The sequence below is a fragment of the Flectobacillus rivi genome (genome assembly GCF_030056655.1).
Lineage (GTDB): Bacteria > Bacteroidota > Bacteroidia > Cytophagales > Spirosomataceae > Flectobacillus > Flectobacillus rivi.
Genome location: NZ_JASHIE010000003.1, coordinates 57,672 through 115,342, shown reverse-complemented (window position 1 = coordinate 115,342; position 57,671 = coordinate 57,672). Strand labels below are relative to the sequence as shown.

The window sequence follows — 57,671 nt, the reverse complement described above, 5'->3', positions numbered from 1 at the left end:
GAAATGCAGTTCCAGTGAATTAAAACCCTTTGAAAATGATGCCGAAGATGCCTATGAGGTCATTGATTGGTTAAGTAAACAACCTTGGTGCGATGGTCGAGTAGGAATGACAGGTGGAAGTTACTTAGGTTTTAGTCAGTGGGCAAGTACCAAAAAAATACATCCAGCATTAAAAGCCATTGTGCCACAGGTATCTGTAGGTGCAGGAATTGATTTTCCTATGCATAACGGAGTCTTTATGAGTTATGCCTACCGCTGGCTTAGATTTGTAGATGTTCATAAGCTCACTAATTTTGAAGAGTTTCTGAATTCCTCAAAATGGGATTCTGTATTTTTTGATTACTACAAAAAAGGGCTAAAGTTTGCCTCCATAGACTCTCTTTATGGAAAACCTAATGCCAACTTTCAACGCTGGTTACAACACCCTACTTATGATAATTACTGGAAAAGTATGACTCCCCAAGTCGCTGAATTTGCCAAAATTAATATTCCAGTATTGACTATTACAGGGTATTGGGATGATGATCAAACAGGAGCCATGTATTATTATAATGAACATCTCAAACATAACCCCCGCGCACAACATCAATTGTTAATTGGTCCTTACGATCATGCCTCTGCTCAAGGAACAAAAAGAGACAGTCTAGGTGGATGGCCAATTGATAGTGTGGCAAAAATTAAAATTAATGGTATAATTTTTAAATGGTTTGATTCGATTTTTAAGGGTAAAACCCCTCCTGAACTTTTGAGTGATAAGGTAAATTTTGAAGTGATAGGTAAAAATGAATGGAGACATGTGGGAAGTTTGAACCAAATGTTCAATACCGAACAGCGTTATTATCTTTTACCAAATAAGCTTTCAAAAGCAAAACCCGAAAAGACTGGTTTTCATCAACAAAAGGTTGATTTCAAAGATCGAAGTATTTACCGACCAGCAGGAGAAGAAATTGGCGCGTTTCCGAAATTGTTGACGGATTCACTAAGCCCTTTATCTGAACAAATTATTTATGAGACAGAAGAGTTCGAAGAACCGATTGTCTTGAGTGGCTATTACGATGTGAATCTCAATAGAAGTATTTCTAAAAAAGACGTTGATCTTGTTTTTACCTTATATGAAAAACTTCCCAATGGTAAATATTTGGCACTCAGCGAAGTAGTACAACGAGCAAGTATGTCCAAAGATTTATCAAAACGAAATTTACTTAAACCAAATACCATCGAATCTTTCCGTATTCGTCACAATTATATGACCTGTAAGCAGTTAGCCAAAGGAAGTAAGTTGGTTATGATGATAGGTGTCAATAAAAATCCACACTGGCAGGTAAACTATGGTACAGGAAAAGATGTAAGTTTTGAAGACATATCTGATGCAAAAAATCCACTTCTGATTCGTTGGTATCACGATAGTACCATAACTTTCAGATTTTTAAAGTAGTTTTGTATTTGAATAACAAGTATTCCTTTGGAAGCTGGGTTATCTGACGAGTTTTACCAAATCAAAACAACAAGCAATTAACATGCTCATCAAAAATGAATCAGAATTAGTTGGTATTAAGAAAATTAGTGAAGTGGTTGCCATAACACTCAAAAAAATGTGTGAATATGCCAAAGTTGGTATGTCAACCAAAGAATTAGATGATTTTGGGGCAGAGATTCTAAAATCGTATGGTGCAAAATCGGCACCTTATGCAACGTACAAATTTCCTGGCTGGGCTTGTATTAGTATTGATAAAGAGTTTTGTCACGGAATTCCTTCTGATAAAAGGATTTTGCGAGAAGGCGAACTCATTAATATAGATGTATCGGCCGAACTTGGCGGATATTACTCTGATAACGGTTGTTCATTTGTAGTAGGGGAGGATATCCATAATCATCAGCCACTTGTGAATGCGTCCAAAGAAATTCTGAAAATAGCTATTGAGCATATCAAAGAAGGGGTAAGAATTGCAGATATTGGCGAAATGATTGAAAAAGAGTCGAAGAAAAGAGGTTATAAAGTAATCAAAAATTTGGCAGGTCATGGCGTTGGAAGAAGATTACATGAGCCTCCTCACGAGATTTTGAATTATAAAAACCGACTTAATTTTGACAAATTTAAGAAAAATTCAGTCGTGGCGATTGAGACTTTTATTTCTACGCACTCTACTATTGCCGAAACGCTTTCAGACGGTTGGACGATGGTAGGAAATAAAGGTGGCTATATGACTCAACACGAACATACAATTGTTGTAACCGACGGCGCTCCGCTTATCCTTACCACTGGGAATGGTGTTTGGGACTGATTTCCCTAGAAAAACTGAAATTATGTTTACGAATCCTCTCACAATTTGAGAGGATTTTTTTTGTTCAAACTAAATACTTAAAAATGTAACTAAAAAAATAGTTTCACTAATAGGGGTACAAATTAATTAAAATGTCTTAGTTTTGAAATCAGATAAAACTGATGTTAAAATGAACATTTTTTGAGGTTGGTTTGATTGATAAAAGAGCAAAATTCAAACAAATTTGTATATTCGTTTAGAAAATACAGCAATTATTATCCAAAATTAAGCATGAAAAATATCATTTTTACGCTCTTTTATATCGGTATTACTATTGGAAATGCCTGGGCTGATGAGCCTAGAAATCAAACGGTTGTACGGTCAAGGAACGAACTGTTCACCTTTAAATTAAAGAAGAATAATTGGAATATGACTGATTCAAAAGGGAATCTGTTGTATTCAATTCCAGAAAAAGGCTTTGCAGCCATGTCAGTATTTATCACCAATGATGGCAAAAATGTGGTTGTTATGGATGATTTAATTTCGGGAGGAAAAATAACTAAAAAAACAGCATTACGTTTTTTCCATGAAGGCAAACAAGTCATGAGCTACAGTCTTACTGATTTGGTTAAAGATTCTTGTAATATTATTCGCACAGGACAGTATGTTAAATGGACACTTGAAGATTTTGATTTGGCGAAAAATGATTCTACTTTTTCTTTAGCAACCTTTGAATTCAACGAGATAGATTTTAACACTAATACGGGGCAGATTGTAAAAAATGCTAAACCTTTTACCGTAGATCGTAATACATATATTTTGCGAGGAAAGTTTTATAAATCCTCTTCGTCTGACAAAACTGAGATGCTTGTGAGGAAATATATTTTGGGTGATAAACTTCCTTTTGATACCATCCATTTCAGTACTGATATGTACACCAAAGGAAATTGGGATCAAGTGGTGGTGATTAAAGACGGCATCGACGTCACCCCAATCCGCTTTCGAGGGGAAGTTTTTGGAGATGGATGCCTTATCAATTAATTATGAGTGCTGAGTTATGAATTGTGAATGTAATTTTTTAATTATTTAGTTAGCGAGCAAAATAAGCTTGAATAAAGAGAATTATCTTGTTTCCCTTTGTAAAAGCTCCGTAGGAGCGACAGAAAGCTAAAATCTGGAACCCTGTCGTTCCTAAGGAGCTGATGAAAAGATTGGGTTCTGTAAAAAAATCCTAATAGACAGGCTTATCAATGTCGTATAATTGATAAAGTTAATTTTGCACTAATACCAAGTAATCAATACACAATAAAATATAATTTACCATGAATATACGTTTTATACTTCAAGAAGAAGATTATCTTCAGCATGAGCTTTTTGTAGCTTCCGAAAACAAATTATTTAAGTTTTCACCCTCTAAAATCTTAGGTGTTTATTTGGCAGTTTCAGCGATTTCTGGGTATTATTTGTACACTCAAAATCACTTGACTGTTGCCTTAATTTCTATTGTGGTGGGTGGCGTTGTAATTATGGCATTACCACGATTGGTTCGTGGGTATTATAAAAATGAGATAACCAAATATGTTCAAAATACATTTGGCAATAGCTCTGGAAAAGAAATAGAATGTGAGTTCTTTATGGATAATATGCTTATGGGTGATGGCGAACGTGCCGCCACTATTGCGTATAATCAAATTGAAAACGTGACTGAAACGAGTGATTATTTTTATGCCAAAATCCAGTCAAGCTCGCACATCATCATTCCTAAGGTTGGAATTGGCAATGCACGTCCTGTAAAGCAACGACTTTTGAATATTTGTGAAGAGTCGAAAATTCCATATTACGAACAATTAGATTGGACTTGGTAAAAATTATAAAACCAATAAATTCTCCAAAATCCCAATCACCAACGCTCCTGTAGCTCCGTGGTTGGGATTTTTGCTTTATATCCCTAAACTACAAACAAAACCATGATACAAACTGATTTTGCTTACCGTGTTAAAAGTATTCTCGAAAAAGATGACCGCATTCTTGGTGTCGCAGTAGGAGGTTCGTGGATAACTGAACAAATAGATGAATTTTCAGATCTTGATTTGGTGATTGTTACCAAAGAAAAAATAGCACCCCATAAGCCCAATATGCTAGCTATTGCAGAATCACTGGGAGATTTTTTATCTGGTTTTACAGGAGAACATGTTGGCGAACCTCGGTTGCTTATTTGTCTCTATGACAATCCTTTGTTGCATGTGGATTTAAAATTTGTTACCCTCGACGAGTTTAAAGTACGGGTAGAAACGCCATTTATTTTACTCGATAAAAATAACGTACTCCAACAAGCTATTCAGTACTCAGAAGCTCAATTCCCTTATCCTGACTACCAGTGGATTGAGGACCGTTTTTGGACTTGGGTACATTATGCTTTGCTCAAAATTGGGCGTGGAGAGTACCTTGAAGCTTTAGATTTTTTAGGCTTTTTGCGAATGGTAGTTTTAGGACCATTATTGCATATCAAAAATGGTAATTTGCCAAGAGGCGTTCGAAAAGTTGAAATGGAACTAGAGGCGCTTGATTACCAAGCTTTGATTAATACCGTTCCAACTTATCAAAAAGCAGACCTACTAAAAAGTTTGAGAAATGCCGTCGTTTTGTACCAAAAACTAAGAAGAGAACTATTTGATCAAACTATTCAACTCAATCCTAAAGTAGAAATGGCAGTATTAACATACTTTGATTCATTCGAAGTTTAAAGCTGAATAAAAGCAAAAGGGAATCTTTCTTTTGAAAATAAAGTTATCATTATTCCTAGATTTAGGAAAAGATTGTTCCCAAATATTAAACATCCTCTTTAGCTTTTATGAACGATATTATTGTTAAAAATCTATTCGAATATTGGACTTTGGTAGGTAGTTTGAATCAGTCGCTCAGACAAACGCCCTATTTCAAATACAACCCTATTCAAAACTCTGATTGGCCCAAACGAGTTTTCGAACTCGAAAACTCTGCCGAAGCCTTGAATGCCATTTTGGAGTTGTCACCAACCGATAATTTTCCCGCAAGAATAGCCACTTCGGGTTCCCACGCCATTCAGCATGACGAGCGATTCTTATTTAATTTTGGTCTACAGAATATGGCAATGTCTTTAGAAGATGCTCAGTTTCCTTTTGAAGAAACACCTGAAATTCATCAAGTTGTAGACACAGAGGAGATTTTGGCGTATGCTCATATTGCTACTGTAGCTTTTAAATACCATTTCAACGCCGACGTATTTGCGAATGCATTGCACCAGTCGGATCAAGTAAAAGCGTTTGTGTATGCTGAAGAAGGGGAGATTTTGGGTTGTGGAACTCTTTTTGTTGACTCCAACAAGGTGGCAGGTTTACATACGATTGGCACACTTCCCGCTGGTAGGAACAAAGGAATAGGACGTAAAATTACTGAGCGTTTGTTGACCCAAGCCCAAAATGAAGGATGTTCTATCGCTGTTTTAAATGCCTCAGTTATGGGTGAGCCGATTTATGCAAAATTAGGTTTTCAAACCTATGGAGAATTACAAACTTTTTCAGTAAAAGAATAAAAAAATTTGCCTTGCTTGCAACATTTGAAAAATTACGGAGTCTTTGTCAAAAAAAATAGTTCAATATGATAAAGACTCCACTTATTCGCTACTCGTTAGCTATTATTTGTATTTGGGTTTTAAACCTTCAAGACACAATCGCATCAAATTTTCGTTCGAGGCAAGCCTGTCAAACTAGTTTTTCTACTGATACAGTTGCCACCTCATCAACCAATCCTTTATTAGACTTAGCGGAGGGAGAATCGTTTTCGGTGCTGGTCAACACAAGCAATTGCTTTACTAATTTCAATCGTCTTGTTTTGATTACTAAGGAAAATGGAACTTTAGTATCCAGATATTATATGAATCCATCGATGAGTCCACAGCCATTTATGGCGAGAGCTCCATCTACGATCAATAATGGTGAGCTGATATCTACGCATATAATGAATGAGGCTAATATTGATTTTTTCAAGAATTTCTTATTAAGCCTTTCAAGAGCTAAAGATGTAGGATGCTCGACCACCGAAACATATTATCTGAAATCTCGAGCATATAATCTTCAAAAATTAGATGGGAGTTGTCAGTGGAGTGGTTTCGGACTTCTCATAAAAGAGCTTTTTAACCAATAATTAAATAGATCGTGTCAGAGAAATCTGACACTTTTTTTTGCTATAAATTCTCAACCGCTTTTCCATGAAATTCTACCTTTGGTAAAATGTTCGAATGACAAAAGAGAAGCAAGGACTATTTTAGCCTAAAAAAAATCATATATGAAACCTTTTTACTGTCTTATACTCTTCATCCTTTCTTGTTTTAATACAAAAGCTCAAAGTAAATACCAAAAAGATTTTGATACTTTCTGGGATACCATCGACCAACATTATGCTTATTTGTCCCGTCAACAAATTGATTGGAATAAGGTAAAAGAGCTGTATAAACCCCAAGTCGGAACCATTAATAATAACCAAGACTTCATTAGACTGTTAGAAAATATGCTGATTGAACTTCATAATGGGCATTCGTCTTTGAATGTCAACCTGAAGTCTTCCAATCGAATTGTGCCTTCTGGACAAGATATTTATGTAGAAGAAAAATTGGGTAAATTTTTGGTTTCGGATATAAAAACAGGAAGTAATGCTGAAAAAGCAGGGCTGAAAATAGGTGCTGAAATTATCAAATTCAATGGTGATTCGGTACGGAAACAATTGGCGGTGTTTCTTCCAAAATTCACTCAACATTACACTAATGCCATGAAGCAGTTTGCCTTGGATATGTTGTTCGCAGGTACGCATGACAAACCAAGAGTGATAGAAACTATTATTGAAGGACATCCCCAAGTGATTGAATTGGACAAAAAATCTTTTGCTGAACATAACAAACCCTTGTTGGAAGTAAAATTATTATCCAAAAATAAAGCATATCTGAAAATCAATAACTGTTTATGGAACAATGACCTAATCAACACATTTGACCAAGCACTTGATTCTTTAATCCATTTTCCTATTTTAATACTCGACTTGACAGACACGCCCAGCGGAGGCAACTCCACGGTTGCACGAGCTATCATGGGAAGATTTATTGACCATCCTATGCCATATCAACAGCATGAATATGATGAAAAAGACTTCGACACCAAACGCCATTGGATAGAGTATGTGTATCCACGTAAGAAAATTTTTAAAGGAAAACTAGTTGTTATGGTAGGTCATTGGACAGGAAGCATGGGCGAAGGGATGGCGATTGGTTTTGATTCTTTCAAAAAGCCTGTAGTTGTAGGAACGAAAATGGCAGGGTTGCTAGGCGCCATTGAAGGCTTTAACGTAAAAGAGACAAATATCAATTTTCAAATTCCTACAGAAAGACTTTACCATGTCAACGGAAAGCCTCGTGAGAACTATGTTCCAAAGGTGCTCACATCAAACTCAGAGAGGACTTGGGAGTTTGTATTTAAAGTAAAATAGCAAATTATACGATAAAAAGTCCGTTTAATAAGTTTAATGTTTTCGTGTCATAATTTATATTAATTTTGACGTCTCTAAAAAAATCCTTGACAAATCTGCTTATATAAAAGCGCTTTTTGAAGGATTAATTGAGAAAATATATTTTACACTTGTAATTTCTATCTAATGTTCAATAAATAAATTTTTATGAAAATCAAATTAATTTTACCAGTTCTTTTTCTTTTGTTCGTTACATCTTGTAAGAAAAACGATGATGCTACTCCTGCAACTGTTGTTGGCAAATGGTCACTCACCAAACTTCGTAGCAAAGTAACAGGAGCGATGAATATGGATATTACTGTTGCTTTAAGTGCAAGTAGTTATATGCAATTCAATGCAGATGGTACAGGGATTTCATCATCGGCAATGGATGGACAACCTCTAACAACCGAAAAGTTTACTTACAAAGTAAGCGGTACAAAAATTACAATTACTTCTGAAGACAAGACTGAGGTGACAGAAGGAGAATTACAAACGTTGACATCAACGGATTTACTTATTTATTCTAAAGAATCTGCTGGGGGAACAACCTCTGAAACTTGGGTAACTGGCAAGAAATAAGTTATAATTTTAAAAAATAAAGGGCTTGTATTTCGATGCAAGCCCTTTATTTTTTGTCTATATTTAGCCTCTTATGTTGAATAATATTCTCACTATGAAGTCTTTTTGGAATGAAAATCTTTTCTAACCTTCGAGTCATTGGGTGTCTGAGTTTGATTTTTCTGAACTTTTCTTGTGCTGTTCAGAAAAATACAACCCTATTGTCTATTGCCAAAGAAAGCTATTGTATTCCTCCCCAGAATACCACTGATTTTAGGTATGGTATTACCAACAATGCTGATTCAGTGCTGAAAGCCAATACTGCCCTCAAACCTAAGTTTTCAGAGGCAAGTATTCTTATCATGAATGCGTTAAGAATTAATGATGAGGTTCATGAAATTGTCAATAAGCCCAACAAAAAAAGCCTCGAATCGATGGTTCGTTTAAATACGCTTAAACAACAAATTGATAATCGAGTGTGGATAGCGAATTCTGAAATAGATGCGCTTAGCGCTGAGCTTGATTGCGAAGGTGAGCGGATTGACCAAATTGCCAATTTTGTGGATAATGCCAATTCGAGTAAAACCACCAAGTTTACGGTTGCATCTATCGTAATTGGTGCTGTATCGAGTATTGCTACCGTGTTAATTTCGAATGAATCACTGAACAATGGCGTAGCGATTGGAGCAGGTGTGTTAGGAGCAAGTCTTGGATTTGCGACTTTAAATCCAAAGGGGAAAAAGGTCGAAATTAATACTAGTCGAAATTTATTACGTAATGTTTGGCTGAATCAAAACGAGCATGAAATATCGTCATTTGTATGGTATATGCTTACTGAACCAAAGTTTAGTAATTCAGGCAAAACAACCTTATTACAGAACACAAAGGAAAGGTGGTTGATGTACCAATTTGACGAGAACATGACTAAAGCTAACCAATCCGTGAATTTTTCAAAAGGGGGTATTTACTTTGCGGATGACCTCCATGCACGAAGCCAGATGATTAATCAGTTTCAGTCAGTAGTACGTTCGATAAAACAAAATATCAATCTTTTTCTTGCAGAACTTAATACTGCTTTTGATTAAATTTCAGCGATTATGACATCAAAGAGGTTTTCATTTTCGGGAGAACTCAAAATAATTGGAGTGAATCCATATCTAGAAATTCCACAAGAAATATTGGAATCTATTTTTGAACTTGCAAAAAAAGATAAAGGGCCAATTCCCGTTTGTGGAACAGTAAATCAACAGGAGTTTCGACAAACTTTAGTAAAATATGATGGTGAATGGCGTTTTTACATTAATACTGTGATGTTGAAAAACTCTCCCAAAAGGATAGGAGAAATATTAGAAGTTGAGATTACATTTGATAATGAAAGCCGAGAAATAGCCATTCATCCCAATTTACAGCAAGCTTTAAATTCAAATGTTGAAGCCCTTCAAGTGTTTGAAAAACTTACACCATCGCTTCAAAAGGAAATCGTAAGATATATTGCAAACCTAAAATCAGAAGAAAGTAGAGAGAGAAATATCGCTAGAGCCATTCAGTTTTTATTAGGAAATGAACGATTTATCGGAAGAGATAAACCTTAGAAAGGGATAGTGATTTTTATTTATCTTCGTATGTTTGAAACTTATTCATAAACCCAATTTCAATTTTTCATTTTACTTCATCCGAAAGCCTATGAAATTTTTACTTTCAGTATTGCTGATGCTTGGTTCATCGGCATTATTTGCCTCAAACGAGCCAGTATCCAAAACACCCAAAACAATAGTAACTGGTGCCGACCAGACAGACCAATATTTCGACTATCTAAAAGGTAAAAGAATTGGAATTTTGGCAAATCCTACCACGATTATTGGCAAAAAACACTTAGTGGATAGTCTTTTATCACGTGGTATCAATATCGTAAAAGTATTCGGGCCAGAACATGGATTTAGAGGAAATGCCAGTAATGGGACAAAGGTTTCGGATGAAAAAGACGCTGCCACTGGGATTCAAATTATCTCTTTGTATGGTAAAAAACGTAAGCCTTCAAAAGAAGATTTAGCCGATGTTGACTTGATGATTTATGACATTCAGGATGTAGGCTGCCGTTTTTATACTTATATCAATGTGCTCAGAGATGTCATGGAATCTTGTGCCGAATTTGATAAAGAGCTCCTGATTCTTGACCGTCCTAATCCTAACGGATATTTGGTCGATGGTCCAATTTTGGATATGAAACTAAAATCTGGGATAGGGCAGTTTCCTGTGCCTATAGCGCATGGCATGACGATTGCAGAATTTGCTCAAATGATCAATGGAGAAGGATGGTTGCCTGAGAAAAAAATCTGTAAGCTCAAAATTGTGAAGGTTTTGAATTACAAACATGATATGGAATATGTCTTGCCTGTCAATCCATCACCAAATTTGAATACGCCACAAAGTATTTTGTTATATCCTTCAACTTGCTTGTTCGAAGGTACACGTTTGAATCATGGTCGTGGTACTTATTTTGCCTTTACTATTCTAGGTAGCCCTTTGTATAAAGGAGTTTATGATTTTTCGTATACACCAACTAGTATCAAAGGTATGAGCGAATCTCCGCTGTATATGGATGAGCTATGTTATGGAATAGATTTGCGAAAATATGATACCAAAGAATTAAGAAAAACCTGTCAAATCAACCTTAAATGGATGATAGATTTGTACAATAACTATCCCGATAAAGATAAGTTTTTTGATAGAAGTATGAGTAAGCAAATTGGAAATATCGACTATTTGATAGGTGTTGCTGATTTTAAAAACCAATTAAGAGAAGGAAAATCGGAAAAAGAAATCAGAGCCTCGTGGGAACCTGGACTAAGCGATTACAAAAAAATGAGAAAGAAGTATTTGTTGTATAAATAAAGTTAGATATGAATCACCCTGAAATGGAGTGAATAGTGATTTTGAATTTTTATTCTATCAGTAGAGATGCAATGATTGCGTCTTAAGCCGAGTCATATCGAGCGTGGTAATATCAAAAACGGGTCGAAAATTGTTTTTCGACCCCTTTTTTGATAAAACTTAAAGAATAACCCCGATTCTAAAATTCGGGATGACTAGTGTATATTAATTTTGGTATAATCTTTGAGTGGTTTGAATTGATTTTTGCTCAATCTTCATTTATTTTCTTCGAAAATACACTTCAATGGCGAATCATCACTCCAAACCGCCCCTTATCCTATTGCTAGGTCGAGATGACTGGCAAAAGGATATAAATCTGAATTATATGCTAGTGCATTATATTCAGAAAAAAGGAATAGCTATTGCTTGGGAAGACCCAATTGGAGGACCAATTTGGTGGCTTAGACACACGCTAAGTCATTTTTTTCAACTCTCAGAATTTTGGGATAAACTGATGGTTCGTGTTTTGCAAATACTGTATGCTGGTGTCAACTGGCGCTATGCTCAGCACCTCTTGCGACAATTCAGCGATGAGCAACGTCATACTGTAAATGGTCGTTGTCAACGGGTGGCGAGTCGAATAAAAGAGCTCAGTAAGAATTATGAGGTATATGTAATTTCAAGATCCTCGGGCGGGCGAGTAGCTTCGTTAATAGCAGATAGTGTTACCTTAAAACATATCATTTGTTTGGGATACCCCTTTCAGAATCCTGAGAATGGGATAGAACCTGAGCGATACACACACCTACCGGAGCTAAGTACGCCATTTTTGATAATTCAAGGAAGAAATGACGTATATGGTGGGGGTGAAATTTTGAGAAAATATACATTTAACTCGAATACTTCTATATTTTTGATGGATACCGACCACGGTTTTAATATGGAAAAACAGCAATGGCAGATTTTATTCAATAAAATGGAAGAAGTTTTACCAAAAGATCAGGTCAAAACCTCTCTTAGTTTTGACCTGATTTCTACTACTTCATTTGTGTCCAGCTAATTGCATTCTCGATAAGTTTAACGAAGTTTTCATTTTTCCAAGCTACCTCATTATGTCCCAGTGAGGTGTAAAATGTTTTGCCTTTTCCAATACTTTTACACCATGCTAATGGATGGTCTTTTCCCATACCAAAATTTTTGTCGGAAGCCAATATGGGCATTGAACCGTTAGTGTCAATTTTATCTCCACCCATAAAATAGATGATATTAAAGCCTTTAACACGAGGATTTTCAAAGAATACATACCATTCATCTGCATGCTTCCAGCTAGTTGGTAATCCATTACTCACAGTACTATCTGCTTTGCTATCTTTTTGAATTTCAGCTGTTTGGAACTGTTGTGCAAGGGCATGATGCGAAAATTTGGCACCTAATAAATTTTGCTCATACCAATCCCAGTGGTGTGAGTCGTCGCCAGCACCATGAATTCCAATCAAGCCTCCGCCATTTTCGACGTATTGTTCCAAGGCTCTTTTTTGTTCATCATTAATTACTTCACCTGTCGAATTGTCGAAAATTACGGTACTAAATTTTGCGAGTTGCTCAGGATTAAAAACACCACCCTCTTCGGTTTCATACATAAACCAGTGATTTTTTTGAGCTAATTGCTTCAGGACTAACTTAGAAGCATCTATGGACGCCGAATGTCTAAAACCAGTGGTTTTCGAAAAGACTAATATTGCTTTTTGATTATTGGGAAAATCAATAGTAGGTTTATCGGTTTCGTATGATACAGGAAAGCCATTTTTGACTTTATAAATAAAAAGTCCCATCGCTGTTCCAAGTAAAATAACAATCGTGAGTAATGTCCAACCGATTATTTTGAAAGCTTTTTTCATGGTGAAATTTTCTTAGTTAAATGTTTTGTTTAAGTAAATATAGGTATTATTATTTTATTGTCCCAAACAGGGACAATAAAATAATTCAAATATCTCCACAAAAATGTTTTTATTTCATCTGTTAGCCCTTAAATTACCATCCATTTTTCTTGTACATACAACTAAATGATAAACTAAAACTCATGAAAACTTCAACGTATATTTTGTCTGTACTTCTTGCATGTTTTGCTATCTCGATTTATGCTCAAGTAACTCCACATAAAAGTGCTAATACCAACACATCTTTAGACCAAAAGGCGATTAAAGACCTACTTGTGAAAGCCTATAAATGGCAAGAATCAAATACTTCGCAGGTAGATTTTGAGCCTATAAGTGACAAAAAGGAAGAGCATTTTATAGGGTTAGACCACAAAATTCACCAGAAAAGAATGGCATCATTGCAAAATACGGGCTACTTCTCCACAGAATTTCTTCAAAATTATGATGCAATAGCAAAAGGAATCGACACTCAACTGAAATCGAAAAAAGAAGAATGGATGGTCGGAGATATGTCTCCTTTTGGTGAAGATGCAAATCCTTGGTGTCGTTGTCAGGATTACCCTAGCGATAATCCATGGGATAAAATCGTCTTGAAGAAAGTGGATATAGCTCCAACGAATGCCACAGTATGGTGGACTTGGGGAGACAAGACTTTTTCAAAAGGATTTGCCTATAAAGTACGATTAATAAAAGAAAATGGTAAGTGGAAAATTAGTTATTTACAAGGATTTGACAAAGATGTATTCTTGAAAAAGTAGTCTGAAGACCAATTAGTTTTAGAAGAAAATATTTTTCAATTACTGTACAAATTATTGTATATTAATGGTTTAATTCATGGTTGCTGTTTAAACCTCTTTAAAAATGGCAAAAAATAAAACCCAAGAAACCGAAAAAAGTGTTTACCAATTTCTGGATGAATTTGTGGATACTGAAACCAAAAGAGAAGAAAGTAAAATACTCATCAATTTGATGTCGGAAGTATCAGGTTTCGAGGCCAAAATGTGGGGGCCAAGCATCATTGGTTTTGGTACCTATCATTATATATACGATAGTGGGCGAGAAGGCGATGCACCAATCATTGCATTTTCACCACGAAAAGCTGCCTTTTCTCTGTATATTTTTCGTGGCAATAAAGAAGAATCTACTCTATTGCCACGATTAGGAAAATACAAAATGGAAAAGGGTTGTATTTATGTGAAAAAAATCGCTGATATTGATTTAAGCATATTATCCGAAATTTTGAAAAATACAATCAGATTAACCTTAGAGCAATATCCACCTCAAACAGATCTAACTTAAAGTGATGAGTTTTAGCTTTGCCTTTGAATCCAAATATTACTTTTGAGGGTAATCACAACTCATCACTCACAATTCTACATTAATCTTTACCTTCCATATTTCTGCAATAAATAGGTTCGGATAGGTTTATCTACATACTTCATGATGATATACGCGAACAGTATCAATGCCAACATTGAGAAAATGACCACTAAGACAATCTCACTGGTATTGGGTTTTGTTTTGGTTAAATATTCTGCAAAAAACCAGTTTGTCCAATAGTGACACATATAGAGAGGGTAGGAGATTTCACCCGATAACTTTGCAACCTTTTGAGTAGCCTTGTAGTTAATAGTTCCAGCGCCAAGTGATACTAATAAGGGTGAATAGAATAGAACAACCAATAATTCAGAAACCCAATATTTCCCAACATAAGGCATCATCATCATGCACAATAGCATAATACTAAGACCAATAAATCCAATTTTATTTTGAATAATCCACTGCTTTCTTTGTATTAAAATACCTATTATAAACGAATAACCAAGACGTGCTAAACCATCCCAAAAGGTAGTTCCTCCCCAGCCACCTGTTAGTGTGCCTTTGGAATAAGCTGTATAGGCGATAAATAGCGTAGCAAAAAATAGTACTATTTTTAGTGCCGTAACGGACAATTTATGCAAAATAGTCGCATAAAGAATATTGGCGATATATTCCCAAAAAAGTGACCAAGAAGGCGCATTTAATCCAAATAAATTCAGTAGTCTGTCAGCCATAGTGGGCATTGGAATAAGCAATAATGACGTGACAGAAAGCAAAATAATTTGTGTAACTGAATACTTGCTTGTATCAAAAGATGCGGGTGCCCAAAACCAGAAAATGATTCCTAATAGCGAACCAATCACTACTAATGGGTGAAGACGGATAAGGCGTAATTTAAAAAATTGCCCTAAACTCATTTGTTGGATTCTGTCATCATAGGCATAACTAATAACAAAGCCAGAGAGACAGAAAAAGAAATCTACGGCTAGAAAACCGTGTCCAATAAAATTTTTGCTAGAGTCAGGAAATAGCCATTCTGAAAAGTGAAAAACTACGACTCCTATCGCGGCAATTCCTCGAAGTCCATCGAGAACTTCAAAATGATTTTTGGTACTTAGCGGTGTACTAGTTGTGGTTTGTGTGATCATTGATTTATAGAAAAATTGAAATGTTGATACAAGAACGTACAGATAGTAGGCTTCTTTGTGGGGATTTGTAGGTTTTTGAAACGATTTGAAAAAGAATTAAATTGAATCGACAAGAATTGTCTCATAATGCTAGAATTACGAGAAACAATTCTTGTCGATAAACTACTAAACTTGATTAAATACAAATGGTGCTTGTCTTGAGAATTCTTTAGAGAAAAGCTGTGTTACAACAAATTTTGCCAAGCTTTTCGCACTAATTTTGTTTCCAGTACAATCCTTCAAATCTGTATGGACAAGTACATTTTCCTCTGTTAATTCAATCAAAGGAAGACGAATCAGTGTCCAGTCTACCGTCGAGTTGACCAGTAAATCATATTCAATTTGTTTGTTGGCCGTTGAGATTGGGAAATTTTGTTTCATCCACTGAGTACCAAATTGTGTTTGCTCACTTTTTTGATCGCTCGGCGTATCAACATTTAGTCCTGTCGTTACGATATATCTCAGAATCCCTTCTTGTTGCATAGCACTTAAAATATGCTGTGTCGATTGAGCAAAAATCGTGGGTTCGCTAGGTGGAGTACCCATGCCCAACATACTTACCACGTGAGTACATCCTTTCAGTAAACGATTAATGGCGTCTATATCGGTCACATCACCTAACACGATTTCTACCCCAGCAGGAATTTGACCCACTTTTTGTGGATTTCGTACTAATGCTTTTACTTGAAAATGATTCGAAAAAAGTTCTTGGAGAAGATAAGAGCCTGATTTGCCTGTTCCGCCGATAACAGCGATTTTATAAGAAGATGTCATGATTTTTCTGATTTTATATACAACAAAAAACTGTCACAACATGAAGTATGTTGCGAGGAGGAGAACCAAGTCGTGCAAGGTTCGATTGTTGGTATGTAAATCAGCGTTTAATAGGTCAAAATTATTATTTTCTTGCTTAAATACTGTATATTAGGTAAAGAATCTGATTGTTTTATTGATAATTGTTAAATAAAATGATTTTGAGAAAGATTGAATAGGTTGGTGACATAAGCAAAAAAATGATTTTTGACTATATTCCCATCGAAATCCTTATGCACAATTAAGACTATGGTTTTGCTAGAATTTCCTCCATCGCCCATTTTGAAGGAATTTGTCCGCACTTTCCGAATTGTAGATTTTGTTTTTTCAGCAAATCAAGCTATTCCCTACAAACCTTATCCTCCCAAACCTGAACACTGTTTGAGTTTCTATCCTCGAGATACCGAAACGGTAAAGTATGCTGTTTCTGGTAAGACCGAATCAAAACTTAAGTCTGTGGTATTTGGTCAGCAAACAGAAGTTACACATCGCTATGTTGGTCAAGATTTTTTGGTTTTTCAGGTAGTTTTTCGCCCTGGAGCATTGTATCGTCTAACAGGAATTCCGTCTTTCGAACTCAACAACTCCTACATTGACGCTGAGGCTATTTTTCCCTTTTGTATCAAAGAAGTCAATTTGCGGTTACAGGAGGCACAGAATTATACCAATATGGTAACGATTGTAGAATCGTTTCTGATGGGTTTGTTAACCAAGAAAGTTAAGCCAAGTCATGGTTTGGATATGATTACCAATCATATATTAAATCAATCAACCGTCGTAGATATTGACTGGCTGGCGCATGAATCATGTTTGAGCACACGTCAATTTGAACGTAAATTCATGGAAAGAATGGGCGTTTCTGCCAAATACTATAACTCGCTGATTCGGTTTGAAAATGCGTTTCGTATGAAAAATAAATACCCACAATTAGATTGGCTTACAATTGCTGTTCAATGCGGGTATTATGATTACCAACACCTATCAAAGACCTACCAAAAGTTGACTTTAAAGTCGCCAACAGAATTTCATTTGTTGGACTTAAATTCACCTGAAAGAAGCTTTGGACAGGCAGATACTTACTAAGAAAAATGTCGTTTTTTTACCACTAGATTGCATTTTCAGCCTTGCAAATTTGTGTTATAACTTTTACCCCAACAACTATGCAACGCAGAAATTTTCTTTCAACAGCAGCAGTTTTTGGCACTACTTTGACGCAGGTAAGTGCTGAAACGAAGCTAGCGCCAACAGCGCCATTTGTGATTCGTTCTGGCGAGAGCCGTTTTCAGGAAAGCACCCAAGTTGGGCTTAGTCCCAATAATATCAAGGTCTCATCGAAAGATACTAGTGGGCAGCTTACTGTATTTGAGTACATTGGAAGAGAAAAAGGTGGACCTCCTCTACATATTCACCCCAATCAGGATGAAATATTTTTTATTGTAGAAGGAGAATATCTTTTTCAGGTAGGAAAGGAGCAATATAGATTAAAAGCAGGAGATACAATATTTTTGCCGAGGAATATTCCTCATGCTTTTGCGCAAACTTCTTCAGCAGGAAAGCTATTTTTTATGTTTCAACCCTCTGGAAAAATGGAAGACTTTTTTCGTGCTTTAGGTGCGCTTAAAACCCAACCAACTCCAGAGGAAGGAGCACGGATATTTGCTGCATACGATATGCAGGTGGTAGGACCACCATTACAGTTTTGATTTTTTGTAGAAATACGAGGGATTATTTTTAATATGAATTTTACTGGTAGAGACGCAATCATTGCGTCTCTACTGCTAGAATACAAATTTTTACATAATCACTCATTCGCTCAATCACTAAATCGCTAAATTCGGGATGACTCATGTTTGATACGTAAACACAGGATAATACATCTTTATGTATGATTTACTTCTCCATAATCACCTTTCTATGTTCGATACCCCATAGATGTAACTCTTCAACCACCCTTTGTAGCGACTGCCCGTGTGGCGTGATAGAATACTCAACTGTCGGTGGATAGGTATCTATGGCAGTTCGAGTAATTAAAGTATTCGTTTCAAGACTTTTGAGCTCGTTGGACAATACTTTATCTGAAATACCCTTCACTTCTTTGGCAATTTGATTAAACCTTTTAGGTTCAGCCCCTAAGGCAAACAAGATTAATAACTTCCATTTGCCTTGCAAGGTTTCTAAGGTATCCTTGATAGAAAGTATATTTTTGGGACAATCAATGCCGTTTATCATCGTCTTTGAGTTTATGATTCGTTTTACTTTCTTCGAGGTAAGTGCTTACCTCGAAGAAAGTATCCCTGTGTTGTAAAAGTTAAGTGGGTAGTTTTGGCAAAAATAAATTTACAACCATGACAACACACAAACAAAATTCTAGGTTCAAAACATTATCCGCTTGGGTACTGCAATTTCTTTTGGCATTGTGCCTTACCTATGGAGGCATCATGAAATTAATAACTCCGATTGACCAACTAGCCTTGATGTGGCCATGGGTTGCACAAGTGCCTAATCTTGTAGTTTGGGGAACAGCTCTATTAGATTTACTTGGAGCGATAGGTATCATATTGCCGAGTCTTCTGAACATAAAACCTTATTTTAGTCGATGGGCTGCCTATGGTATCCTTGGGTTAATGCTTTCTGCAATTGTATTTCATCTGGTGCGTGGTGAGACTGAGGTTCTGGGTTTTAATATCTTTATGATTGTTTTGACTTTAATATTACTCCGACTTTGGAAGGCAGACTAATGTCTGTTAAATCTTCTTTGACTGACCCAATTTCGTAACAAAAACTAGTAAATTTGATATTCTTAACCTTTAATCATTTTTACTATGTTACAATCAATCTTAAAAACTGGCGATACTACATTACTCCATTCCACGCTAGCATCAAATCCTGAGTTGGCAAATAGTGGAGTTCCACTAGATGACAAAACCCCTGCTTTGGCACATCCCTTGCACCGAATTGCTGACTGGGTATTTACGAAGGATATTCCTGAAGAAAAAGGAATCGAGCTAGCTAGTATTTTACTTGATTTTGGAGCAAATATTGACGGTCAAGATTTGAAAATTCTTCAAGATACTCCCCTAATTGCTGCGGCTAGTCTTTACGCTAATCAACTTGGGAAGTATTACCTTAGTAAAGGTGCTAATTTACGCCATCAAGGATGTTTTGGCGGAACTGCCTTACACTGGGCAGCTTGGTGTGGTGGTGTTGAATTGCTGGATGCATTGTTACAAAAAGATCTTGATTTGAATCAAAAATGTATTGAGTTTACCTCAACCCCACTCTTTTGGGCAGTTCATGGGACTTATCAAGATAAAAATATGGAGAGAAGTGCTCATTTGAAATGTATTGAATTATTAGTAAATGCTGGGGCAGATAAAAATATTCCTAATTTAGAAGGTTATACCATCTTTGATTTGGCAGAAGGTGATGATGAGGTTTTTAGAATACTAAATCATCAGAATTAAACTAACAATTAAGGTGATTTTGATACTGATGATAATTATTTAAGTGTTTGTTTTTAAGTATTTTATCGCTTAGTTTTTTGTGCTAAATAGGTTACGACTCTATTTCGGTAAAGCAATCGGCTTGAAAAAAATAATACGTGTTTCCAGAACTTATCCGTTATCTTTGAAAAGATGTCTTGAACCCAAATAGGTATAAACGTATTAGAAATGAAAAAGATTACCGTGAGTGCCGCCGTTATGATGAGCCTATTAACCGTAGGTATATCACAACACTCAGTGGCGAAAATTGTAGAAACACAAAAAAACACTGTAGGTGATGATCCGTCTATGACTTTTCTGAGAAAACTTCAGGGAAAGTACCCTTTTGATGTAAAATTATTTAACTCACAAAGTTTAACAACTCGTCTTAAAAAATTATTGGGAAATCGTTACCAATTCATGGTAAGCACTTGGGCTGTCGAGGTTCCAATTGAAGTAAAAAACAATCTCTTTGTAGCAAATGGTTGTGAGCAACATAACTGTGGAGCTACCAATTTTATTATTGTGTATGACTTTACTAAAAATAACCTTTCAGCAGGCATTCGCGAAGGAGACAAAGTGAATACTTACTCGGAAGATGGAAGTAATTCACCAAGAGTAATGCAATGGGTTAATAATTATTAACCATGAAAAACATCAAAAGCCTCAGATTTCTCTGAGGCTTTTTTACAAAGTAAGGCTATAAAGTTAAAGTTTTATGTGTTAGACTTAAAATAAAATCCATTATTCATTTTTAAATCCTTTTCGAAAGAAGGAAATTATACTATCCTAAAAAACACCATTTGATGATTTGTTTTCGTATGGAAAACAAAAAGAGGGTAGATAAATATAATTGGGTGTTAGTTAGTTAAGGTAAAAGAAGCTTTTCAGATATTAATCGAAGTCCACATTCTTCTACAACTGAAAGTTATTACCATAAAAAATAAAATCAAAATTTTTGAGGAAAAATTTATATCACATGATTTGGTGATATTGGATGCAAATTAGTGATAATTGATGTTTTTTTTATTTAAGATAAGTAAAATCATTGACAAAAGTTAATTGTATTGCGGTATAATGTAATTTTTTATAAAAATAATTACATTTTTGAATTTTAAGGAATGTTTCTATTTATCGTTTATTTGAAGTTGAACTTCGTTTATTTTAATATGGTAGTCTGTATTTTTAAATATTCTGACGGGCGACAGCCAATGAGATTGCAAAAAGTGTTACTAAATGTAGGTATGCTACTATAGCCTACACTAATCGCAACCTCGCTAACGGGTAATTTTTCTTCCAGTAATAGTTGTAAAGATTTCAAAATTCTTAAAATCGTATAATATTGAATAAAAGTCATGCCTAATTCTGCATGAAATAACCTTGCTAAACTTCGTTGACTAAATCCAAACTTATCACATAGCTCAGGAAATGCAATTGGGTTATGTAAATTACTTGCCATAAACGCTAATATTTTTTCGAGCCTTTGGTTATTTGAAAAAGGTAAAGCCAACGGTAAATTCATCGTACTGATTTGAGGCAAAATAGCACGAATAGCCTCTGCTATGATATAATCTTCTTGCGAACTTGTCAAAATATCTCCATGCCAGCGATTCGAAAACAAGAGTAATTGGAGTAATAAATCATTGACCGCATAAATACCTATTTGTTGGAAAAAATCAATTTCCTGATTTTTGATGGGAAAATACAGATTACGCATCATGATTTCGGGTGAACTCGCATGAATACTATGTGGCACTTCGGGTGGAATCCACATATAATGTCGAGCTGGCAAAAAGTAGGTTTTGTCAGGTACCGAAATATGTACGACACCACCTTCAGTATATAGCAATTGTGCCTTTTTATGTTGATGTAGTTGAATGTCGTTTTCGCCCATAGCGTCGTGAAAACAATAGATAGAGTCTTCCACCTTATCAACTTCAGTAAGGTAATATCGTTGCGGAGTCATTTTGGCAAAAATTGATAAATAGTTGGCTTTTGTAGATATTTCTACCACAAAGATACTCGCTAATTTTGTCTTACCATATTTCAAGAAACAAAACAAACGCACAAGAAACTCTAACTATTTTTCGGAGGAACAAATCATGAATTCAGAGAGAATCCAAATTCCTACTTTGCTGGCCAAAGTAAAAACCGCACAAGAAGCTGCTGCTTTAATAGAAGATGGCATGGTTGTAGGCTCTAGTGGCTTCACACGTGCAGGCGATAGTAAGGCCGTTTTGCAAGCATTAGCCGAACGTGCCCAATCTAATCCGCTGAAGATAACCTTGCTAACGGGAGCCTCTCTGGGTCATGATACCGATGGATTATTGGCAGAATCACACGCACTATATAAGCGTATGCCCTTTCAATCTGATAACGGCTTAAGAAGTCATATCAACGATGGAGAGGTACTTTTTATAGACCAACACTTGGGAGAAACAGCGGAGTTATTACAAGCCGAAAATATTCATCCTATCGATTTGGCGGTGATTGAAGTTGCCATGATTAGAGCCGATGGACAATTGATTCCAACTACTTCGGTGGGTAATTCAGCAACTTTTGTCCAACAAGCCAAACAATTGATTATCGAAGTTAATATGGCTGTGCCAACGAGTATCGCTGGGATTCATGATATTCATATCCCTGAACGTTATCCTTTTCGTAAACCGATATTGATAGAGAAAGTCGATGACCGTATAGGGAGTATCGGTATCGAATTTGATCCTGCTAAGGTGGTGGCGGTTGTCTTTACAAACTTGTCGGATAGCGCAGCTACAATCGCTCCACCTGAAGCAAAAACGGATGCTATTGCGGCACATTTGATTGAGTTTTTTGAAAAAGAAGTCCACAAAGGCAAACTTTCCTACCATTTACTGCCGTTACAAGCAGGTATCGGCAAGGTAGCAAACGCTATTTTACAAGGTTTTGTCAATAGCCCTTTCGAGGGTCTTACGATGTATTCGGAGGTGTTACAAGATAGTACATTTGAGCTAATCGATGCAGGAAAAATGGATTTTGCCTCGGCATCTTCTATTACGGTTTCGAAGGAATGGTATCAAAAGCTTTTTATCAATTTTGAAAGATATAAAGACAAAATCCTACTTCGACCTCAGAACATTAGTAATGCAGCGGAGGTGATACGCCGATTGGGCGTTATTGCAATTAATACTGCCATCGAGTTTGATATCTACGGAAATGTAAACTCAACGCATATATACGGTACCAAAATGATGAACGGAATCGGTGGTTCAGGTGATTTTGCCAGAAATGCCTATTTAAGCATTTTTGTTTGCCAAGCTGCTTCCAAAAACGATACTATTTCGCATGTGGTACCCATGGTAGCCCATGTAGATCATACTGAGCACGATGTTGATATTTTGGTAACTGATTTTGGATTAGCAGATTTACGGGGTTTAGCTCCACGCGAACGAGCCAAAGTTATTATCGAAAACTGTGCACATCCCGATTACCGAGAGGCTTTGTTGGATTATTATACAAGAGCTTTGGAGAAAGGAGGACAAACGCCTCATTTACTTGGCGAAGCACTCAGTTGGCATGAAAGATTACAAAAAATGGGTAGAATGACCTCTGAATTAGAAAGAGTAGCATCAATCCAGTAGAAGATAGTGGTTTAGATTACTTGTTAATTGGGACAATGAGTATGAGGATGGTACGATATTGTGGTACTCATATCCCATGCCATGAGGGTAAAATAGTTTTGCACCTGTTTTTAAGAATGATATTAGTTAAAATTTATTGGTGGAGGAATTTATAAACTTTCACCCAAACATATTTTCATTTTTCACTCTCGCAATCAGGTACATTTATAGTATCTGAGTTGATTTTATGACAACGTACAAACAGCCAATTCAAGGAAAGAGTTTTTTCCTTGGAGGTTTGCTTATGCTTGCCCAAACCACTTATGGACAACATATTAGCCATACCACAAGCAATAAGGTTTCTTTAAATTTATCGGAGGCTCTGAATCGCTTGAAAGAAAACAGTCCTTATCTCTTACAAGCAAGGATTCAGACTGAAGTAGCCCACGAAAAAGTAAAGGAAGAAAAAGAAATACAGCTACCCGATTTGGATTTTCATGCTTCGTATTATCGTATGAGCAATATGGTTGAGTATCAACATGCAGACCAAGTGGTTCATTACCAGACAATTCCTGACATATATGATGCAACAGTGAATGTCAAAATGCCTCTTTATCAAGGAGGAAGAATCAAAATTGGTATTAAGCAAGCCGAAAAAAGAGTAGAAATTGCACAGCTTCAAGAGAAACAGGTTTATCGAGAAAAAGCACTAGAGGTCATACAAACCTATTTGGGGATTTGTAAGTTGGTGGCGCTTGACTCACTTTTGAAAGAAACGCTAAAAGAACAAAACGAACGACTTAATTTGGTAAGTGCTTTCAAAAAGAATGGTACAATTACTAAAGAAGAAGTCTTACAAGCAAGTCTTCAATGCTCAAATTCAACCCTCGATATTTTGACTAATGAGCGAAATACAAAAGTATTGCTCAATGATTTGAAAACTCTTTTGCAGATTCCAGAAAGAGATACTTTGTTGCTAGACACTAAGTCGGCTCTCAGCATGAATCATACAGAATTGTTGATAGATAAGCTTCAAGAAGGTGCTTTAAATCGTGAGGAGGTAAAAATAAAACAACAAGCGACTGAAATTAATGAGTTGGGATACCAATCCATCAAAGCATCGACCAAGCCAACTTTGAGTTTGTTTGGAACATTCGGGTACAACTATCCCAATTATATGTTATTCCTTTTTCCTCCACATCCATATCTGTATAGCCTTGGGAGAATTGGGATTGATATGAATTTTAGTATTTCCCACTTGTTTAAAGTCAAGACCAAATTAGCTATGGCGAAGCAATCAATTGAGCTTGCACAAGTTCAAGAAAAGATTCAAAAAGATGCCATTCAAGATGCTATGTATCGGCGATATATGGCATGGCTGGAAACTCAGGATAAGATAAAGGTTATTGAAAAAGCGATTGCACAAGCCAATGAAAACTATAGAATTCTGAAACAAAAATATTTTAATCAAATGGCATTACATACCGAATTGATGGATGCTGATACAGCTTTGTTTCGAACTCGCTATCAACTTTTGTCAGCACAAATAGATGCTGTGGCAAAATACTACGATCTTCTTTACACTTCAGGTCAACTCAACTAAATGGGCATAAGGGGTTAGTTATTAGGCTATTGAAGAAAATAACTCTCTTTTTTCTAATAACTTTCTCTTAGGCTGTTTTTTACAATGAATCAAATTAAGCCAAACGATACAAGTCGAATTTTTAATGCAGTAGTCAGTGTTTTTGCCAGCGGACTTACCCTCGGAGGTATTGCCTTAGGAGGCTGGTATATCATGTATTATCGTAATCATGAACAAACCAATGATGCTCAAATAGAGCAATATGTTACGCCAGTCATGAGTCGTGTGACAGGATATGTAAAGGCAGTTAACTATCAGGATAACAGTTTTGTACATAAAGGAGATACATTGATTCAGCTTGATGAACGTGAGTATAAGGCAAAACTAGATATGGCGTATGCTGATTTTGAAAATGCTTTAAAAAACGAAAATGTTATCACTAAAAAAGCACAAACCACGCAAAGCAATGTGGCAATACATCAGGCGCAATTGAGTGCATTGAAGGCAAAAGTTTGGGAGATGGAAAGAGAGTATCAGCGTCAGCTCAATTTGTTGAAAGAGGAGGCTACGACTGAACAGCGAGTAGAAAGTGCCAAAACTGCTTTTGAGGCGGCTCAAAGTAATTATCAGGAAATAATTGAAAAAATCCATAGCACAGAACTGATGGCAAGCGAGGCTAATTCAGTAATTCCGTTTGGCAATACCATTATTCAACAGAAAAAAGCTAGTTTGGATAATGCTAAATTATTTTATTCATACACCATTATTACAGCCCCGTATGATGGTTGGGTAGGAAAACGAACCATTCAGCCTGGACAATTAATCAAAGAAGGACAAACACTTTTGTCTGTAGTAAGTAAGGAAAAATGGATGGTTGCCAATTTTAAAGAAACCCAGATTCGTTTTCTGAAAATTGGTCAAACGGTTGAATTTAAAGCCGATGTCACGGGTGATAAAGTATGGCATGGACAAATTATCTCTTTTTCTCCCGCCTCAGGGGCTCGATTTTCATTGCTTCCTCCCGACAATTCTACAGGTAATTTTGTCAAAATTGAACAGCGAGTTCCTGTGAAAATATCTATCCAAGAAACGACAGATAACGCCTATCCTTTATTGAGAGCTGGGCTTAATGTGGAGGTCTTTGCCAAACATTAGCGGTGAAAGTACCTTATTATGAACGCTGGTTTTAGAGGTATTTTGCTTTGAACATATATTTAAAGATGAAGAAAACATCCATTTTCAAACCTTGGGTGCCTAATTGGGCTATTCAGGTGGTGCTGGTGATTTGTATGTTGCATACCATGGCTTTGCTTGGATTATACACTTCCAATATTTCTTATGCCGCCAGTTATTTTGACATTGAGCCTGAAGACTTACAGTTTAGTATGAGCCTAACCTACGGCACATTTCTGGCTACGATATTAATAGAAAGTCGACTATTCAAATATTTTCCTCCACGCAACTACCTTATTTCGATTTATCTGCTTTCGGCAGTATTATTTGTGACTTCTGCCTATACCAACGATTTTGTTGTTTTTGCCTTTCTGCGAATACTCGAAGGAATATTAATGGCATTGCCTTGGATACCATTGCGTATTTTGATGTTGTCTAGAACTAAAAGTCCTAACGCAACAATTATCGTTTTTTCGATTACCTATGGTGCTTTGTTGGCGGCAAGTCCCTTTATAGTCAATATTGCAGTTTGGTTGCTCGATGCACACGATTGGAAATACATGACATTTGGTTCTGCTATTTTCCAAATTATGGTGGCAAGCATGATATGGCTAACATTTACAGCTAATCGTTTTCATCGAAAAATACCGCTTTACAAAGTTGACTGGACCAGTTTTGTTTTGTTGACCATTGCCATTTTGACTGGGGTATATGTACTCAATTATGGCGAAAAATTGTATTGGTTTCAGTCTGAGAATATTGTTATTTGTGCCATTACTAGCTTGTTAATGAGCGCTTTGTTTATTATACGACAAATGACTTACCGACGTAGTTGTTTTGATATGCGAGTGTTTTCCTATCGAAACTTACGATTGAGTTTGCTACTTTTCATTGTTTTTTATATCTCCAGAGCTACACTGACGATATGTCACACCACCATGAGTAAGGTTTGGCAATGGGAGCCGCTCAGAGTAGCGCATGTACAGTATGTGAATCTGTTAGGCATCTTTATCGGAATGACTATTGCTGGAATGATGATGGTAAAAAAGTTGCCTACCAAACTGATTTTGATTCTAGGCTTTTTGACGATGGCTATTTACCATTGGTGGTTTACTTTTTTATTTTTACCAGATGTGGCACTTTCGCAAATGTGGATTCCTTATATGTTGCAGGGTGTTGGAGTAGGTGTATTGTTTGTGCCATTGGTGCTCAATACCGTTTCGGCTGTTCCTGCTTATTTAGCTCCGTTTGCAGGTGCAATCGGTGTGGCAGGGAGATTTTGGGGCACGAATATTGGTTTTTGTTTAGTTCAAAATTTTCAAGTGTATTTTATCAATAAACATCGGTATATTTTTCTAGAAAAACTGTTGCCCGAAAATCCAACCACAACAGGAATCGTGAGCACCATCCAAGAATCATTTGTTCAAAAAGGTTATGACCTTGCACCAGCCGCCACTTTGGCCATGAAGAAAGTCAATGCAGGAGTGCAGACCCAGTCTTTTTTATTGGGAAATATGGAGCTTTTTACCGTATGGGGCTACGGCTTATTCTTGGTAGCGTTGTATATTGCTTTTAACAAGCACCTCCGTTTTTCCTTTAATTTGCTGAAAAATAAATACTTTTCTTAGAAGTTCTTATGGAGTGAGTTAGTGATTGAGTAGTTGAGTGATTGTTTTTAATCAATGCTTCATGATTAAGCATTATCCTATCAAAAAAAGCGGTCGAAAAATCAATTTTCGACCGCTTTTTAATGAAAATACTTGAAGGAAAATCCTTATTCTGAGATAAGTCTATATTCTATGTGTCCGAAATCAGAAATCTCAAATCTGAAATTCATAGCACATTCTTAACTCCGCACTCAAAAGCTTATCTTCTAAATTTGTTTTTTCTTCGTTGGTTATTAGAAGATTTATCAAATTCGGCAATCTGATCTGCGGCTTGTTTTTTAGGATTTGCCAATAATTTTTCTGCTAAATCAGGGCGTTTGAGTTTAATCAAACGTTGCTTAATCCAAGTCTTGATTTCTGGTTTGTACCAGAAGAAATATTTGTTTTGTGCTAATTTTTCTTCTCTTGTTTTAGCCGTAGCAATTGGCTGTAAAGTATAAGGGTGTACGCCAGAATAGTAAATCACCTCAGCTACTGTCATTGGGGTTGGTGTAAAATCCTGAACTTGTTCTAGTTGGAAGCCTAAGTCTTTGGTTTCTGCCGCCAAATTAGCCATATCTACCTCCTCACAACCAGGGTGCGACGAGATAAAGTATGGAATCAATGGTTGATTCATGCCGTGTTTAGTCTGAATTTCATCATATTTCTCCTTAAACTTTCTGAAATATTTGAAAGAAGGTTTACGCATGATTTTCAAGGTGTTGTCAGAAGTATGCTCTGGCGCTACCTTCAAACGACCCGACACGTGACGTGTAATCAATTGTTCCATGTATTCATCATGGTTTCCGTCTTGATTGTTTTTGTTGAAATCATCAACCAATAAATCATAACGAACTCCAGAACCTACGAATGCTTTTTTGATTTTCGGATGCTCATCTACCTTTTTGTACAATTGCGTCAAAGGCTTATGAGAAGTATCCAAGTTTGAGCAAATAACAGGGTGAATACAGCTCGGACTCTGACATCTGGCACAAATCGACTCATCTTTACCTTTCATGCGGTACATGTTGGCTGATGGTCCGCCTAGGTCAGAGATATAACCCTTAAATTCAGGATGTTGTGCAATTTGCTCAACTTCCTTCATAATAGAGGTTTCACTTCTTGAAGCAATAAACTTACCTTGGTGTGCCGAAATAGTACAAAAGCTACATCCTCCAAAACAGCCACGGTGCATATTCAAGGAGAATTTAATCATCTCGTAGGCAGGAATAGTACCTCTCTTTTTGTATTTCGGGTGCGGTAGACGAGTGTATGGCAAATCAAAAGATTTATCCATTTCGGTCTCCTCCATTGTCTTAAAAGGAGGATTGATTACCAATGTTTTTTTACCTACTTGTTGAGTAATACGATTGGCTTGCCACTTATTTGACTCAACTTCTACAATTTTGAAATTGGAAGCATATTTAATTTTGTCTTTCAAACAAACCTCGTGACTTGCCAATTCAACCGTTTCCCATCCATTAAATTCTTGTAAAGGCTCATTTGATGGCTGTAAATAGGCAATTTGGTTCACGTTTTTGATAGTATTCATTGGAATACCCTGCTTAACCAATCGCAATAATTCCCTGAGAGGTTGTTCTCCCATGCCATAAACCAACAAATCTGCCCCAGAATCCTCTAAGATCGTTGGCATCAATCTGTCTTGCCAATAGTCATAGTGTGTGACACGACGCAAAGAAGCCTCAATACCCCCAATCAATACGGGTACATCTGGGTATAATTCTTTCAGGATTTTGGTATAAACTGTTGTGGCATAGTCTGGACGATAGCCAGCTTCACCACCTGGGGTATAGGAGTCATTGGAGCGCAAACGCTTGTTGGCGGTATAGTGATTCACCATTGAATCCATACAGCCAGCCGTTACGCCAAAGAAATATTTTGGACGACCAAATTTTTTAAAATCTCTTAAATCATCTTTCCAGTTGGGTTGTGCCACAACTGCTACTCTAAAGCCCTCGCTTTCGATAATACGGCCGATTACGGCAGTACCAAAAGCAGGGTGATCTACGTAGGCATCTCCCGAAATCAATACTACGTCTACATCGTCCCAGCCACGTTTTTCAATCTCTTTTTTGGTAAGAGGCAACCAGTCGGTAATCGGTCTTTCTAACATAATGCAAAATTACGCAAAAAATGCGTGTGTCGTAGCTCAATCAAGAGATACGGGCTAACAAGTGGTATGAATGTTTTAAATGGTGCAAAAAAATCTGCACAGCAGCATACAGTGGTGATAGATTATGAGCTATTAACCTTGACAGCTCGATTGCTAAACAATCTGAGAAGCAAAAAAGTTTGAAAGAATCTAAATATTTATGGAAGGTTGCAGAAAATAATTGGGTATTCTTGCGGAAATAAAAAGGCGAAGTTAGAAATAATCTAACTTCGCCCTTATATAAAAACAATTGAAATCGTATAAATTTAAACTTGAAAAGCATAAAACGCTTTTCAAATTCTGATTATGCGTGTTTCAAAAGAGTTTGTTCCAATACAGATTTAGGGATATTACCACCTACTAATCTTTCTTTCAATTCACCATTTTTGAAAATCATTAAAGTAGGGATAGAACGGATACCTAAAGTTGCAGGAACTACTGAGTTTGCATCAACGTCCATTTTAGCTACTACTGCTTGACCATCTACGTCGTCAGCAAGAGCCTCTACAACTGGACCGATCATTTTACATGGTCCACACCATTCTGCCCAAAAATCTACTAATACAGGTTTGTCTGAGTTAATAAGCTCCTGAAAGTTTGCGTCAGTAGCTACTACGTAATTTCCCATTTTTTTAATCGTTATAGTTAATGTATTTCGTCAAAGTTAAAACATTTTATTCAACAATATTGGTTCACTTTGAAGGAAAATAATCTATGTCATAGAATGGAATTTGCTAACAAATTGGCATAGAGAACGTTATTCTAGGAGTTTTGCATACATTCCCGTTATCTTATCCATCTTCTGTAAAATGTTGCTTGTGACCTTAAACATCTGAGCAACATCCATTCCTTTATTCTCAAAAGTATAACAATTGTCTTTTGTACATCGTTCCTCAACTTCTCTCCAATCTGCAATTACGTTGGCCAGAGCATCGTCGATATCTGTAGTGTTAACCTCAGATATAATGAGTTTGCTAAAATTTTGCTGAATAAACTCTGCAAAAGATTTAATTTTTTCAGTTGGAAATTGCTCTGTAATTCCCCAAACATAAGCTGCATAATAAAAAGTGAGTCTTTGCGATAACATTCTTTGGCGACCAGCGGTATTGGTATTTTCGGCGATTGATAAAATGGTAGCTCCTTCCGAATTAGGTTGCTTCGGGAGAGTTCCAGCATATTCCACGTATGCCTTGACCAATTCGTCACAGGCTGTTAAAACAGAGGTATTTTTCTCTAATATCAAAACAGCATTATCCTTCGTTGTTTCAGCGCTAATGAGCTTTTTATATTCTTTCCACAAAACTTCCTCTTTTATCAGGTGTGCTTTGATTTTTTCTGATGGGGCAAAACCTGATAATACTTTGAAGTTTTCTTCAAAAAGAATGATAGAAGAAGCTCGCTCCTTAGTAGCTAGTTCGGTATGGATATTCATTCCAATATATACAAAATCTTTTGCCATCCTTTGGGTTAGCATACGTTGTTTGCCTGCTATATTGACAGCTGTGCCAAGCGAAATTTGATTGACAGCGTCAACGGATGTAGTATTTTGAGCTATCAAAAAAGTTAAATTCGAGATAGTGATAAGAAGTGCTAATATTATCGTTTTCATGGATATGGAGTTGGGGTTAATAATGATTGGTTAAGACAGAAGGTACTAAAAGCCAGCACCAAATCCTTCAAGGATTAGGTGATTTAGTTGTTACTTATAAGCGTGTTTTTTAAACTAATGCTCTGATTATAAAGTCGGTACCATTTTTTGGCTTCAGGAAGATTTTTCGGCGTATTGGGCGTGCCCTTAGTGTATAGATTGGCTAGCATCCATTGTGCTTCAGTATGCCCCTTTTGACCAACATCGGTGAGAATATCCAAAGCTTTGGGGAAATTGGCTTCAATCTGGTTTGCTCCAAACCAATATAATCTACCAAGTTGAAACCCCGCCTCCAGATTACCTACCCGATAAGCCATCTCAAAGTAATCCTTGGCAAGAAGTGCATTTTTGGGAATTTCGGATACTCCTGAAAGGTGTAATTTTCCAAGTTCTGTGGCAGAATCTGGGTCAGAATCATACAAATAAACTCGTTTGAAATACTTTTGAGCATTTAGAAAATCACCAGTCTCTTTGAAGCAAATTGCCAAATTCTTTAATGAGCTAGCCTTCATCAATGGAGTATCCTTGTAGTCGAGATACAGAGGAAACGCCATGTTATGTTGCCCAGATTTGAATAAAGAATCTGCCCTTAACAGGCCATCTTTGGCTATTCCGATTGTAAGAGTTGAATGTGCAACTGTCTTAACCTTGCTTTTTAGCTTTGGTTGAGATAGTTTTTTGTGAGAAGATTTTTTGGAATGATTTTTAGCAATGGAGGTACGTGCCTTCCGTTTGTTGACGGAAGACTTACGCAAAGTTTGTGCCTGAATATTGATGCTCCCCCAAGCTAACAATATCCACAGCATTTTTTTGTGCATAGGACGAAACGTATATAAGTAAAAATTAACAGAGTTAGCGTAAATATACCCAAGTGACCGAATAAGTCAAGTAGTTTGGGTAAGTAATTTTTGAGAAAATGATATAAATTTCTACCGAGAAATACTTACATAAAAATAGTCCAGTATTTTCTTCGATAGAGAAAATACTGGACTATTGAAAAGGACTTGTTTATTAATAATTCTCGTAATACTTACGAATTTTTCGAGTTAGCTGATCATAGATTGGTTTGGTAAATTCAGTGAATAGAATTTGTGGTGCTGGTGGCAACAATTCCTTGTTTTTGCAAAGATTCAATTGATCTTTGGTCAAGGCACGTTCATCGCCGTTGAAATTAGCCCACTCGTTTACCCACACAAAACTCCCAGGAATTTTATCTCTGTAAATAACTTGCTTAGTCTGAAAATCAATGATTTGCATATCCAAAATACCGTTTGAAGTAACCGTTTTACGACTTTTGGTATATTTGGCTGTTACTTTATTATAAACAGGTACTTTCTTGCCGTTTACAGTCGCTTCACCTACTTTCACACTATCCTTACTCGTAATATTTTCGGTATTGGTATTCATATAAGTTTGCCCAACCATGAACTCATCAAATTGCAAACGGATAATTTGTTGCGGTTTAAGTTTTATATCACTCGCTTGTTGAGGACCATAGAATTGTACGAAAATATTCATCTTAGGGTTTGTTCTTAAAAACTCATTCACCTTATCCTGAAAATATTCGTTACTCAACTGGTATAATTTTGAGGTAACCGTTACTTGTTCCACTACGACATTTACGGCAGCATACGAATAGGCATTATCCATTTTGTTGGAAACGTCTTTGTAACCTGGAATAATTTGAGACGCACGTTCAAAGTCTAAAAATGCTATTTTTGCTTCTTGACGATTTCCTTTGGCATTGCCTAAATGGAAATTTCCAGAATCATATCGGTCGGCCGCTGCCAAATTACGAGCAGCTTGTAGAGGCTCAACAAACTTTTTGCCATCGCCTATCACACGAATACAAGGGGGACAATTATCAATTGCCGAACCAAGTTGATTCATCGCATCGTACTCGGAGATGACTTTTTCCCAATGAAACGGTTCTGTAGATTTTTCCCAATTATTAACTCTACCCTGATGATAATTCAGTGCTAAGGGATAAGCTTCCTTGAGAACTTGTTGAGAGGTGCTATTGGTAGGGCTTTTTTGAAGTCTTTCGACGGCGGTATAAACAGCCTCGTCGAAATTTCCTTTTTCTAATGCTTTTTTTCCTGTTGAACAAGCCGTCAAGGCAATACCAAGAAAGATTGTATAAAGTTTCGAATTCATAGAGTTTTGATCCGAGTTCTAAAGTTTTGTAGGTCTATTAAAACTGCAAACTTTGTCAAGTTTCTTCAAATATCCTAGAATGCAAGGGTAAAATGAATAATCGGGATGTTATAATTGTTTAGTATATGTAAGAAACTGATAATCTTTGGCAAGATAAGAATATTCATATTCTCTTTCTTTAAAACGACCCACTAAAGCTGCGGGTTTGTTTTTGTTCATTACCCACGTTTTTAAATTAGGCTCGTAACTAATTTGTGTAATCGGAGAGATTCGCTGTTGATTGTAACCCAATAACGGAACTGGGCGATAAAGAAGTTCTATTTCTCCAGAGTTGAAAAATGATGCTAACCCTGACGCTGACAGTCTTCCATAATCACCGATAGGCACAACACTTTCTTTAATTTTAAAAGCAAAAGCTTTAACTAAAATTGGAGAATATTTTTCTGTTTCATTTATCACACGTTTTATTTTTCCGTCAACTTCTGAATCTGTAAACTTATTCACCTTCATAAACATTGGGAAAACGCGTTTGTCTGTAGATTGAATGTTTACCATTTTGTAAGAAAAAGTATCACTACCTCTATCGTACTTAAATGATTTCTCATCCAATCTTCTAGTCATGTTCAACATACCATCGTTGAAAGTAGAAACATCAGAAAAATATAAGTTTGAAAACAACTCTTCCAAATGTTTACTTTCCATTCCGAATACTTCTTCGGCTGACAACTCGCCACGGAAGTACTTTGTAACCTTACCTACTGACTGATTGTAAGACGTAAAAAACATCGGAGGTATTACTTGACCCACATTATCACGTTCAAACGACATAGCTGACTTCTGAATTAGATATTTCATCATATCATAAAGAATATCAATTTCAGAATCGTCGATTGTGTAAAGCATGTCAAACAAGCTTTCCTTTTTCTTATCCGATAAGTTTCTACCGTACTGAAGATTCATAGTTCCAATGTTTTTATTTTGACCAAACAAAATTGATTTGTCCAAAATAGAACCAGATAGTTTATCAGATTCTTTAATCTTACGCATTAAATCTTCAACGTTGTTCAAGGAATATCCGAAGTTGTCCATGTCTTTAGCAAAATAGTTACTAAAGCCGGTAAACTCACCTTTACGAGCTCCTTCTGAAAAAGAAAGAAAATACAAGAATAACTCAAAGTGTTTCTTTATTCGTTCGGGTTTATAAGTTTTGTCACCTTGCCCCGCTTCAGCTAAATAGGCTACTTTATCTGTAAACGAAGTATTCGCCGAAACAAAAACACCCTCTATGATTTTTTTAAATTTGTCAAACGTTTTTATGTTTGTTAAAATTCCCTTGATGTTATCTAAGTTTTTATTTTTATCTTTTTCTTTTTCGTAAGAACCGATTGTTTTTGCGTAAAAGAAACTCTTACCGATACGCTCAACCATTTGTGTGTAACCTTCGTCATCGGCCGGAATACCTTTTGTCAACTTGATAGATTGAATATCCGACATGTGATCACGTGACATGTCAGAATATTTTTCATACAATTTTTTAGTTACTCGGTTCGACAAATAAGAAACGATATGACTATAATCATCATAACCATTACTCTTAAGGAGATGTAAAATAATCTTACGCTCTTCTTCGTACTGGCCAAACAAAGTATGTTTTTTCTGACTCTCTCGGGCTTTCAAGTTCTGTGCAACGTCGGTATCAATTCCATCTAAACGTTCCATTAGCAAATACTTAATAACGTCGCTTCTTTTTTCTTGAAACGATGGGTTAAAAAGTAAAGCTTGCATACGAGGATCGTAAAACAAATCAGGTTTTAGTTGGGCTAAACGAATAATTAAATACATGTTTGATTCAAAACCATTTAGGTTTTTCTTTTCCAAGAAATCTAAAAGCTGATCAAGATTGAAATTTTTATTCAATTTAACGTCGTATTCTACTTCCTCAGAATCATCAAATACTTCCAGACCAGTTTCTTCATTATCCGCTTCATTTTCTGACTGCTCTTCACCGGCCGAACTTTCTAACATGAAAGAGTCAAATTCTGATTCGTCAATCTTAGATTTCAAAAATTCAACTAGGGCATTTTCAGCTTCTTGTGTATCTGCATAATTTCTCAATCTGGAAATATCCAAAACTTTTGATTTGGTATTTGCTCCAAACTGATTATAATACTCCTTATCATGTAAACCTTTATCAAATGCCTCTTCTAAAGAAGACGTTTTTTCCGTACTGTTTGAATTTCGAACTGCGTCAAACACATGATTTCCATTCCCAATTTGTTCACGGTTTCCTTTTATCAAAGCTTGAACAGAACGCAAACGTAAAGCAGTAGTCAATACTAGCGGGTCTAAGCCATGTGTAACAGATGAAATTACAGCACCCACGGTATCTAACGTGTAACCATAGCGAGAGTTTATCTGTTCTTTAGCCTCATCCGTTGCAATAGAAATAAACGTCGATAAAACGTCAAACAAACGAGTTACGTCTTTTCCAGTAAAAGCTAAACGTTTTAAATAAAAACCGTAGGCTCTTTTAACTACCTCACCGTCACGATTTATATTGTTAGCTTTAGAACCTAAATACTTACTTCTAGCAATTGCTAATGTAGCTTCGTTTACTGCGGAACCAATATTTTTTGCTCCGGTGGTATTAGCAGTTTTACCATTTTGTCTTTGCAAGATTGTATGCGTTGGAAATACCTTTTTGTTTTGCAATAAATTTTTATTGCCATCAAAAAACAATTTTAAATTTTCACCATTTGGCAGTGTCCAACTTTCATCTTGCATCTCATTTAAAACAGTCATTGATACTGGCGTTATACCAATTTGTTTCTGGACCGAATTACTTCCGAGCATAAGAATTTTAGCTGTTAGTAATTCATTATTTAGATACCCTTTGTGTTTTTTGTAAAACTCATTTTCAATGCTTTTAAATACTTCTTCAGGAGTCTGATTCTCAATTTTTTCAATGTACCCATATTTCTGGAGAAGGTTTATTAAAATGTCAGGTCTTTTGTTTTTGTAATATTTTAATTTGAAAGCCTTGAATTTTTCATTATGACGACAGCTTGCTTTATTATAATTAGTTCTTTGTTTTGAATCGATTAAACGAACCAAACTATCACGTTTCATGAAGCTGTAAAATTTATCAAGGTTTTTGATTGATAAGTTGAACGTGCCATCTTGATTTAGGAAATCTGAACTTGTAAACAAACTCGGATTAAGTCGGATAATATCGTCTATTTGTGAAACAATACCAGTGGCTGTAAGCAAGCGTCTTTGTTGAAAAAAAATATTTGATTTGCGGAATTCGATTCTGAAATCTGTCTTGAACTCTTTTTTTGTATCAATCAAGTAGCTAATAAATTGATCGGATAGAGAATATGAACCTTTTTTAACTTCTCCCCATTTGTAAAATATACCTTCTCGATAATACCCAGAATATCGATGACAGTATAGTTTATGAAAGCCAAAGTCAGCACCCGACAATGCGATGATTTCGCGCGCAACCATAATGTTCGAACCTTGGTAGGTTGGAGCATAGTCTACAATTTTTAATGCTGCAGCAGAGTGTTTATCTTGAGCAGGAATACGTGTTGCAAATACATTATTGTTTTCCTGCAATACATTTCCAGTTTCTTCGTAGTGCAAATGTTGCTCTTCGAAATGCGCAGGCATTATTGCCTCACTGTAAAAACCAGTGATAACACCTTCATCATTTACACTTGGAAGATTGTGACGTAATCTATCTTTTACGTAAATCGTAACTTCATCTTCCGATTCTTCATTTTCAAATAAAGAACTTACCGCTTTTAAATAATCTCTCTCTCCCGGAATTCTTCCTGTTTTACTTGCGTGCCAGTTGTAAAGCAATGATGACAAATCAACATCTTCTTTACGTTTTACAGTTGGTGTATTTTTTACTGTTACAACATCAAACGTAAAATAGTATTCACCTTCAGCATTTTTCTTACGGGTGATTTTTCGTGTTACAACATTTCCAAAATCTGAAACCAATGTGGCAGTATAACCATCAACCTTTTGTTTGAAGATTCTTTTTGAAGCCATAGCATTAAACATGCTAATAATTTTGTTTTTAACAGCTGGGAAATTTGGATCAGCCGCAGTTGCATCAAATTTAATCTGTTCAAAAAAATCAATTAGTTGTTTGTTACCTCCTGTTTCTTCTACTGAGCGTTTTAGAATATCATAAAGCCCGTCAAGCTTAACATTTATCTGCGATGGTGTAAGGTCTTCAAATTTTAAATTACCCACTCTTTCAACAAACTCCCTTTGAAACTGATCAAAACTTTCATCGGTACGTTTTGATAATAAGTCTTGATACGCTTTACGAAGTGTTTTTAAAGAAGTACCTAAAGCTTTGTACACTGGACCAATAAAACTAACACCGTCAATTTCTGAAATTTCATCATCGTCTACAATTTCGTTATCGACAATGTTTTGCATCTGAGTTGATTCAGAATTAGTAATTTTGTTGCTCGGATTTTCGGTCTGCTTACCTAAAAAATCATTGTCTTTATAGGTTACAAGTTCGTCTGTTTTGGCATACACTCCAGCGTTTAGGCCGTTTGGCGATTCTGAAATTTGTTTTCCCCATTCACGAATCTGATCATAATTAACTATATTTCTAGTTTTCAGTTTTGATGCCGAGGGTGGAGAAGCAATGTCAATATCACCATTTCTCATTACATGGTACAATGCTCGCTTATCTGGGTTGCTTACTGTATTTTCAAAAGTAATCATCTCTACAGCTGTTTTATCATAGCTGTCACCTTCAAAACCTTGTAGTTTTAAAACGTTAATCGCTTCGTGTCGAGTAATCAAACCTTCCTCTCCAAACAACATTTCAAAAGGAATAGCGCGTCCTTTGCGCAAATCCATCAAAATACTTTCTTGTTTAGGTGTGAGCTGACCCAACCCAAAAAGAATTTTCTGCATACCTCTTTCTGTCACGATAAACTGACCATCGGCATGTTCAACTTCTTTTACCACATATTCGTTTTTATTGGCATCCCAAATTAAAACTTCATCTTTTGGTTCTGAAAAAATCAAATGTTTTCGAGTTTCCCACGAAAACGTTGGTGAATTTTCTAAACCGAAATGTTCCAATTCGTAATCTTCATAAAACAAATTTGTGTCTGCGTTTCTAAAAGAACAAGATACTGTTCCACCGATCGCCCCACGGTAACGTTTCCAAGTATCTGAGTTTTTGACTTCGGTTGATTTAAACGTAACCGCAGAATCCCCAAAACGCAATTGATTGTAATAGTGCATTTTGATAAAATCTTCAAATACAACCGCTTTCAATTCCGCTAATTGTTTGGCTTCTACAACATGTGGAAGTTTTAGAAGGTTTGAAATATAAGTTCCGTTCTTTTGAGGAATCAAAAATTTCTCATCTATCATTTCCTGCATAAATGAATCAAGGAACGTGTTTATAAAATCACCAGATGATTTTGCAACTGCACCTTGAATCATTGAAAAACTTATATCACCTCCATCTTCAATTTTGTCAATTAGATAATTTTCGATTTCTAGCATTTTAGCATGATCAAAAATACCTAACACGTCATTTGTAAAACGAATAGATTTAATGTTTCTACTTTTTTTATTTGAATGTCTTTCTTTTAAAACGTCCTCCCAAGTAAAACTGTCAAATCCTTTCGTAACACCTTTGCTACCTTCTTTTAACTGTTGAAGATAGTGGGCAATTCTAGCAAATTCTGATTCTACAATTGAACTTGTCAACTTTTGCATCAATTGATAATTCAAATCGACTTTACCGTCTTCAGTAGTTATTAAAAGTTTGTTTGATAAATCAGGCAAAGTAATAGTGTGTGAAGTAGAAGAGGCTTCATTCACACCTAAATTAGAACGATTGAACCTTACCCCGCCCAATGAACCTGAACGATCAAGTAACATGTTTACCATGGTAAGCAAATACGTTCTTTCGTCCATGTCTTTAAATAAAACACCTTCACCAGAACCCTGTGTTTTTTTGGCAGAATCAATGCCTTCAACTTTGGCAAAGGGGCGTATCTGTTCAAATGCAACTACCATTGAACGAACATACTCCAGATACTCTTTGTGTGAATCTGCTAAATTTTTACTTTCCAAATCAGAAAGTATCTTAGAGATTTCTTCCGGGTTCTGTAAAAACAAATTGTTTTGTAATGCAATTTTATGAACTTGGTCTAAATCAAAAAGATTTAGGAATCCGTTTCTAAGTAAATCAATACGTGAGATAGTACCTTCCTCTACTTTCTTCATCATTTCTGTTGAAAACGCAGATTTGATTTTATCGTAAAGAGCAGTACCGCTTTTGCCCACAGCCAACGCTTTTATTTTTTTAGCTAGATGTCTTGATCGTCCTGACAAATCAACGTTAAAACGTAAAGCATACGAACCCTCTTGATATTCAAACACCTTATCACCGTTACCGTTTTCGTAAGATGAAACTGAAATAGACTCATCAAAATAACTATTTCCTTTGGCCACATTTCGCATTCCTTTTTTGGCTGCACTGTGCGCATTATTAAAAAAGTTTGATTTGACAGTGGAATCTCTAACTCCGTTTATAAAATAGATAAAGTTAGTATTACTGTTTTTTTTAAAACGAGAAAATAACAATTCGTCTTTTTCTAAATTAAACGAGTTTAACAACATCATGTCATTTGCAAATACGCGTTTAAACCTTTCGTATTTTACAATTCCTTCATCGGTTTTGTTAGCTTGTAAAGAGTCTTTTATTTCACGTAGCAAAGAATACTTTATGTAATTTGCGGAAAGAGTTACGCCAATATTTCTTTCAAAAACCTCTTTAGTATTACCCACCAAATCGTAAAACATGTTAACCAGTTCAGAATCTGATTCGACACTTAAAGCTCGAAGTTTGTTTATATCCGAAGAATAGGATTCCGCTAAACTATTTATAGCTTTTTTAAATTTTTGAGAATTTTCAACTTCTGAAACTTCAACAGGATTAGGGTTTAAGAATTTATACAATATTGTATCAAACGCATTAGCCCAGTTTTTAATTTGCCACTCTATCGCAGAATTACTGTTAGCATCGTTAACGTAAATTTCAGAATCAGTAGGACTTCCATCTTTCATCTTACCTGCATTTGAATCTTTAATATTCAAATAGTTCATTTGAATATTAAATTTCATAAACGCTTTCAGGATTTGACGAAACATCATTTTTGTTTCTGACGAAGTACCAGGTAAAAATTCAACTCGTCCAAAAGCTAACGAATTTTCATTAATACCATACTGACGAACTAGGCTTTGAAATAGAACTTTTACATTCTGATTATCTTGTTTAATAGTTTCTGTTTTTTCAGAAACCATTGAATTGTAAGTACGTTCTCTCGGGTTGGCTAATTCGTAAAGTTTTAAGAAACCTTCTTCTTCATTCAAAGAGTTTCCAGCAACTTTTAAAGCTCCGTAATATGCGTGATTTATTTCTAGCGGAGTAATTATTGGAAGTGTATAATTTAGCTTGTTAGATACCGCAAACGATTGGTACTCTCTTTCACTTTCAGGTAGGTTTATTTCGTAGTATAAACTGTAAATAAAACCCCTTGCCATTTGACTAAGAGATTCCAAAGGGTCAATTTGATTAGGAGCTCTATCCCAACGCTCATAGTGACCTTCAACACCGTCTTCGGCAGCATCCACCTCAGACTCATCAATTGCATTAGTTTTGTTGATTTGGTTTACAATACTATGATATTCTTTTACTGATTCTAAAAAGTCTTCGTTGTAGAAACCACTTTCCGCATCATCAGCGTTCATATTAAAACCGACTACATTCAGCAACTCTAATTGAAAGGGTGTAAGTTCTTGTTCCGATGTTTCAGTAAAAAAGTCAGGATAAAACTCTCTAAATTGCAATTTAGAATTGTGCCCTTGCTTATGTACAAGATCAATGAAAAAATTTTCAAAGTTTTGAATGAAAGAATCAGATTGTTCATATTCGCCTGCTTTAAAAAACGTTGAAGCATTTTTCTGATATATGTGGTACATTTTCACAATCCATTTTTTAGTTTCGGAATCTTCCAAAAATAAAGGTTTGTATTCTATACCTTCAGATGTATTTATCTCTTCAAACGCATACGCAATTCTTACTTTTTTAACAGTAAGATCTTCGTTACGATTTACAATTTTTTGTTTTGCAAAAGAACCATTTTCTATTTTACGAAACAATCCAGCTAGTTTTGATTCATTTACAAACAAGCGACGTACCGCACTTGCCAAGCTGTAAAGTTTTTGAAGAAACTTTCCAACAACAGATCCGTACTTTTTTTCATACGAGAACTTTGGCTTATTCATGTGTTTGGCAAATTCATCTGCTAAAAATTCTTCAACAATAACATTGTCAAAATCTTCTTTGGAAAGATTTGCGTATGCAGGGTTTGCTTTATGTGGTGCAATGAAATCTTCAAAAGCTATTTTGTTAGCTTCTAAATAGGAATGTAATAATACAACTCCTTCCTTTAAAATCTGACTTTGTTCAGAAGGTTTCAACATGGTATTAAACACTGCGTGAAAAGCTTCGTGATAAGCCACGTGAGTATTTGAAAATCTATTTAGATAGATTACATTTTTGAAAAATGCACCTAGTGTCTGAGCATCGTAATTTTCCAAATTCTTAATGTCGGAAATTGAAATAAAACTTGGTAGAATTGGAGCTAATAATTTAACGATGTGTTTCATTTGCAGAATGTAAACCTAAATCACTTTTTAGTTTTAAAGTTGTGAAGTAAGTAAAAATGTAACTTTAATTAAAATATTCTTATTTGAAATAGTAATGGTTTAGAAAAAATATCAAATTATTATCGATGTTGTGTTTTGAATTACTGCTGATAATGCTTTTGATAAAAACTCTTTTCTACTTCAGATGGATTTTGTGGTTGTTTATTTCTTGAAAAACGATTTCTATGTGAAAAATACATATCTAAAAAATCATTTCCATTGACCGTCAGAATGACCACATCTGGCTCAGCAAATTGAGCTTTTTCTTTATACAAGCTCACATAATCGTCAATTGAATACCCCCAGTTGGCGGCATTCAACATTTCTTTGTCAGGAAAAGCAGTTTGCAGGAGGTTGGTACCAATATTTTTATTATCCAAAAAAGGAAAATACATTTCCGAATCTCCCAAGAACAAAATACGTTGTTTGGTTTTAGTGCTTGATACATCAGTATCCATTCTCAAACCTTGGGCATTGGTTTTTACACGGTAAGGAAGACCTTTTCCTCCATCTAAAATTTCATCATTTGAGGGAAATAAATCCCCAAACGTTTCTGGCTTTTCTGCAAACGTCTTCGTTGATTTTACAGTACTGAATTGTTTTATGATGGGTGTTAATTCTTCAGCAATAATTTTAGCGCCTTCTTTTGACCAGTGACCGTCCTTGGGGAGTTGCGTAACTACTTTTGGGTCTTGATTGGCTAGTTTTTGTGTTAAATCATAAAAAGGGACCTGTAATTCTTTGGCATATCCTTCTACCAACTCTTTGCCAAGACGATTACTTTTGGTCAAACTTTCGCCCACTTCTGGACTTAAAAAGGTAATTATTAGCTGTGCTCCGTTTGAGCTAACAGCTTTTTGAAGTTCTACTAACTGGTTTTTATAGCGTGTCTTAAGTTCATTGTACACTTTTGTGGAAAGTGTGTCATCCTCAAGAATTTCTTCTCTTGGAATTTCAGGATATTCAGCTTGTACGGTTTCTTTTAAATTGGTCGTTTGCGTTTCAGTCGTTTGTTTTTTGTCGCTACAAGCCATTATCATAACTCCTGTTGCAAAAGCAAAAGCCAAATTTGTTTTTTTCATCATGTCAAAACTGTTTTAACGGGTTGGTAAGTAATCGTGCAAAATTACATTTAATAAATTTTAAATATAATACGTTGATAATTAAAGCTTTATATTCACAATTCATAACTCATAATTCTGCACGATTACTTAAGTATTAGTGCCGAATTGGGAGTTATGAATTATGAATGTAATTTTGTGATTATCAGTTTTTTACATTTAAAATTCATCGGCTCTTATTCTACACAATTACTAAATTGATTAATCTATTATAGTCTGTAATATTAAAATTTAAAGTATATATACTCGGTGGGATTTTGAGTTGGCCACATCCAGTAAATAACACTGATAACACTGGCGTAAATGACCAATCTAATTGACAGCGACCATCCAAAAATATCAGCAGGATGCTTCTTATTTCTCTGTAACCATTCAACAAACACTATCATTGCTGATAAACCAAGTCCCATTATTCCGATATCTGGGATAGAAAAGTCATTGAGTTTAAACATGTCTTGATAGTAGGTAATGGCAGTAGCAAAGTCGGGAGACCTGAAAAACACTCTCGTAAAAGCGATAGATAAAAAAACTAAAAGCATCGAGAAAAAGCCTTTCATGCCATATTGGGTATCATTTTTCTCTCTCGTCCAACCTGTCAAAATTGCCAATATGAATAAAAGTCCGTTGAAACTTCCCCACAGAATAAAGTTGGCGTTGGCACCATGCCAAACACCGCTCATAAAAAATACGATAAAGATATTGACCATATATTGCCACTTGCTGCTACCTCTACCGCCTAACGGAAGGTATATATACTCCTTGAGCCAAGCACTGAGTGATAAATGCCATCTACGCCAAAATTCGTCTATTGTTCTTGAAATAAATGGGGAGTTGAAATTCGCATTGATTTTGATACCAAAGAGTTTGGCAATTCCCCAAGCCATATCTGAGTATCCAGAAAAATCCATATAAACCTGAAAGCTATAGAGGACAATGGCAAGCCAGAGGTAAATAAATCCTAGTTCGCTATGGTTATAAAAGATATAGTCTACAGGCTTAGCTAATAACCCAGCCACGATTACTTTTTTAAATATTCCCCATAAAATGCGCTGAGTAGCCTCCTCAACAGAAGTGATTGAAATACTTCTCGATTGGCTATATTGAGGAAGATCTTTGTAAGCAATAGGAATCGGACCAGACAGAAGTTGCGGAAAGAAAGACAAATAAGCTCCTAGGGTAACGGGGTTAGTGACAGGCGATATTTTTTTTCGGTAAATATCTACCAGATAACTAGAGGCAGCCAAAGTGTAATAAGAAAGCCCAATGGTGGAGGCAAACTTATAGATTGACAGTGTACCTGAAAAATCACCCAACAGCCAGTTGTAATATTTCGCAATAAATAGTTGTGAGAATATGAGAAAAAGACCAAGCCATAGGATGGTTTTTCTTTGCTGAAAATGCTCTAAAGCATTACCGAGCGACCATGTTATCAGCGATATTACAGCCCACAAAGCACAAAGTTTAAGGTCGACCTGTGCATAGAAATATAGACTTCCGACAAGGAGAGTGATATTTTGGAGTTTGAAGTTAGCCTTAAAAAGCCAATAAATAGGACATATTACGCCAAAGAAATAAATAAAATTAATCGAGTTAAACGGCATACGTTAAGTTTGTGTGTTATAATTTAGTAAGGTATGGTTCTTTATTACAATGACTGAAAAAGAATGACGAGCGTTGCCTAGAATAAAATTTACTATTTTGGAAGGGTGCAAGAAGCGAGTATAGATAAGCTATTGAATAGGTAGAACAAAGAAAAAAACACGCAAAAAAAATGCCAATAAAAAAAGGAATGACAATTGTCATTCCTTTTTTACTTATTTCTTTCCAAATTTTCCTCCGAAGAAATCTCCAACATTCCAATCTGGTGACTTGGAGTCTTGTGCTACATAGTAGCCAATCAAATAATTTACTTTTACATGAGTGGCTGCTGCATCAAAGTCAAAGGGTTGAGACATATCGTCTTGTGGTGTGTGATAGATGGTGCTTCTCCAACCAACGTCAGATTTGCTTCTATCAATCGTGTCACTTGGGACAGTTTTAAAACCGCTTTTTATAAATAAGGCTGGAATACCTTTTTTGATAAAACTAAAATGGTCGCTACGAATAAATACCACTTGCTCTGGAAATGGATCTGAACTAATGCCCAATCCTAAAATCTTCGCCGTTTTTTCTACTTGCTGATTCAAACTTGAATGTTGTGCACCATAAGGCACAATATCCAAAACAGGGTGGAAGAAGAACGGCATATCAATCGCCAAATCGGCTACGATTTTTCCATTGAGTGGACTATTACTAGCAAAATAATCAGAACCAAGCAAGCCGAATTCTTCACCTGTAACGATGGTGAAAACAATGGAACGCTTTGGGGCTTCTGGTAAATTTTTAAACGTTTGAGCAATTTCCAATAAAATGGCAACACCCGAAGCATTGTCATGCGCACCATTGTAAATAGAATCACCTTTCACTGGAGCTCCAATACCAAAGTGGTCAAGGTGTGCTGTGTAAACGATATATTCGTCTTTTAGCTTTGGATCAGAACCTTCGATGATTCCTACCAAATTTGAACCTGCTACTGAAGTAAATTGGGTATTCACTTTAATCGTTGCCTGAATATTGAGGTCAAAAGACTCGGCTTTACTAGCTTTGGTACTTTCTACTGCCGAAGCAAATGTTTTTCCTGATTTGGCAAATAGTTTCTCAGCTTTGTCAGGATTAAAAGTAGCTACAGCTTTCAAGGCAGGGAAGGCATCGTTCGGCTGTCCTTCTTTGTTTAACCATTTGAAAGTCCCTTGTTTAGTTCTGCGAACGGTAGCTTCCCAAGTAGAACGCTTATCGTTAGGGAAGTTTACAGCGATAACGCCCACCGCGCCACGTTTGATAGCTTCGTTATATTTTACAGGGTTTGTTGTAAAATAGGCTCTTTGATTGGAAGGAAAACTTTCTGGGGCTGCATTGAAAAATACGACAATTTTGCCTTTTACATCAATTCCTTTATAGTCGTCATACTGCATTTCTGGCGCTGAAATACCATATCCTACAAACACCAGCGGTGCGGATACAGACGATTCAGATTGGGGCATATACGGACTAGCGATAAACTCTTGACCATAAGTCAAAGTTTCTTCTCCCAGCGTCATGGTTGTAAGTTTTTCACTCACGATTCCTTTTTTCAAAGGCACAGGCTGTAAATAACCGCCGTCTGGCATAGCTGGTTTCAAGCCGATGCGCATCATTTGAGTTTCTACAAATTTTGATGCAACCGAAAAGCCTCTTGTACCAGGTTGACGACCTTCGACCAAGTCATCTGCCAAAAAAGTCATGGTCGCTTTGATAGCATTAGGATTGATATTTTTTAAGTTTTTCACTTCTGGACCACCTTTTTGTCCGATAGCCGAAAAACCCAAAAGACAAGCCATGGCGCTTGCCGAAAGAAAAGATAATTTCATTGGTTTTTGTGTTGACGATTTTATGAAAATAATTTAGTTTGATTTACAAAGATACAAGATTTAGTCCACGGGTACTGCCGTTGTATACTTAACATGATGAAGCACCACCGTACTACTATGCACCTTTATGGAAGGAATTTCGGCCATTCTGCGTAAAAAACCATCATACTCTTTGATGTCTTTGACATATACCTTGAGCTGATAATCCACCGTACCAGCCAAGTGATAGCACTCTATTACTTCTGGCATATGTTGTACGATTTGTTCAAAAGTATCGATGTTCTCATGGGTATAAATGGGCATGGATATGTTGCAGAAAACCACCTGTCCACGACCAGTTTTTTCGGGGTTGACTAAGGCAACGTACCCTGAAATAATACCCTCTTTTTCCAACCTTTTGATTCGCTCAAAAACAGGCGAGGTGGTCAGATTCAACATTTCGGCTAATTCTTTAATGGTTAGTTTGGCATTTTGCTGTAATAACTGAAGAATTTGTTGGTCGGTCGAGTCCAGCATAATATTCTGTTTAATAATTTAATTGTATGTTAATAAAGCAAAATATGCTTATTTTTTTGAAAATGACAAAAATTAGTAGCATGATTTTTATTAAATTAAAGAATAAAATATAAATTTCGAATAAGTAATCAGCATAAACATCTGATAAAATGCCTCTAAAAAGAAACTTGTTATGGCTGCTTATGGCAGTGCTTTATCCTTTTTACAGGACGACTGCCCAGCTGACTCCTCAGAAAATTGTCCAAGTGGATAGTGCTATGCGTGTACTACATGCTCAAGGTCAATTTAGTGGAGTGGTTCTTTTGTCTGAAAAAGGAAAAATCAAGTTTCAAAAGGCGCTCGGATACACGGATTACTTACAGCGCAATGCGCTAGATGCGGCTCAGCCCTTCAATCTTGCCTCAATTACTAAACAATTCGTAGCCACGATGACTATGAAACTCTTTGAGCAAGGGAAATTGGAATATGACCAGCAGGTTATCAATTTTATTCCAAATTTCCCTTATCAAGAGATTACTATTCGTCACCTACTGACGCATACTTCTGGTTTGCCAGAATATTTTGATTTGGCCATGAGTCATCTCAATACCTTAGATACTCTTACCAATGATAAGCTCATTCAATTACTGGTTGAAAAACATCCTCCGCTCAATTTTGCCTCAGGAACAAAATGGGAGTATTGTAATACAGGTTATTTGCTTTTGGCAAGTATTATTGAAAAAGCATCAGGAACTTCTTTTGAACACTTCTTCAGCACTCAAATATCCCAACCTTTTGGACTAAAAAACACTTTTGTTTATTTTCTGAATGGTCCTAATCAAAACAGAAAACATGTTTTAGGTTTTGAAAGAAAAAATGGGAAAGTCATTTCCAATGACCTCATTCGTTTGGATGGGGTTGTTGGCGATGGCAATATCTATGCAAGTGCAGAGGATTTGAATAAATGGATTCAATTGGTGACTGAGAACAAGGTGCTTAAACCTGCCACTTGGGCTGAAGCTTTCAAACCTGTTCAACTCAAAGATGGCACAACTTATCCGTATGGTTTTGGTTGGGGAATTACCGAAAATGGATTTGAACACACAGGCTCATGGGTTGGTTTTCAAAATGCTATTTACAGAAATAACAGAACCCAGACAACTGCCATTTTGCTATCAAATGGTACAAACCCAATTTTTAGAAATATTCTCAAAAAAATACTTGCGGGTCAACCTTTTCATTTACCCAAAACACATTTAATCAAAAATATCAAATTGATAGATGGCACAGGTTTACCTAGTCAACAAGTTCAGGTTAGGATTAAAGATAATAAGATTTGGGAAATTGGCAAATTAGAGCCTTTTGATGGCGAGACTGTCACCGATGGAAATGGACAAATCTTGGCACCAGGCTTTATTGATTCGCATAGTCACCATTTTGGAAGTTTGGATAAAACGCCAACTGCTATCCCAATGCTTAGTCAGGGAATTACCACGATTGTTATAGGACAAGATGGTAGTAGTTATGTCATGGATAGTTTGAGCAAATGGATGCAAGAAAAACCTGTTGCAGTTAATGTTGCATCATATACAGGTCATGCGACGCTCCGACAGAAGGTAATGGGACCGCGAGGTTTGTATCGAACAGCCAAATCTGAGGAGGTGGATAAAATGAAAATCTTGTTAGAAAGTGAACTTCAAAAGGGTTCTATCGGCTTGAATACAGGTTTAGAATATGAATCTTCCTTTTTCTCGAATCGTGATGAAGTCCTTGCACTAGCCAAAGTTGCTGCCAAAAACGGTGGACGATATATGAGTCATATCAGAAGTGAGGATATAAATCTGACCGAAGCAATCGACGAAATTATTGACATAGGCAGAGAAGCAAAAATTCCAGTTCAAATTTCTCATGGAAAAATAGCCCTTCGTTCTCAATGGAAATCTGCACACGAAATATTAGCGAAACTTCAAGAAGCTAGAGCCGAAGGCATTCAAATTACGGCTGACTGCTATCCATATACTTTCTGGCATTCGACCTTAAGAGTACTTTTTCCTAAAAGAGATTATACCAATCTTGAGAGTGCCCAGATGGCAACCGAACAGCTTTTTGACCCTAAAGAATCTATCATAGTTCGTTTTGCTCCGAATAAGACTTATGCTGGCAAAACGCTTGCAGAAATTGCTGGTTTACGTAGAAAAACAGAAGCTCAAACATTGATGGATTTGGTAGCCGAAGCGGAGGAGTTTGATAAGAAAAACCCTGATTATGACGAAGGAATAGAAGCCATCATGGGCAAATCTATGGACGATGAAGATGTGGAGGCCATATTGGCTTGGCCACATACGAATATCTGTTCAGATGGAGCAGGAAGTGGACATCCGAGAGGGCATGGGGCTTTTACGAGAGTACTAGGTAAATATGTTCGAGAGAAAAAACTATTTTCTTGGGAAACAGCCATCTATAAAATGACAGGACTAACAGCCGAAAATCTTGGTATCCAGCATAGAGGGCTTATCAAACCAAATTATTTCGCCGACATGGTACTATTTGACCCAGAAACAGTTGTAGATCATGCAGATGTGAAAAATCCTAAAGCAATATCATCAGGTATCAAAATGGTTTGGGTCAATGGTGAATTGGTTTGGCAAGATCAAAAGCCTACAGGAAAATTATCTGGACAAATGATTAAACGATAACATTCATTTTTCACCTTAATATCTAATCCTAAAAGGGCAATCGCATTCATTTGCTTTTGCCCTTATTTAAACTCCCTATCACCTCACAAACATGAACAAAGCGATAGTATTAACCAACGGTTTATTAGAAACAAACGACGCCAAAACGGCACATGGCTTAATAAGAGGTACCGAGCGATTCGAAATCGTTGGTGTAATCGATACGCCTAAATTGTCGGGCAAAGATGCTGGAGAAGTTTTGGATGGAAAACATCGAAATATACCAGTGTTTGGTTCTTTGGAAGAAGCTATTGAACAATTGTTAGAGATTCATTATTTAATCATTGGTGTGGCAACTGTAGGCGGAGTATTGCCTCCAGCCATGGTTGGAATTGTAGAAAAGGCCTTGGGAACAGGTATTTCTGTGGTAAATGGACTTCATGAGTATTTGACTGACAATCCTGTTTTTGTCAAATTAGCAGCGGAAAAAAACTTGGAACTCATAGATATTCGTAAGCCCAAGAAACGCCTGGATTTACATTTTTGGACGGGAGAAATTAATCAAGTAGATGTGCCAATTGTGGCAGTTATGGGTATGGATTGTGCCTTAGGAAAACGTACTACAGCCAGATTATTACGCCAATGTGCCGAACAAAAAGGGATCTCCGCAGAAATGATTTATACGGGTCAAACGGGTTGGTTACAAGGCGGAAAATACGGATTTGTATTTGATTCTACTCTCAATGATTTTGTTTCGGGAGAATTAGAACATGCCATTGTTACTTGTTGGAAAGAAGCTAAACCTGCCTTTATTTTGCTCGAAGGACAATCTGCCTTAAGAAACCCAAGCGGTCCTTGCGGATTTGAGTTCATTATTTCAGGAAATGCTAAAAAGGTTGTATTAGTCCACGCACCCAAGAGAAAATATTATGATAATGATCCCCACTGGGGCGAAATACCTAGCGTGAGTTCAGAAATTGAATTAATACAAAAACTAGGAGCAGAAGTGATAGCTTTGGCACTGAATACGGAAGACTGTACCAAAGAAGAATATCTAGGATTTAGAGATAGCTACCAAAAAGAATTAGGAATCCCTGTCATTTTACCCCTTCAAGATGGGGTAGAGGAGGTTTTAAAGCTAATTTTAAACTAACCGTACACCATGAAAATTGTAGCTATTCGTGCTTATATCAAGTATTTGAAACTTACCAAACCTTATACAATTGCTTACAGTACATTTTCAGATGTTCAACTCGTATTTTTAGAAATAGAATTAGCAAATGGAATTGTCGGCGTAGGTTCGGCAAGTCCTGCCGAGGAGGTTGTTGGTGAAAATCCAGCTCAAACTTTAGCTTCCCTACAAACTGATTTTGTTCAAAAATTAGTAGGACGTGATATTCGACATTTTCAGAAAATTATCTTTGAATCGCAACAGTATTTTGGGTATTTGCCTGGCACTCTGGCAGCGATTGATTTAGCACTTCATGATGCTTTTTGCCAATACTTAGCAATTCCAGTAGTTGATTTTTATGGCAGAAAGATAGAGGCTTTGCCAACTTCTGTTACCATCGGTATCAAGAGCGTGGAAGATACCTTGTTAGAAGCAAAAGAGTATCTGGAGGCAGGTTTTACAACACTAAAAGTAAAAACTGGTTTGGATTGGCACGAAGACATAGAAAGAATTGTCGCACTTCGCAAATCGTTTGGCAATGCTATAACAATCCGAGTAGATGCCAACCAAGGATATGATATAGATACGCTTCTAAAATGGCTTGAACATACGCAAAGTCTCGCTATTGAATTGGTAGAGCAACCCGTAGCGGTTGGAGAAGAAAAGAGCTTGTATCAAACCTTAGATTATGCCACAGGAATTGCTGCAGATGAAAGCTTGAAGGATGCGAACTATGCCATCAAGTTTGCTGCTGAACCCAAAAGGTTTGGTATTTTTAATATCAAACTGATGAAATGTGGAGGACTTTTACCTGCCTTAGAAATAGCCCAAATTGCCAAAAATGCGGGAATTAGTCTATTTTGGGGTTGTAACGATGAAAGCATTGCCAGCATCACAGCAGCATTACATCTCGCCTACGCTTGTCCCAACACAAAATATCTTGACCTAGATGGCAGTTTTGACTTGGCTGAGGACTTGGTAACAGGAGGTTTTGAAGTCAAAAACGGTTTAATGTATCTTAATGAAAAAAGTGGATTTGGGTTTTCTTTATTAAAGCTATAAATAGGAGGGAGAATCTCTAAAAAGCACCATAAATACGATGAATTGGCTTGTTTTCTGACATATTTACAGAACTCTAAAGCGAATACTACAAAAAACTCAAAACTCAGCATTCCTAACTCAGCACTCAACTATGTCTCTTCTACAACCCAAAATAGGACTTCGTTCGGCAAGCTTGCTTGTAGTAAGCGTGATTGTTGGTTCGGGTGTTTTCAAAAAAATAGCCCCAATGTCAGCCGAATTAGGCTCGCCTTGGTTGGTGTTATTGTGTTGGGTAGTTGCAGGGCTTATTACTTTGGCTGGGGCACTGACGACGGCTGAAATGGCAAGTCTTTTTCCTGATTCAGGAGGGGAGTATCAGTATTACCGAAAAGTCTACAATCCATTTTTTGCATTTTTGTACGGTTGGGGCAATTTTACAGTAATGAAAACAGCCTCAATTGCCGCCTTAGCCTATGTGTTTGCAGAATCCTTTTATTCAATTTTTGCCAAAAATTTACCGCTATACTTCATCGAGGCTTCCATATTAATCAAAATTATAGCTACGCTTTTGGTTGCTTCGTTAACGTATGTCAACTACAAAGGATTAACTATTGCTGAGAAATTGAGTAACAGCCTGACGTTTTTGATGTTTTTGTCAGTAGGAATTTTTGTTTTTTGGGGACTATGGAGCCCTCAGGGTTCATGGGAAAACTTAAGCCATTCGTCATCTCTTGAAATTTATCAAAATCGTACCGCTGGCACTTGGATAAAAGCCTTATTTGCAGCTTGTCTTGGCGCATTTTGGGGATATGAAGGTTGGAATCATATAGGATTTATTGGAGAGGAGGTCAAATCTCCCCAAAAGAATTTACCCTTAGCACTGACTTTTGGTACGCTATCGGTTATTTTAATTTATGTATCGCTCAATCTAGTATATCTACGGATACTACCGATTGAGGCATTTATTCAAATGAATGAAAATCCTAACACCATTGCAGCCATTGAAGTTGCCAAGGTGATGATAGGACCCATCGGAACGATCTTATTGGCGTGTTTAATTTTGCTTACTACGCTAAACGCCACCAATGGCACTATTCTGATGTCGGCAAGGTTGTTTTATGCCATGGGCAGAGATAAGCTGTTTTTTAAGCAAACTTCACATATTCACCCACAATATCAAACCCCTTCTTATGCCTTGTTATTGCAAGCTTTATGGTCGGTGTTACTGATTTGGTCTGGTAGTTTCGACCAACTGACCGATATGTTGGTATTTGCCTCCTTTATTTATTATGGCGCCACGGCATACGGCGTTATATTGCTTCGACAGAAAGAACCTACGCTCGAACGGGTCTACAAAGTAGTGGGCTATCCCTATATACCCATGATTTTTATCTTGTTTTGTTTGGTATTAGTTACAGTCACGTTGTTTACTCAACCCGTACAGGCTTTTTCTGGCTTAGCGTTAATTGCCTCAGGAATACCTTTTTATTTTTACTGGAATAAGATAGAACGTAAAGGCTAATCATATTGATGCGTATTGCTGAAATTTTCACATCGGCATTGTGAAAAAAATATAATAAAAGACTTTTTTATCTTTTATTAATGATTTATCTTTGTTGCGTTAATTAACAATAGTAGTTATGTTTTCTAAAACTTGTGAATATGCTATCAAGGCCTGTATTTACATTGCTTCTCAGTCTTTAGTACAAAAAAGGGTGGGGATAAAAGATATTGCCCAAGCCATCGAATCACCTGAGGCTTTTACTGGAAAAATCATGCAGGTTTTATCCAAGAATCATATTGTAGATTCGGTAAAAGGACCGCATGGCGGATTTGAAATTCCTGAATCGGCAATGAAGGAGAAAAAGTTGGCTGAAGTAGTACGTGCAATGGATGGCGATGATATTTTCAAAAGTTGTGGATTAGGACTTAAGGAGTGTTCCGGAGCAAATCCTTGTCCTTTACATCGTCAATTTGCTAAAATTAGAGCAGACATTACCAAGCTTCTTGAAACGACCACACTCTTTGATGTGGCTACAGGTCTGGCTGATGGCTTAACTTTTTTGAAGCGATAGACTTTTTGGGTGAGTGTCTATAAATCATTGGAATTTTTGTAAATGGTATTCCTACGGATTGGATGAAAAACTGTTTATGAGTAATCATTATGTCTTTGGCAAATCACCATGTAATCATTTTCTTTAAAACACATTTTTTTAATTATATAAAAGATTAAAAGGTCTTTTATTCTTCATTGTAAGATTATGGCAAGTGCAAAAACTATAGAAATCGTAAAGGCTACCGTGCCTGTATTGGCTGTTCATGGAGAGGCAATTACGAAAACTTTTTACCAGTTGTTATTTGAAAGAAATCCTTCTCTCAAAAATGTGTTTAATATGACACACCAAGTACATGGAACACAACCACGTGCTTTGGCGAATGCGGTTTACGCTTATGCTGCCAATATTGAAAATCCTGCGGTTTTGGCAAAAGCAATCACACAAATTACACAGAAACATACCAGTTTATCAGTTACCCCTGAGATGTATAATATTGTGGGAACCAATTTATTGGAAGCTATCAAGATAGTTTTGGGAGATGCAGCAACTGATGATATCATTAATGCTTGGGCAGAGGCTTATCAAGAGTTAGCCAATTTGTTGATAGGTATCGAAGAAAATATCTATCAAGAAGCTGAGAAAGCGGAGGGTGGTTACCGAGGACAGAAAAGCTATACGATTGTCAAAAAAGAGGAGGATTCGAGTATCATTACAAGTTTCTATCTGAAGCCTTCTGATAATACAGCTATTCCAACCTTCAAAGCAGGGCAATATGTGGCTGTAAATGTCAGTATTCCACGCGCTGAGCATACGCATACTCGTAATTATAGTTTGTCTGGTTGTACTACTCAAAATACTTTAAGAATTTCGGTTAAAAAGGAAACAGGTAATCCAGCAGGTGTTGTTTCAAATTATTTACATGAAAAAGCGCAGGTAGGAGATACCATCAATTTGGGAATTCCTGCAGGTGAATTTGTATTAGAACCAACGCAAAAACCAATCGTTTTGATTGCTGGTGGTGTTGGTATTACACCGTTGATGAGTATGTATATGCACTTATTTCATCACGCCGAAAACGAAGTTTTGTTTATTCAATGTGCTAAAAATGGAGCTGTTCACGCTTTTGACCAAAGAAGTCGTCAGTTGGCAGATAAAAAGAAAAGCTTGAAGGTGATTTCCATTTATGATGAGCCATCCGCGACTGACCAACCAAATTATCAAGGTTTACTTACGTCTGAAATCCTTGAAGCAAATATCTCTTCACTTGATGCTGAATATTATTTCTGTGGTCCAGTACCATTTATGAAACAAGTCAAACAAATGCTTTTAGCCTTAGAAATTCCAGAAGGGCAATTACATTATGAGTTTTTTGGTCCAAGTGGAGATTTGTAGAGAAATAGTAAAATGAATATGATATAGCTGTTTATTTGGAAATTTTTCTGAGTCTTATCTAATGTTTCAGCTCCGTAGGAACGAAAGTTTGGTAGTAAAGAATCATTTCCTGCAGTATTATAAAGAGCGCCTTAGGTGCGACAGATTTCCATATAATTGGCTTTCTGTCGCACCTAAGGCGCTTTAAAAAGATAGTAACTTCCTAGTTCAAGACTTAGTTTCGAACTAACTTTTGCCTTTGTTCCTTCCTAACTATGCCCTTCCAATTAGTTCAACTTAAAAGTCACTCCGTTGATTTGCTGAAGCTCCTCCAAGAATTCATTATTGGGAGAAATTTTATTTTTCCTTGAAAGCATAGTAACCTCAACTTTGTCTTCAGGGTCTACAACTTTTACCGAAACACTACACGTACCTTGGTGTTTAAGGAAAAGTTGATTCAAAGAATCCACAATCATAGCGTTTACAGACTGCAATCCTAGTGTAATGCTGAGTTCTTTGGTGTATTTATCCCTAATTTCAGAAAGCAACTGCATACTCATAGGCTTGTATTCCCAATCGTCAGGTTTGCCCCAACGGTTGCGAACGGTACCTCTCACATACAAGAATCTATCTTGTGACACATATTTTGATAAGTTGACAAAATCCTCCCCAAAAAGCGCAAACTCATAACTACCATTATAGTCTTCTAGTGTGAACAACATAAATGGATTTCCATTTTTAGAATATCGTTCCACTACTTTCGTGACAATTCCTCCAACACTCACTTCTTTTCCTCTGTATGCAGGGTCCATTACTTTATCCAAAGTGGTGGTACAAAAACTATCCAACTCAAGTCGATATGTATCGAGTGGGTGACCAGAGATATAGATACCCACGACGTCCTTTTCGAACTTTAATCGCTCCATTTGCGACCATTTTTCGATACTTGGAATTTTAGGTTTGGCAATATCTGCTCCACCACCTTCACCCAGCATTCCAAATAATGATGCTTGTGCCGAAGAAGCTATTTCAGAAGATTTGTTGGCATAACGGATAATTTTTTCAATAAAAGTAGAGCCTTCACTTTCTTCAAAATAGATAGCACGGTGAATTTCTGGATAGCAGTCAAAAGCACCTGCATACGCTAAACTTTCGAGCGTTTTCTTGTTTACGGTACGCAAATTTACACGAGTCACAAAGTCATAAATATCCTTGTAAGGACCATTTTTGTCTCGCTCCTCGATGATTGATTCTACAGCCGCATCACCAGTTCCTTTAATAGCACCCAAACCAAAGCGAATTTCTCCTTTTTTGTTTACGGCAAAAGAACGGTAAGATTCATTGATGTCTGGTCCCAATACAGGCAATCCCATACGCTTACACTCTTCCATAAAGAATGTAATCTTTTCAATGTTGCCTAAAGAGTTAGACATCACCGCAGCCATGTATTCCGAAGGATAGTGGGCTTTCAAATAACCAGTTTGGTAGGCTACAAAAGCATAACAAGTCGAGTGAGATTTGTTGAAGGCGTATTGAGCAAAGGCTTCCCAGTCTGTCCAGATTTTATTGAGTTTGTC

General features: G+C 36.4%; 46 protein-coding genes (2 of these 46 cut by a window edge). 30 read left to right on the top strand and 16 right to left on the bottom strand.

All coding sequences use genetic code 11. The features are described 5' to 3' along the window. The 13 genes from QM481_RS04920 to QM481_RS04860 form a co-directional block, all read left to right on the top strand. Positions 1-1,435, top strand: partial view of a CocE/NonD family hydrolase gene (locus QM481_RS04920; RefSeq protein WP_283380864.1) — the 3' portion only. It extends 281 nt beyond the left edge of the window; only the last 1,435 of its 1,716 coding nucleotides appear in the window; its start codon lies beyond the left edge, outside the window; it ends in the stop codon at positions 1,433-1,435. An 82-nt stretch (positions 1,436-1,517) separates the two neighbouring features. After that, positions 1,518-2,282, top strand: coding sequence for a type I methionyl aminopeptidase (gene map / locus QM481_RS04915; RefSeq protein WP_283380863.1), 765 nt, complete (start codon positions 1,518-1,520; stop codon positions 2,280-2,282). 270 nt (positions 2,283-2,552) lie between these two features. Then, positions 2,553-3,302 (top strand): hypothetical protein, encoded by a 750-nt coding sequence (locus QM481_RS04910; RefSeq protein ID WP_283380862.1) that lies wholly within the window; start codon positions 2,553-2,555, stop codon positions 3,300-3,302. A 281-nt stretch (positions 3,303-3,583) separates the two neighbouring features. After that, entirely contained in the window at positions 3,584-4,126 is a 543-nt protein-coding gene (locus tag QM481_RS04905; protein ID WP_166552234.1) for a YcxB family protein, read from the top strand. 102 nt (positions 4,127-4,228) lie between these two features. Beyond that, the gene (locus tag QM481_RS04900) at positions 4,229-5,005 is read left to right on the top strand and encodes an aminoglycoside 6-adenylyltransferase (RefSeq protein WP_283380861.1); all 777 of its coding nucleotides are present in this window, start codon (positions 4,229-4,231) and stop codon (positions 5,003-5,005) included. A 107-nt stretch (positions 5,006-5,112) separates the two neighbouring features. Further along, entirely contained in the window at positions 5,113-5,832 is a 720-nt protein-coding gene (locus QM481_RS04895) for a GNAT family N-acetyltransferase (protein ID WP_283380860.1), read from the top strand. A 65-nt stretch (positions 5,833-5,897) separates the two neighbouring features. After that, complete coding sequence (locus tag QM481_RS04890; RefSeq protein WP_283380859.1) at positions 5,898-6,443, top strand: hypothetical protein; 546 nt, start codon at positions 5,898-5,900, stop codon at positions 6,441-6,443. A 141-nt stretch (positions 6,444-6,584) separates the two neighbouring features. Beyond that, positions 6,585-7,775 carry a S41 family peptidase gene (locus tag QM481_RS04885; protein WP_283380858.1) on the top strand — a complete coding sequence of 397 codons (1,191 nt, stop codon included), beginning with the start codon at positions 6,585-6,587 and terminating at the stop codon, positions 7,773-7,775. Positions 7,776-7,961: 186 nt separating this feature from the next. Continuing rightward, entirely contained in the window at positions 7,962-8,375 is a 414-nt protein-coding gene (locus tag QM481_RS04880; protein WP_283380857.1) for a lipocalin family protein, read from the top strand. Between the two features lie 110 nt (positions 8,376-8,485). Further along, positions 8,486-9,439 (top strand): hypothetical protein, encoded by a 954-nt coding sequence (locus QM481_RS04875; RefSeq protein ID WP_283380856.1) that lies wholly within the window; start codon positions 8,486-8,488, stop codon positions 9,437-9,439. 60 nt (positions 9,440-9,499) lie between these two features. Further along, on the top strand, positions 9,500-9,946 hold the full coding sequence (locus QM481_RS04870; RefSeq protein ID WP_283380855.1) for a YdeI/OmpD-associated family protein: 447 nt from the start codon (positions 9,500-9,502) through the stop codon (positions 9,944-9,946). Positions 9,947-10,037: 91 nt separating this feature from the next. Then, the gene (locus tag QM481_RS04865; RefSeq protein WP_283380854.1) at positions 10,038-11,246 is read left to right on the top strand and encodes an exo-beta-N-acetylmuramidase NamZ family protein; all 1,209 of its coding nucleotides are present in this window, start codon (positions 10,038-10,040) and stop codon (positions 11,244-11,246) included. A 283-nt stretch (positions 11,247-11,529) separates the two neighbouring features. Further along, on the top strand, positions 11,530-12,285 hold the full coding sequence (locus tag QM481_RS04860; protein WP_283380853.1) for an alpha/beta family hydrolase: 756 nt from the start codon (positions 11,530-11,532) through the stop codon (positions 12,283-12,285). On the opposite strand, the gene QM481_RS04855 is transcribed toward QM481_RS04860, so the two are convergent. Beyond that, positions 12,263-13,123, bottom strand: a complete 861-nt coding sequence (locus tag QM481_RS04855) for a ThuA domain-containing protein (RefSeq protein WP_283380852.1) — start codon at positions 13,121-13,123, stop codon at positions 12,263-12,265. The two genes, QM481_RS04860 and QM481_RS04855, sit on opposite strands and share 23 nt — an antisense overlap. A gap of 182 nt (positions 13,124-13,305) precedes the next feature. Between QM481_RS04855 and QM481_RS04850 the strand changes: the two genes are divergently transcribed. Next, positions 13,306-13,920, top strand: a complete 615-nt coding sequence (locus QM481_RS04850; RefSeq protein WP_283380851.1) for a YqhG/Tai3 family protein — start codon at positions 13,306-13,308, stop codon at positions 13,918-13,920. Positions 13,921-14,023: 103 nt separating this feature from the next. Further along, positions 14,024-14,461 (top strand): DUF1801 domain-containing protein, encoded by a 438-nt coding sequence (locus QM481_RS04845; protein ID WP_283380850.1) that lies wholly within the window; start codon positions 14,024-14,026, stop codon positions 14,459-14,461. Between the two features lie 86 nt (positions 14,462-14,547). On the opposite strand, the gene QM481_RS04840 is transcribed toward QM481_RS04845, so the two are convergent. Together QM481_RS04840 and QM481_RS04835 are read right to left on the bottom strand one after the other, a co-directional pair. Beyond that, complete coding sequence (locus tag QM481_RS04840) at positions 14,548-15,630, bottom strand: acyltransferase family protein (RefSeq protein WP_283380849.1); 1,083 nt, start codon at positions 15,628-15,630, stop codon at positions 14,548-14,550. A gap of 165 nt (positions 15,631-15,795) precedes the next feature. Further along, the gene (locus QM481_RS04835; protein ID WP_283380848.1) at positions 15,796-16,443 is read right to left on the bottom strand and encodes an NAD(P)-dependent oxidoreductase; all 648 of its coding nucleotides are present in this window, start codon (positions 16,441-16,443) and stop codon (positions 15,796-15,798) included. Between the two features lie 288 nt (positions 16,444-16,731). Between QM481_RS04835 and QM481_RS04830 the strand changes: the two genes are divergently transcribed. Next, on the top strand, positions 16,732-17,565 hold the full coding sequence (locus tag QM481_RS04830) for a helix-turn-helix domain-containing protein (RefSeq protein WP_283380847.1): 834 nt from the start codon (positions 16,732-16,734) through the stop codon (positions 17,563-17,565). Positions 17,566-17,642: 77 nt separating this feature from the next. Next, entirely contained in the window at positions 17,643-18,185 is a 543-nt protein-coding gene (locus tag QM481_RS04825) for a cupin domain-containing protein (RefSeq protein ID WP_283380846.1), read from the top strand. 187 nt (positions 18,186-18,372) lie between these two features. On the opposite strand, the gene QM481_RS04820 is transcribed toward QM481_RS04825, so the two are convergent. Beyond that, positions 18,373-18,711 carry a winged helix-turn-helix transcriptional regulator gene (locus QM481_RS04820; RefSeq protein ID WP_283380845.1) on the bottom strand — a complete coding sequence of 113 codons (339 nt, stop codon included), beginning with the start codon at positions 18,709-18,711 and terminating at the stop codon, positions 18,373-18,375. A 116-nt stretch (positions 18,712-18,827) separates the two neighbouring features. Between QM481_RS04820 and QM481_RS04815 the strand changes: the two genes are divergently transcribed. From QM481_RS04815 to QM481_RS04805, 3 genes are all read left to right on the top strand, one after another. Then, the gene (locus tag QM481_RS04815; RefSeq protein WP_283380844.1) at positions 18,828-19,220 is read left to right on the top strand and encodes a DoxX family protein; all 393 of its coding nucleotides are present in this window, start codon (positions 18,828-18,830) and stop codon (positions 19,218-19,220) included. Positions 19,221-19,304: 84 nt separating this feature from the next. Then, positions 19,305-19,946, top strand: coding sequence for an ankyrin repeat domain-containing protein (locus tag QM481_RS04810; RefSeq protein WP_283380843.1), 642 nt, complete (start codon positions 19,305-19,307; stop codon positions 19,944-19,946). Positions 19,947-20,153: 207 nt separating this feature from the next. Beyond that, complete coding sequence (locus QM481_RS04805; protein ID WP_283380842.1) at positions 20,154-20,609, top strand: Ivy family c-type lysozyme inhibitor; 456 nt, start codon at positions 20,154-20,156, stop codon at positions 20,607-20,609. 514 nt (positions 20,610-21,123) lie between these two features. Here the strand turns inward: QM481_RS04805 and QM481_RS04800 are convergent. Then, positions 21,124-21,978 carry a helix-turn-helix domain-containing protein gene (locus QM481_RS04800; protein WP_283380841.1) on the bottom strand — a complete coding sequence of 285 codons (855 nt, stop codon included), beginning with the start codon at positions 21,976-21,978 and terminating at the stop codon, positions 21,124-21,126. Between the two features lie 88 nt (positions 21,979-22,066). Here QM481_RS04800 and scpC point away from each other — a divergent pair, with 88 nt between their 5' ends. The 4 genes from scpC (at position 22,067) to QM481_RS04780 (ending at position 27,946) form a co-directional block, all read left to right on the top strand. After that, positions 22,067-23,584, top strand: a complete 1,518-nt coding sequence (gene scpC / locus QM481_RS04795; protein ID WP_283380840.1) for a succinyl-CoA:acetate CoA-transferase ScpC — start codon at positions 22,067-22,069, stop codon at positions 23,582-23,584. A 226-nt stretch (positions 23,585-23,810) separates the two neighbouring features. Further along, positions 23,811-25,166 carry a TolC family protein gene (locus tag QM481_RS04790; RefSeq protein ID WP_283380839.1) on the top strand — a complete coding sequence of 452 codons (1,356 nt, stop codon included), beginning with the start codon at positions 23,811-23,813 and terminating at the stop codon, positions 25,164-25,166. A gap of 84 nt (positions 25,167-25,250) precedes the next feature. After that, positions 25,251-26,300, top strand: coding sequence for an HlyD family secretion protein (locus QM481_RS04785; RefSeq protein WP_283380838.1), 1,050 nt, complete (start codon positions 25,251-25,253; stop codon positions 26,298-26,300). A 65-nt stretch (positions 26,301-26,365) separates the two neighbouring features. Beyond that, a complete protein-coding gene (locus tag QM481_RS04780; protein ID WP_283380837.1) occupies positions 26,366-27,946 on the top strand; it encodes an efflux MFS transporter permease in 1,581 nt (526 codons plus the stop codon). Between the two features lie 238 nt (positions 27,947-28,184). Here the strand turns inward: QM481_RS04780 and QM481_RS04775 are convergent, their stop codons facing one another. From QM481_RS04775 to QM481_RS04730, 10 genes are all read right to left on the bottom strand, one after another. Continuing rightward, positions 28,185-30,098, bottom strand: a complete 1,914-nt coding sequence (locus QM481_RS04775; RefSeq protein ID WP_283380836.1) for a YgiQ family radical SAM protein — start codon at positions 30,096-30,098, stop codon at positions 28,185-28,187. A gap of 343 nt (positions 30,099-30,441) precedes the next feature. Next, positions 30,442-30,765 (bottom strand): thioredoxin, encoded by a 324-nt coding sequence (gene trxA / locus QM481_RS04770; protein ID WP_095163746.1) that lies wholly within the window; start codon positions 30,763-30,765, stop codon positions 30,442-30,444. Positions 30,766-30,894: 129 nt separating this feature from the next. Then, positions 30,895-31,746 carry a type IV pili methyl-accepting chemotaxis transducer N-terminal domain-containing protein gene (locus QM481_RS04765; protein WP_283380835.1) on the bottom strand — a complete coding sequence of 284 codons (852 nt, stop codon included), beginning with the start codon at positions 31,744-31,746 and terminating at the stop codon, positions 30,895-30,897. Positions 31,747-31,829: 83 nt separating this feature from the next. Beyond that, on the bottom strand, positions 31,830-32,591 hold the full coding sequence (locus QM481_RS04760) for a tetratricopeptide repeat protein (protein WP_283380834.1): 762 nt from the start codon (positions 32,589-32,591) through the stop codon (positions 31,830-31,832). 205 nt (positions 32,592-32,796) lie between these two features. Then, a complete protein-coding gene (locus tag QM481_RS04755; protein WP_283380833.1) occupies positions 32,797-33,942 on the bottom strand; it encodes a hypothetical protein in 1,146 nt (381 codons plus the stop codon). Positions 33,943-34,050: 108 nt separating this feature from the next. Further along, positions 34,051-42,678, bottom strand: a complete 8,628-nt coding sequence (locus QM481_RS04750; RefSeq protein WP_283380832.1) for a hypothetical protein — start codon at positions 42,676-42,678, stop codon at positions 34,051-34,053. A gap of 140 nt (positions 42,679-42,818) precedes the next feature. After that, positions 42,819-43,802, bottom strand: coding sequence for an SGNH/GDSL hydrolase family protein (locus QM481_RS04745; RefSeq protein ID WP_283380831.1), 984 nt, complete (start codon positions 43,800-43,802; stop codon positions 42,819-42,821). Positions 43,803-44,062: 260 nt separating this feature from the next. Further along, positions 44,063-45,439 (bottom strand): MBOAT family O-acyltransferase, encoded by a 1,377-nt coding sequence (locus QM481_RS04740; RefSeq protein ID WP_283380830.1) that lies wholly within the window; start codon positions 45,437-45,439, stop codon positions 44,063-44,065. A gap of 213 nt (positions 45,440-45,652) precedes the next feature. Further along, positions 45,653-47,284 carry a M28 family metallopeptidase gene (locus QM481_RS04735; protein ID WP_283380829.1) on the bottom strand — a complete coding sequence of 544 codons (1,632 nt, stop codon included), beginning with the start codon at positions 47,282-47,284 and terminating at the stop codon, positions 45,653-45,655. A 60-nt stretch (positions 47,285-47,344) separates the two neighbouring features. Then, on the bottom strand, positions 47,345-47,800 hold the full coding sequence (locus QM481_RS04730; protein ID WP_283380828.1) for an Lrp/AsnC family transcriptional regulator: 456 nt from the start codon (positions 47,798-47,800) through the stop codon (positions 47,345-47,347). Between the two features lie 149 nt (positions 47,801-47,949). Between QM481_RS04730 and QM481_RS04725 the strand changes: the two genes are divergently transcribed. The 6 genes from QM481_RS04725 (at position 47,950) to hmpA (ending at position 56,115) form a co-directional block, all read left to right on the top strand. Further along, positions 47,950-50,475 (top strand): serine hydrolase, encoded by a 2,526-nt coding sequence (locus QM481_RS04725; protein WP_283380827.1) that lies wholly within the window; start codon positions 47,950-47,952, stop codon positions 50,473-50,475. A gap of 91 nt (positions 50,476-50,566) precedes the next feature. After that, on the top strand, positions 50,567-51,607 hold the full coding sequence (locus tag QM481_RS04720; RefSeq protein WP_283380826.1) for an N-acetyltransferase DgcN family protein: 1,041 nt from the start codon (positions 50,567-50,569) through the stop codon (positions 51,605-51,607). A 9-nt stretch (positions 51,608-51,616) separates the two neighbouring features. Then, complete coding sequence (locus tag QM481_RS04715) at positions 51,617-52,687, top strand: mandelate racemase/muconate lactonizing enzyme family protein (protein WP_283380825.1); 1,071 nt, start codon at positions 51,617-51,619, stop codon at positions 52,685-52,687. Between the two features lie 130 nt (positions 52,688-52,817). Continuing rightward, on the top strand, positions 52,818-54,188 hold the full coding sequence (locus QM481_RS04710; protein ID WP_283380824.1) for an APC family permease: 1,371 nt from the start codon (positions 52,818-52,820) through the stop codon (positions 54,186-54,188). A gap of 118 nt (positions 54,189-54,306) precedes the next feature. Continuing rightward, positions 54,307-54,741, top strand: a complete 435-nt coding sequence (locus QM481_RS04705; RefSeq protein ID WP_166552199.1) for an RrF2 family transcriptional regulator — start codon at positions 54,307-54,309, stop codon at positions 54,739-54,741. Positions 54,742-54,927: 186 nt separating this feature from the next. After that, a complete protein-coding gene (gene hmpA / locus QM481_RS04700) occupies positions 54,928-56,115 on the top strand; it encodes an NO-inducible flavohemoprotein (RefSeq protein ID WP_283380823.1) in 1,188 nt (395 codons plus the stop codon). A gap of 266 nt (positions 56,116-56,381) precedes the next feature. On the opposite strand, the gene dnaE is transcribed toward hmpA, so the two are convergent. Continuing rightward, positions 56,382-57,671, bottom strand: partial view of a DNA polymerase III subunit alpha gene (gene dnaE, locus QM481_RS04695; RefSeq protein ID WP_283380822.1) — the final stretch only. The gene runs 2,283 nt beyond the window's last position; only the last 1,290 of its 3,573 coding nucleotides appear in the window; the start codon falls outside the window, past its right edge; it ends in the stop codon at positions 56,382-56,384.

Excerpts from the sequence above, each read along its gene's own strand:
- QM481_RS04905 (WP_166552234.1), top strand. The coding sequence starts at position 3,584 with ATGAATATACGTTTTATACTTCAAGAAGAAGATTATCTTCAGCATGAG.
- QM481_RS04710 (WP_283380824.1), top strand. The coding sequence starts at position 52,818 with ATGTCTCTTCTACAACCCAAAATAGGACTTCGTTCGGCAAGCTTGCTT.
- QM481_RS04725 (WP_283380827.1), top strand. The coding sequence starts at position 47,950 with ATGCCTCTAAAAAGAAACTTGTTATGGCTGCTTATGGCAGTGCTTTAT.
- QM481_RS04890 (WP_283380859.1), top strand. The coding sequence starts at position 5,898 with ATGATAAAGACTCCACTTATTCGCTACTCGTTAGCTATTATTTGTATT.
- QM481_RS04780 (WP_283380837.1), top strand. The coding sequence starts at position 26,366 with ATGAAGAAAACATCCATTTTCAAACCTTGGGTGCCTAATTGGGCTATT.
- QM481_RS04840 (WP_283380849.1), bottom strand. The coding sequence starts at position 15,630 with ATGATCACACAAACCACAACTAGTACACCGCTAAGTACCAAAAATCAT.
- QM481_RS04720 (WP_283380826.1), top strand. The coding sequence starts at position 50,567 with ATGAACAAAGCGATAGTATTAACCAACGGTTTATTAGAAACAAACGAC.
- QM481_RS04865 (WP_283380854.1), top strand. The coding sequence starts at position 10,038 with ATGAAATTTTTACTTTCAGTATTGCTGATGCTTGGTTCATCGGCATTA.
- QM481_RS04835 (WP_283380848.1), bottom strand. The coding sequence starts at position 16,443 with ATGACATCTTCTTATAAAATCGCTGTTATCGGCGGAACAGGCAAATCA.
- QM481_RS04910 (WP_283380862.1), top strand. The coding sequence starts at position 2,553 with ATGAAAAATATCATTTTTACGCTCTTTTATATCGGTATTACTATTGGA.
- QM481_RS04735 (WP_283380829.1), bottom strand. The coding sequence starts at position 47,284 with ATGAAATTATCTTTTCTTTCGGCAAGCGCCATGGCTTGTCTTTTGGGT.
- QM481_RS04845 (WP_283380850.1), top strand. The coding sequence starts at position 14,024 with ATGGCAAAAAATAAAACCCAAGAAACCGAAAAAAGTGTTTACCAATTT.
- QM481_RS04815 (WP_283380844.1), top strand. The coding sequence starts at position 18,828 with ATGACAACACACAAACAAAATTCTAGGTTCAAAACATTATCCGCTTGG.
- QM481_RS04830 (WP_283380847.1), top strand. The coding sequence starts at position 16,732 with ATGGTTTTGCTAGAATTTCCTCCATCGCCCATTTTGAAGGAATTTGTC.
- QM481_RS04760 (WP_283380834.1), bottom strand. The coding sequence starts at position 32,591 with ATGCTGTGGATATTGTTAGCTTGGGGGAGCATCAATATTCAGGCACAA.
- QM481_RS04730 (WP_283380828.1), bottom strand. The coding sequence starts at position 47,800 with ATGCTGGACTCGACCGACCAACAAATTCTTCAGTTATTACAGCAAAAT.
- QM481_RS04825 (WP_283380846.1), top strand. The coding sequence starts at position 17,643 with ATGCAACGCAGAAATTTTCTTTCAACAGCAGCAGTTTTTGGCACTACT.
- QM481_RS04715 (WP_283380825.1), top strand. The coding sequence starts at position 51,617 with ATGAAAATTGTAGCTATTCGTGCTTATATCAAGTATTTGAAACTTACC.
- QM481_RS04740 (WP_283380830.1), bottom strand. The coding sequence starts at position 45,439 with ATGCCGTTTAACTCGATTAATTTTATTTATTTCTTTGGCGTAATATGT.
- QM481_RS04775 (WP_283380836.1), bottom strand. The coding sequence starts at position 30,098 with ATGTTAGAAAGACCGATTACCGACTGGTTGCCTCTTACCAAAAAAGAG.
- QM481_RS04705 (WP_166552199.1), top strand. The coding sequence starts at position 54,307 with ATGTTTTCTAAAACTTGTGAATATGCTATCAAGGCCTGTATTTACATT.
- QM481_RS04750 (WP_283380832.1), bottom strand. The coding sequence starts at position 42,678 with ATGAAACACATCGTTAAATTATTAGCTCCAATTCTACCAAGTTTTATT.
- trxA (WP_095163746.1), bottom strand. The coding sequence starts at position 30,765 with ATGGGAAATTACGTAGTAGCTACTGACGCAAACTTTCAGGAGCTTATT.
- QM481_RS04885 (WP_283380858.1), top strand. The coding sequence starts at position 6,585 with ATGAAACCTTTTTACTGTCTTATACTCTTCATCCTTTCTTGTTTTAAT.
- QM481_RS04860 (WP_283380853.1), top strand. The coding sequence starts at position 11,530 with ATGGCGAATCATCACTCCAAACCGCCCCTTATCCTATTGCTAGGTCGA.
- QM481_RS04875 (WP_283380856.1), top strand. The coding sequence starts at position 8,486 with ATGAAAATCTTTTCTAACCTTCGAGTCATTGGGTGTCTGAGTTTGATT.
- QM481_RS04855 (WP_283380852.1), bottom strand. The coding sequence starts at position 13,123 with ATGAAAAAAGCTTTCAAAATAATCGGTTGGACATTACTCACGATTGTT.
- QM481_RS04765 (WP_283380835.1), bottom strand. The coding sequence starts at position 31,746 with ATGAAAACGATAATATTAGCACTTCTTATCACTATCTCGAATTTAACT.
- QM481_RS04895 (WP_283380860.1), top strand. The coding sequence starts at position 5,113 with ATGAACGATATTATTGTTAAAAATCTATTCGAATATTGGACTTTGGTA.
- QM481_RS04745 (WP_283380831.1), bottom strand. The coding sequence starts at position 43,802 with ATGATGAAAAAAACAAATTTGGCTTTTGCTTTTGCAACAGGAGTTATG.
- QM481_RS04755 (WP_283380833.1), bottom strand. The coding sequence starts at position 33,942 with ATGAATTCGAAACTTTATACAATCTTTCTTGGTATTGCCTTGACGGCT.
- QM481_RS04820 (WP_283380845.1), bottom strand. The coding sequence starts at position 18,711 with ATGATAAACGGCATTGATTGTCCCAAAAATATACTTTCTATCAAGGAT.
- QM481_RS04810 (WP_283380843.1), top strand. The coding sequence starts at position 19,305 with ATGTTACAATCAATCTTAAAAACTGGCGATACTACATTACTCCATTCC.
- map (WP_283380863.1), top strand. The coding sequence starts at position 1,518 with ATGCTCATCAAAAATGAATCAGAATTAGTTGGTATTAAGAAAATTAGT.
- QM481_RS04880 (WP_283380857.1), top strand. The coding sequence starts at position 7,962 with ATGAAAATCAAATTAATTTTACCAGTTCTTTTTCTTTTGTTCGTTACA.
- QM481_RS04785 (WP_283380838.1), top strand. The coding sequence starts at position 25,251 with ATGAATCAAATTAAGCCAAACGATACAAGTCGAATTTTTAATGCAGTA.
- hmpA (WP_283380823.1), top strand. The coding sequence starts at position 54,928 with ATGGCAAGTGCAAAAACTATAGAAATCGTAAAGGCTACCGTGCCTGTA.
- QM481_RS04900 (WP_283380861.1), top strand. The coding sequence starts at position 4,229 with ATGATACAAACTGATTTTGCTTACCGTGTTAAAAGTATTCTCGAAAAA.
- QM481_RS04790 (WP_283380839.1), top strand. The coding sequence starts at position 23,811 with ATGACAACGTACAAACAGCCAATTCAAGGAAAGAGTTTTTTCCTTGGA.
- scpC (WP_283380840.1), top strand. The coding sequence starts at position 22,067 with ATGAATTCAGAGAGAATCCAAATTCCTACTTTGCTGGCCAAAGTAAAA.
- QM481_RS04850 (WP_283380851.1), top strand. The coding sequence starts at position 13,306 with ATGAAAACTTCAACGTATATTTTGTCTGTACTTCTTGCATGTTTTGCT.
- QM481_RS04805 (WP_283380842.1), top strand. The coding sequence starts at position 20,154 with ATGAAAAAGATTACCGTGAGTGCCGCCGTTATGATGAGCCTATTAACC.